The sequence below is a fragment of the Aeromonas tecta genome, from assembly GCF_000820185.1.
GTDB lineage: Bacteria > Pseudomonadota > Gammaproteobacteria > Enterobacterales > Aeromonadaceae > Aeromonas > Aeromonas tecta.
Genome location: NZ_CDCA01000047.1, coordinates 1 through 55,710 on the forward strand (window position 1 = coordinate 1; position 55,710 = coordinate 55,710).

Consider the following 55,710-nt stretch of genomic DNA (forward strand, 5'->3'; position numbering starts at 1 on the left):
TGCCGCTTGCCCTGTCGATGGAGGCGCATTATAGGGAGTTGAAACTTTCTGGCAAGAGGAAATATGCAGAAAAACCTGTTTTTTACGATTTTCAGGTTCGAATGCCTATTTATCCAACAAAAAGCCCCGCATCAGCGGGGCTTTAGCCAGTCAGGAGGCGGGTTTGCTACCTTTTTGACCAGAATTCCTGCGCAAAACTGCGCACCTTGTTCCAATCGGTAAACTCGATGTCCTTGCTGGTGTCCGTGCTGCCACCGGTCATCTTCATGATCAGCTTGATGATGCGGGTCTGCCAGCAGTTATAGTGGGAGTATTGCAGTGCCCCGGCAAACACCCCCAGGGTCTTCGGCTTCCAAGGAGAGAGGCGCAGGAACTTCTTCATATAGGCATTGGTTTGCGGTGTCTGCTTCTCCGGCTTGCGCGCCGTCAGGTTGACACAGAAGAAGGCGGCATTGGCCACTTCCAGCTGTTCATGGTGGGCATGGACGAAGCTGAGCAGGCTGGGATGGAAGTTGCCGTAACGAATGGAGGCGCCGATCAATACCTTGGCATACTTGCTGAGATTACATTTGGGCAGGGTATGCAGATCCTGCATTACCACTTCGCATCCTGATATTTCCTCCAGCATGACATCCACGATTTTACGCGTTTGCCCGTCCCGGGAAGAATAAAGCACCAAAATCTTGTCCATAGAAACCTCAACTACGCCAGAAAGCGGGGGTAAACAGTACCAGAAGTGTGAATATTTCCAATCGGCCAAACAGCATGGCGACGATCAGTATCCACTGCGCCGTTGCCGAGATCTTGCCGAAGTTGGCCGATACCTCTCCCAAGCCCGGCCCCACGTTGGTGAAGGCGGCGGCCACCGCAGAGAAGGCCGTCACCTCGTTCAGCCCCGTCATCAGCAACAGCAGCATAAAGATGAAGAACAGGATGATGTAGGTAGCGAAGTAGCCCCACACCGCCTCGACGATCCGCTCGGGGACGGCACGACGTCCCAGTTTCAGGGTGTAGATGGCGCGCGGGTGCACCAACCGCTTGAGCTCACGCATCCCCTGCAGGAACAGGATCATGAAACGCATCACCTTGATGCCGCCGCCGGTACTGCCGGCACAACAGCCGATGAAGGCGGAGAACATCAGCAACATGGGCAGGAAGGAGGGCCAGTCCGCGTAGCTGGTCGTGCTGTAACCCGTGGTCGTGCCCAGCGACACCGCCTGGAACAGGCCATGGTTGAGCGCCTCCTGCCAGGTAGCGTAGTGGCCGTGGAACAGTAAGGAGACGAAACAGATTAGGATCAGCACGCCCTGAATACCCAGGAACACCTTGAGCTCTGAGTCACGCAGATAGCTGCTCAGGCGCACCGGCTTGTGGGCGAACACCATGAAGTGCAAGGCGAAGTTGACGCTCGCCAGCAACAGGAACACCACAGTGATCAGGTTGATGGCCGGGCTGTTGAAGAAGCCGATGCTGGCATCATGGGTCGAGAAGCCCCCCACCGACAAGGTGGAGAAGGAGTGACAGATGGCATCGAACAGGGTCATGCCCGCCATCCAGTAAGCCAGCGCGCAGAGTGAGGTCAGCAACAGATAGATGAACCAGAGCGCCTTGGCCGTCTCGGCGATGCGCGGGGTCACCTTGTTGTCCTTGACCGGTCCCGGGATCTCGGCGCGATAGAGCTGCATGCCCCCGATACCGAGCAGCGGCAATATGGCGACCGCCAAGACGATGATCCCCATGCCCCCCAGCCACTGCAGCAGCTGGCGGTAGAAGAGGAAAGCCTTGGGCAGGTTGTCCAGCCCGGTCAGCACGGTCGCCCCCGTGGTGGTCAGGCCGGAGAACGACTCGAAGAAGGCCTCCGACACCGACATGCCGGGCACTTCCCCGAGCAGGAACGGCAATGCCCCCACGCTGCCCAGCACGACCCAGAACAGTACCACGATGAGGAATCCTTCCTTGGATCTCAGGTCTTTCTTCTGATGACGGTTCGGGAACCAGAGCATGGCACCGAGCAACAGGGCGATGAAGAAGGAGTTCACAAACTCGGCACCGCCCCCATCACGATACCCAAAAGCGACCATGGCCGGCAGCAGCATGGTTGAACTGAATAGCGCGACCAGCAGGCCAACGATACGAATGATGCTCAGAATTTGCATTCCGGCTCCCTCTTCAGGCTAAAAGAGCGATGGATTCTAGCCATCTAAGGGACGAAGAGATACCCGGCCGTGGGTTCTGTCGGTCAATTCTTGGGCCACCTGGGTCCAGATTGCCGTATCCCAGGCGATCTGCAGGCTGACCTGCTGGCCATAGTCTGCCGCCAGCAAGTGACCCTGATGGGCGACGATCAAGGCTTCCACCGCCCCCATGTCGGTATAGTCACAGCAGATAAGGGAGGGGCTCTGTTGGCGCTTTATCCGGGTCTCGAGTTGCTTGAGCGCCGTCCCCACACCGCCACCATAGGCCTTGACCAGGCCGCCGGTGCCGAGCAGCACGCCGCCGTAGTAGCGCACCACCACGGCCGCAATCTCACCAATCCCGGACCCCATCAGCTGGGCCAGCATGGGCTTGCCCGCCGTGCCCGAGGGCTCACCATCATCGCTGAAGCCATAGACCTGGTTGTCCTGCGGCGCGCCGGCGACAAAGGCCCAGCAATGATGCCGGGCCGTCGGGTGTTGCCGTTTGACCTCGCTGATCCAGGCCTTGGCTTCCTCAACCGTCGGCGTATGGGCCAACAAGGTAATGAAGCGGCTCTTCTTTATCTCTTCACTCAACTCCAGCGAGGCGGCGGGAATGGCGTAGTCTACCGCCATCAGAGTCCCGCTTGCCGCGTCAGGTTTTCTACCCTGTCGCCGTGCAGCACTATGTTGTCTTCGATACGGATGCCGCCAAACGGGCGCAGGGCCTCGACCTTGTTCCAGTTGACGCGCTTGCCCTGCTCACCCTGACGCAGTGGCTCCAGCAGGCTATCGATGAAGTAGAGACCGGGTTCGATGGTGAACACCTGACCCACCTCCATCACCCGGGTGCAACGCAGGTAGGGGAACTGCTCGGGCGCCGGCAGATGGGTGCCACGCTCGTCTTGCATGAAGCCACCCGCATCGTGCACCTGCAGGCCGAGGAAGTGGCCGAGCCCGTGCGGGAAGAACACATTGGTCACGCCGGTGTGGATCATCTCATCTACCGACATATCCACCAGCTCCACGGCCTGCAGCAGTCGCGCCAGTCTGTGGTGCATCTGCAGGTGCAGCTCGCTGTAGCGACGCCCCGGCTTGATCTCGTCGATGATCTCCTGCTGCTGGGCATCCAGCGCCGCGATCAGGTCGGCAAACTCACCCCGGCGCCAGGCCCAGGTACGGGTGATATCGGAGGCATAGCCGTGATAATCCACCCCGGCATCGATCAGGAAGGAGTGGCGCTCCGTATCCGCAATCCGCTGAGTGGAGAGCTGGGTGTAATGGAGAATGGCCGCGTTGCGGTTGATGGCGATGATGTTGCCATAGGGTGCCTCGTTCGCGCCCTGACCGACCGCCTTCATATAGGAAAGGTTGATCTCGAACTCGCTCGCCCCGGCCATGAAGGAGTCTTTGGCGGCGATGTGGCCACGCACGCCGATGCGGTTTGCCTCGCGCAGGCACTCCAGCTCGTAGGGCGTCTTGTAGGCTCGGTGATAGTGCAGATAGTTGAGCACCGCCTCCGGATTGGGCTGACCCAATCCCAGCAGCTCGGCCACCTCGAGATGGCCCCCAAGATAGGCCCACTCCTGCTTGTCGGCAGGCAGATGATCGGCGACCTGCTCCGGCTTGGTCAGGAAGCGAATGTCGAAGAAGTCGACCCAGAAGGCATTGGGCAGGTCCGCCACCTTGTGCCAGAAATCCACCGGCCGATAGAACAGCAACACCGGCTTGCTCACCCCGTCCACCAGCAACCAGCAGTGGGGGTTATCCAGCACCGGCAACCAGGCCTTGAACTGTGGATTGACCTTGAAGGGGTAGTCCTGATCGTCGAGGAAAATACGGTGGGTCTGGCCAGAGTGAATGGCCAGGCCGCCGAGTCCCTGCTGTTGCACTATGTCGCGGGTGCGTTGCTGCAGGGTATCGAGGTGCTGGGCAAAAAGTTGGCTGTAACTGCTCATGGCGTCCTGCTCCGGGCAAAATGTGGTTTCAGCATAACATCAAGCGGATCCGGGCTCGAGCCGTCAAGCTGTTGCTTCGTGAGGTAACGCATAGGTTACAGGCTTTATGTTATGAAACAAAAACCAACCATTAACAAATAGAGAACAATTCAATACACTGCCCCCAGACAGTAGATATCAGTAGTCAGGAACGATTCATGCAAAACCTTTGTCTGTGGCAGCCGGATCAGGACAGGATTCAACACTCCAACCTTTATCAGTTCATGGCCGAGGTGAACCACTTCCACGGCCTGCAACTGCGCAGCTACGCCGATCTCTATCAATGGTCGGTGGAGAAGACCACCCGTTTCTGGCCGCTGGTATGGCAACACTGCGGCGTCAAGGGCGAGCTCGGCGACATTGTGGCGGAGAACCGCCAGGAGATGCAGCGCGCCCGCTGGTTCCCGGACAGTCGTCTCAACTTCGCCGAAAACCTGCTGCGTCGCCAGGACGAGAGCCCGGCCATCGTCTCTCGCATCGAGGGGGGCGCGAGCCAGACCCTGAGCTGGGCCGAGCTCGGCGATCAGGTTGCCCGCCTGAGCCAGTGGCTGCGCGGCCAGGGCATTGGCCGCGGCGATGTGGTGGCGGCTTATCTGCCCAATATTCCTGAAGCCGTGATCGCCATGCTGGCGGCGACCAGCCTGGGGGCAGTCTGGACCTCCACCAGCCCGGACTTTGGCGAGGCCAGCGTGGTGGAGCGTTTCGGCCAGACCAGACCCAAGGTGCTGTTCGCGGTGGATGGCTATCGTTACGGCGGCAAGGCCATCGACATCCAGGCCAAGGTGGCCAGCCTGGTGGGTCAGCTGGACAGCATAGAGCAGACGGTGATGATCCCCCTGCTCGGCAGCCCCTTGCGGCTCGGTCAGGAGTGGGGCCAGATCCTGGCGAGCCAGGAGGGCGCTACCCTGCAGTTCGAAGCCATGGGATTCAACGATCCCCTCTATATCCTCTACTCCTCCGGCACCACCGGCAAACCCAAGTGCATCGTCCACGGCATCGGCGGCACCCTGCTGCAACATCTGAAAGAGCATCAGCTGCACTGCGACATCAAACCGGGGGAGCGAGTGTTCTACTTCACCACCTGCGGCTGGATGATGTGGAACTGGCTGGTGAGCGCGCTCGCCTCCGGCGCCACCCTGGTGCTCTATGACGGATCCCCCTTCTACCCGGACGGCAACGTGTTATGGGATCTGGCCCGCGACGAGCAGGTCACCCTGTTTGGCACCTCGGCCAAGTATCTGGATGCCTTGCACAAGCAGGGCTATGCCCCGATCAAGACCCATGAGTTGCCCGCATTGCGGCTTATCTGCAGCACCGGCTCCGTGCTTTCCCCTGAAGGATTCGACTACGTATATCAAGGAATTAAGCAGGACGTGCTACTGAGCTCCATAGCAGGCGGCACGGACATCTGTTCCTGCTTCGTCATCGGCAACCCCATCAGCCCCGTCTATCGCGGCGAGAGCCAGGGGCGCGGCCTCGGCCTCGCGGTGCAGGTGTTCAACGAGGCGGGCCAGCCGGTGCAGGGCGAGAAGGGCGAACTGGTCTGCACCAAACCCTTCCCCGCCCAGCCCATCTACTTCTGGGGAGACGAGCGCGGCGACAAGTATCATGCCGCCTACTTCGAGCGTTTCGACAATATCTGGTGCCACGGCGACTGGATCGAGCTGACCGACACCGGCGGCATCCTGTTCTACGGCCGCTCGGACGCCACCCTCAACCCGGGGGGCGTGCGCATCGGCACCAGCGAGATCTATCGCTACGTGGAGCAGCTCGACGAGGTGGAAGAGAGCATCGCCATCGGCCAGCAGTGGCAGCAGGACGAGCGAGTGGTGCTGTTCGTCAAGCTGACCGCCGGGCTCAAGCTGGACGAAGCGCTGCGCGAGCGCATCCGCCGGCAGATCAGCCAGCATTGTACCGTCCGCCACGTGCCCGCCCGCATCCTGCAGGTGGATGCTATCCCCCGTACCAAGTCCGGCAAGATAGTGGAGCTGGCGGTGCGGGAAGTGGTCCACAACAGGCCGGTCAACAACACCCACGCCCTCGCCGATCCCGAGGTGTTGAGCCAGTATCGCGACCGGCCCGAGCTGGCCAGCTGAGCTGTCACCCGTCATATCAAAGGCGCCCTTGGGCGCCTTTTTTCTGCCCTCTCCCCAGGCAAATGCAGTGACATCACAAGTGTTAAACAAATGTTTTAAATAGGTGTTGTAATTGTCTTGTTTTGGATCAATATTGAGCCTCGCCCCCTGCTGGGGAGAAAGGAGCAAAGCCCCCCACCGCGTGGGAACAAGGAGACACTCTCATGATCTACCAAGGCGAAACCCTGTCGGTCAGCTACCTCGAACACGGCATTGCCGAGCTGAGGTTTGATGCCCCGGGTTCAGTCAACAAGCTGGATCGCGCCACCCTGCTCTCACTGAGCGAAGCGATCGCCGCACTGCAGCAACAAGCCGATTTGAAGGGTCTGATCCTCACCTCCGGCAAAGACGCCTTTATCGTCGGCGCCGACATCACCGAATTCCTGGAACTGTTCGATCTGCCGCAAGAAGAGCTGCTCGGCTGGCTGAAAAAAGCCAACGACATCTTCAGCGCCATCGAAGATCTGCCGGTGCCGACCCTGTCCGCCATCAAGGGCCACGCCCTGGGCGGCGGCTGCGAGACTATTCTCTCCACCGATTTCCGTCTGGCCGACAGCAGCGCCAAGATTGGCCTGCCCGAGACCAAACTCGGCATCATGCCGGGCTTTGGCGGTACCGTTCGTCTGCCACGGGTGATCGGTGCAGACAATGCGCTGGAGTGGATTACCACCGGCAAGGATGTCCGTGCCGATGACGCCCTCAAGGTTGGCGCCGTCGATGCCGTGGTCGCCCCCGACGCGCTGCAGGCCGCTGCGCTGCAGATGATAAAAGACGCCATCGCAGGCAAGCTGGACTGGCAGAGCCGCCGCGCCGCCAAGAAGGCGCCGCTGCGTCTGTCCAAACTCGAAGCCATGATGAGCTTCAGCACCGCCGCCGGCATGGTTGCCGCGGTGGCTGGCAAGCATTATCCCGCCCCGATGACGGCGGTAAAAACCGTCGAAGCCGCCGCCGGCATGAGCCGCGACGAGGCGTTGGTGGTCGAGGCACAGGGCTTTATCAAGCTGGCCAAGACCGACGTCGCCAAGGCGCTGGTCGGCATCTTCTTGAACGATCAGCACATCAAGACGCTGGCCAAGAAGGCTGCCAAACAAGCCGCCAAGGCCACCAGCCACGCCGCCGTATTGGGTGCCGGCATCATGGGGGGCGGCATCGCCTACCAGTCCGCCAGCAAGGGCATTCCGGCGGTGATGAAGGACATCAACGAGAAGGCCTTGGCACTGGGCATGGGCGAAGCCACCAAGCTACTCAACGGCCAGCTCGAGCGAGGCCGCATCGACGGCATCAAGATGGGTCAGGTCCTCTCATCCATCACCCCCACCCTGAGCTACGACAACGTCAAGCACGTGGATCTGGTGGTCGAAGCCGTGGTCGAGAACCCCAAGGTGAAGGCGGCCGTACTCGGCGAAGTGGAAGCCATCCTGGGTGACGACGCCGTCCTCGCCAGTAACACTTCCACCATTCCCATCTCCCTGCTGGCCAAAGGCCTGAAGCGCCCCGAGAACTTCTGCGGCATGCACTTCTTCAACCCGGTGCACCGCATGCCCCTGGTTGAGATCATCCGTGGCGAGCAGACCAGTGATGACACCATCAACCGGGTGGTGGCCTACGCCGCCGCCATGGGCAAGTCGCCGGTGGTGGTCAACGACTGCCCTGGCTTCTTCGTCAACCGGGTGCTGTTCCCCTACTTCTTCGGCTTCAACCAGCTGGTTGCCGACGGAGCCGACTTCGCCGCCGTCGACAAGGTGATGGAAAAAGAGTTCGGCTGGCCCATGGGTCCGGCCTATCTGCTGGACGTGGTCGGCATCGATACCGGCCATCATGCCGGTGACGTCATGGCGCAAGGCTTCCCGACTCGCATGAGCAAGGAAGGCCGCACCGCCATCGATGTGATGTATGACGCCAGCCGCTTCGGTCAGAAGAATGGCAAGGGTTTCTACGCCTACGAGCAAGACAAGAAGGGCAAACCGAAGAAGGTGGCCGACGGCGCCGCTTACGAGCTGCTCGCCCCCATTGCCAAGCCGAAGCAGAATTACGACAAGGACGCCATCATCGCCCGCATGATGATCCCCATGATCAACGAGGTGGTGCTCTGCCTGGAAGAGGGCATAGTCGCCACCCCGGCCGAGGCGGACATCGCGCTGGTTTATGGCTTGGGCTTCCCTCCCTTCCGTGGTGGCGTGTTCCGCTATCTGGACACCATAGGTCTGGATCGTTACGTGGCCATGGCCGACCAGTATGCCAGTCTGGGCCCGCTCTACCGCGTCAGCGACAAGCTGCGTGAGATGGCCGCCCAGGGCAAAACCTTCTACTGATTGCGGAAAGGAGATCCATTCATGAAAGACGTAGTCATTGTCGACTGTATCCGGACCCCCATGGGCCGATCCAAGGGCGGCGCCTTCCGCAACGTGCGTGCAGAAGACCTGTCCGCGCACCTGATGAGTTCCATCTTGCTGCGCAACCCCAACCTCGATCCGAACGAGATCGAGGACATCTACTGGGGCTGCGTGCAGCAGACCCTGGAGCAGGGCTTCAACATCGCCCGCAACGCCGCCTTGCTGGCCGGTATTCCAAAGCAGGTCGGCGCGGTCACCGTCAACCGCCTGTGCGGATCCAGCATGCAGGCGCTGCACGATGCCTCCCGTGCTATTCAGGTCGGTGATGGCGACATCTTCATCATCGGCGGCGTGGAGCACATGGGCCACGTGCCCATGAGCCACGGGGTCGACTTCCACCCCGGCATGGCCAAATCCGTGGCCAAGGCCTCCGGCATGATGGGGCTGACCGCCGAACTGCTCGGCAAGCTGCACGGCATCAGCCGGGCGCAGCAGGATGAGTTTGCCGCCCGCTCCCACCGCCGCGCCTATGCCGCGACCCTGGAAGGGCGTTTTGCCAAGGAGATCGTCGGGCTGGAAGGCCATGACGCCACCGGCGCCCGCTTCTTCTACGACTACGACGAAGTGATCCGGCCGGAGACCACGGTCGACGTGCTGAGCCAGTTGCGCCCGGTGTTCGATCCGGTCAACGGCACTGTCACCGCCGGCACCTCCTCGGCGCTGTCCGATGGCGCCGCCGCCATGCTGGTGATGAGCGCGGACAGAGCCAAGGCGCTGGGGCTGACCCCGCGCGCCAAGGTGCGGGCCATGGCCATCGCCGGTTGCGACGCCGCCATCATGGGCTACGGCCCGGTGCCCGCAACCCAGAAGGCGCTCAAGCGCGCCGGTCTGACCGTGGGTGACATCGATCTGTTCGAGCTGAACGAGGCCTTTGCCGCCCAGTCCCTGCCCTGTGTGAAAGATCTGGGATTGCAGGATCTGGTGGAGGAGAAGGTGAACCTGAACGGCGGCGCCATCGCCTTGGGTCACCCCCTTGGCTGCTCCGGCGCCCGTATCTCCACCACCCTTATCAACCTGATGGAAGAGAAGGATGCCACCCTAGGGGTCGCGACCATGTGTATCGGTCTGGGTCAGGGCATCGCCACCGTGTTCGAGCGGGTATAACGAAGCCCCTGACCGGCCGCTCATATCGGTCGTTCAGGGCATTGCCCCCGCCCACGTTCGGGCGGGGGCATGCAATAGACAGCACTCCTCCTTAGAGGGGTAAGCAAAAATTGTCACTTTTGGGGTCGGCCTTGCCGGCCCGTCATCGAGTCTGTGGGTGTCACCACACGGGGAACACCCTGCCGTCGGAATCAGCGCATTGGCCGCCCCGTTTGGGTCGGCCTTTTTTCTTCTCGGCCCCTGATCAGAGGCTATATTGCCCATAACCTCACATTAGAGGGGGGGCTTGCTTGCTTTTTACTCCCTCGACAGGTTCAATCTGCACAAAAAAATGGGTGGATGCACATACATATGTCAACGAGCAAACAACTGCTGATCGTCGACGACGACCAAGAGATCCGCGAGCTGCTCAACGAATACCTGACCCGGGCGGGTTTTCAGGTATTGACGGCGGCGGAGGGCAACGAGATGCGCCAGCAACTCGCCCAGCACAGCCCGGACCTGATTATTCTGGACATCATGATGCCCGGCGACGATGGCTTTACCCTGTGCCAGCAGATCCGTCGCGACTCCCAGGTGCCCATCATCATGCTGACCGCCGCCTCCGATGAGGCTGATCGGGTGATCGGTCTCGAGCTCGGCGCGGACGACTACATCGCCAAGCCATTCAGCCCGCGCGAACTGCAGGCCCGCATCAAGGCGCTGCTGCGCCGTGCCGAATTCCGCCAACCGGAGAAAGAGAAGGAGCCGAGCCGTCGGCTGCGCTTCGCCGACTGGACCCTGGATACCCTGAGTCACCAGCTGACCCACGACGACGGCAGCTTGCTGGATCTCTCCGGCAGCGACGCCCTGCTGCTCGGCATGTTCCTGCAACAGCCAGGTGTGGTGCTGGACAGAGACACCATCTCGGACGCCACCCGTGGCCGCGAGAGCCTGCCAATGGAGCGCGGCATCGACGTGCAGATCAGCCGTCTGCGCCAGAAGTTGGGTGACAACGGCAAGAGCCCGCGCATCATCAAGACCATCCGCGGCAGTGGCTACATGCTGATCGCCGAAGTCCACGAACTGCCATGAAAGACCCGCAGCTCTGGCAGACATGGCTTCATGAAAGCGGCGACATGCTGATCGATAAAAGACGCGAGATCCCATGAGGGGCAAATTCTGGCAGGCGCTGGTGCCGCGCTCCCTGTTGTCACGGATGCTGCTCCTGCTGCTGCTCGCCATTCTGCTCTCCCAGACCATACTCACCGGCATCTGGATGCAGCAGATCCAGAAGCGGGAGCTGGAGGGCATGCTCAGCACCACCCGCAACCTGGCATTGTCGGCCGCTTCCACCGTCAACTTCTTCAAGTCGCTGCCGCTGCAATACCGCCACATCGCGCTGGATCAGCTGCGCAACATGGGGGGCAGCCGCTTCTTCGTCTCCCTGAACGAGGAAGAGATCCACATCAGTGCCATCCCCGAGAGCGAGCGCAAGACGCTGGTGCTGAAAGAGGTGCAGGAGGTGCTCGCCCGCAAGCTCTCCGACGCCATGGCGATCAAGGTGGACTTCTCCCGCCCCGAAGAGCTGCACGTGTTCAACAACGACACCCTGCTGGCGGATTTGCCCTCCTCCTGGGCGCGCTACACCCTGTCCCTCGAACCCATCAATCCGCCGGTGCTGGTGACCCAGATCGAGATCGAACCCGGTGAGTGGCTCTATCTGGCGGCTTTGTTGCCCGCCCCTTACATGACGCTGGATGACACCGTCATGCCGAGCAACCAAATACGCTTCATCGCCCTGATGACGGTGTTCCTCTGCTTCTTCACCTTCATGCTGGTGCGCTGGCAGACCCGGCCCCTGCGCCGTCTCGCCAAGGCGGCGGTCAATCTCGGCAAGGACATCGATCAGCCGTCGCTGAAGGAGGAAGGGGCCTCGGAAATCGTCGCCGCCACCCGCGCCTTCAACATCATGCAGCAGCGCATCCGCCGCTTCATCGATGACAGGGAACGGCTGTTCAGCTCCATCTCCCACGATCTCAAGACCCCCATCACCCGGCTACGGTTGCGAGTCGAACTGCTCGACGACGAGACCCAGATAGCCAAGTTCAACAAGGATCTGGACGAGCTGGAGCTGATGGTGAAAGGGGCGCTGCAGACGGTCAAGGAGACCGACATCCACGAGAACATCGAGCAGATCGACGTCAACGCTCTGCTGGAGCAGATGGCGGAGGCCATGAACCTGCACGAGGATCTGCTCACCATCGAGGGACACTGCAAATGGCCCTATCGCGGCAAGCTGCTGGCCCTCAAGCGCTGCATCGGCAACCTGGTGGACAATGGCATCAAGTACGGCCACAGGGTGCGCATCATCGTCATGGACGATGAGGAGATGCTGATCCTGTTCATCATGGACGAAGGGCAAGGCCTGCCGGACGATCAGCTGGAACGCATCTTCGAGCCCTATTACCGGCTGAGCAAGGACCCCTCCGGGACCGGCCTTGGCCTCGGCATCGCCCGCAACATCGCCCACGCCCATGGCGGCGATCTGGTGCTGGAAAATCGCCCCCAGGGTGGCCTGCAGGCGACCCTCTCCCTACCAAGGCAGTAACCTTATGAAGTGGTTGTCTTTTTCTGTCATAGCCCTGCTATCCCTGCCCATCAGTGCCGCCCAGGTGGAGGTGCTGCACTGGTGGACCTCGGGTGGCGAAGCCAGGGCGGTGGAAGTCCTCAAGTCGCAATGGGCCGAGCGCGGCAACCAGTGGAACGACTTCGCGGTGCAGGGCGGCGGCGGCAAGAGCGCCATGACGGTACTGAAAAGCCGGGCGCTGGCGGCTAATCCGCCGGAGGCGGCGCACCTCAAGGGCTATGAGCTGCACGAGTGGGCCAGCCTCGGCTTCCTGCGCGATCTCAGCCCCATGGCCGAGCACCTCGGCTGGTACCCGCAGCTCTCCCCCATGGTGCGCGAGACCCTGAGTCAAAATGGCGCCCTGATGGCGGTGCCGACCGGCATCCACCGCGTCAACTGGCTGTGGCTCAACCGCAAGGTGTTCGAGCGGCTGGGATTGACGCCCCCCACCGACTGGAGCCAGTTCATGGCGGTGGCGGAACAACTCAAGGCGCAAGGGGTGGCGCCGCTCGCCATCGGCAACGAGCCCTGGCAGCTGGCGGTATTGTTCGAAACCGTGGCGCTCGGTGAAGGGGGCAAAGAGTTCTACCGCAAGGCCTTCCTGGAGCAGGATGCGGCCACCCTGACCGGGCCCGACATGGTGCGGGTGCTGACCCGCTTCCGGCAGCTGCGCAGCTATGTGCCGGAGAAATACGCCGGCATGAAGTGGCACCAGGCGACCAACCTGCTGGAGAGCGGCGGGGCCGCCATGCAGATCATGGGAGACTGGGTGAAGGGTGAGCTGAGCGCCGGCAATTACCGGCCAGGGGAAGACATCGAATGCCTGCCAAGCCCGGGCAGCCTGGGCTTGTTCAGCTACAACCTGGACTCCATCGCCATGTTCAAGCAGCGCGATCCCGCCCAGTTGCAGGCCCAGGGCGAGCTGGCCCAACTGCTGATGACGCCGAAATTCCAGGAGGAGTTCAACCGGGTGAAGGGCTCCATCCCCGCCCTGATCAAGCCGGACATGAGCAAGTTCGATCGCTGCGCCATCCGCTCTTACCAAGACTTCCAGCAAGCGGAGCGTGACGGCAGCCTGCTGCCCAGCATGGCGGAGGGGATGGCGGTGCCGACCAACATGCGCCAGGCGATCATGGATGTGCTGAGCGGCTTCTTTAACGACAGCAGGGCCAACCCGGAGCAGACGGCGCTGCAACTGGAGCGGGCCATGCGTTCGACCCGTTCCGGTGCCGAGCAGAAATGACAAAGGCGGAGCATCTCCGCCTTTGGGTACCAAAAGAGCCTGTCTGATTCAGGATTGATCGTTGTCGTCCTCATCCTCGTCGTAGTAGTCGCTGAGCTCGATCCAGAGCCCCAGCCCTATCATCACCATGGCACCGAACCAGGTGCCGGTGTTTCCAATCGGGCTGCCCAGCACTATCATGGCGAAGGACAGGAACCCCATGCCTGCGTAGGCTTGTAATCTGCCGTAGGAGACCTGCATATTCACACCTCCTTGTTGAATATGATTCAATTTTTATATTACTCATCGCGCCGGGAGTGGATAGGGCCAGATCACACTTTGGTTACATATGCTGCTTTTCGCCCTGTAATTTGATTATTTTTTCGCCTTGAGTATCATTGGCAGCTGAATTGGTTGAAGGTTGATTATTGATGAGTGCTTTATTCTGCGACGCGACCCATAAATTGGACGCAATCGGGCTTCGTTGCCCTGAACCCGTGACGATAGCGCGCAAGAAAATACGGCTGAAGGTTGATTATTGATGAGTGCTTTATTCTGCGACGCGACCCATGAATTGGATGCAATCGGGCCTCGTTGCCCGGAGCCCGTGACAATAGCGCGCAAGAAAATACGGCTGAAGGTTGATTATTGATGAGTACTTTATTCTGCGATGCAACTCACGAGTTGGACGCAATCGGGCTTCGTTGCCCTGAACCCGTGATGATGGTGCGCAAGAAAGTGCGGCTGATGGCCGAGGGGGAGACCCTGCTGGTCAGCGCCGACGATCCCTCCACCACCCGCGACATCCCCAGTTTCTGCCGTTTCATGGATCACACCCTGATCGCCAGCGAAACAGCACAGGCCCCCTATCGCTATCTGATCCGCAAGGGTCAATGAGCCCAGCTTCGGAGCAAACATGACAGCCATTACCCGAATTGGCACCACGGCCCGTTGGTCAGATGTGGTCATTCACAACGGCACCCTCTACGTGGTGGAAGTCCCCGCTACCGAGAGCGCCGACATTCACCAGCAGACCCGTGAAGTGCTGACCAGCCTGCAAGGCCTGCTGGAAGCCAATGGCTCCGGTGTTGGCAAGATCCTGATGGCCAACATCTACCTCAAAGACATCGGCGACATCGCGGCCTTCAACGCCCAGTGGGATGCTTGGATCCCGGCGGGCACCGCCCCCGTCCGCGCCTGTGTGCAGGCTCGCCTCGCCCACGAAGGCTACAAGGTCGAAGTGCAGCTGACCGCGGCTGTGTAAGTCGGGAGGGATCTATCCCCGCGATAGGCAGGTAAATCGCCGCCCCCCTCATCCCCAACCCTTCTCCCGCGAGGGGAGAAGGGAGACGAGAGCGCAGCTCCATGTCTCTCAACGGCACAAACAAAAAAGCCCCGCCAGATTGGCGGGGCTTTTTTATTGCCGGGAACCGGACCGCTTAGGCGGTCGGGGTCAGGGTGATGGTCACCCGACGGTTCTGGGCCTTGCCGGCGGCGGTGCTGTTGCTGGCAACCGGCTGATCCGGGCCAACACCACTGGTGGAGATGCGGCTGCCGGTCACACCCTGACCGATCAGTTGGGCGGCGACGGCGTCGGCGCGCTGAGCGGAGAGCTTCATGTTCAGGTCACGGGAACCTGTGCTGTCGGTGTGGCCGACCACGTTCAGACGGGTCTTGTCGAACTCGGCCACCACCATGGCAACGCCAGACAGGGTATTGGCCCCTGCCGCTTTCAGCTGGGCGCTGGAGCTGTCGAAGGTGACGTTGTTCGGCATGTTGAGGATCAGCTCGTCACCGTTACGGGTCACGCTGACGCCGGTGCCTTGCAGCTTCTCGCGCAGCTTGGCTTCCTGCACATCCATGTAGTAACCGATACCGCCACCCAGCGCGGCGCCGGCGGCCACCCCGGTCAGGATGCCCTTCTTGCGATCACCCTTGCTGGAGGAGAGTGCGCCCACGGCAGCCCCCGTCGCGGCACCGGCCAGCGCGCCCCAGGCACCCTTGGAGGTCTGGGATTCACCGGTATAGGGGTTGGTAGTACAGCCGGTCATGGCGATGGTCAAGGCAAGTGCAGGAACGAGTTTCTTGAAATGCATGGAAAAAACCTCTGAAAAAGAACGACGCTAACCAATGGTCGCGCATTCTACCTCAGGGGAGCGCCAGAGTGTGACGCTCGGACATCGCCAAATGAACAAGGGAGCCGAGGCTCCCTTGTTGAACACTATGACGGGATTGCCCCATCAGTCTCGTTTACGGGCAGTGTCTCAATACTTGATGTCGCGAGCCTTGTCGCGCCCTTCCTGCTTGGCATCGCGGTGTTCCTGACGGCAATCGGCGTTCCCGACCAGACCGTTGCGGCAATCTTGCTTGACCTCACGGGAATCCTGACGGGTATCCTGACGCACATCACGGGCCTCACGACGCTGCCGGGCCTGCTCGGTCGCCTGCGAGGGCAGAGCGGTCAACAGGACGGTAGCGGCAAGCAGCATGAATACAGTCTTCTTCATCGGTAACTCCTAACAACAGATAAAACGCATCGGCATGGCGCTTCTTAATTATACACCGGACCTAAAGTGGTATCGGCCGAGGCCCCATGCCGGACTAGCGCTCAATACTTGACGTCGCGAGCCTCGTCACGGTTCTCTTGCTTGTTGTCGCGGTTGTCCTGACGGCAATCGGCATTGCCCACCAGACCCTCACGGCACTCCTGCTTGGCGTCACGGGACTCCTGACGACCGTCCTGACGGATGTCGCGAGCATCCTGACGCTGCTCACCCTGATTGGTGGCGTGCGCCGGCACTGCGGCGAACAGGGTGCAAGCGGTCAGCAGGGCGGCGCTCAGGCGAGAGATGGAAACAGTCATAAGGACTCCAGATTAAGTTAATGCGGCAGCCAGGTTCGGCTGCCGTCATGGAAGATGGGTTCGGCGAGCCCGCGCTCTCGGATCAGTATTTGATATCGCGAGCCGCATCGCGCGCCTCTTGCTTGTTGTGGCGGTGCTCCTGGCGGCAATCGGCGTTGCCCAGGAATTCCTCCTGGCGGCAATCCCGCTTCTGCTCGCGAGATTCCTGACGGACATCCTGGCGCAGATCCCGTGCCTGACGGCGCTCTTGGGCCTGCTCGGTGGCCAGAGCCGGCATGGCCACCGACAGGGTACAGCCGACCAACAAGGCTGACAGCAAGGCGCTGCGAACCGGGTGAGGAGTTGAAATGTTCATGACGAGTCTCCCTGGTTGATCGGGCTGATATCTGTGGTGCGGACTCAGTATTTGACGTCGCGGGCCTTCTCGCGCACGTCCTGTTTCACTTCACGCTTGTCCTGACGGCACTCGTAGTTGTCCTTATTGTTGGCCTGACGACAATCTATCTTGGCCTCGCGGATCTCGGGACGCACCTCCTGGCGCACGTCGCGGGAGTCCTGGCGATCGGTCGCCTCGGCGGGCAGGGTCAACAACAGGGTGCAACCGGTCAGGATCAGGCTGCCGAGGGAGAGGGTGCGAAATGCGTTCAGTGACATGGGGTATCCTCATGATAGTTACCCCGATTTTGAGCAGGTTTGACTGTATGCCGGCTGTACCGGGCGGTGAAAAATAGCGCCAACCCCTGCTGGCACTGGGCGTGGCAGAGGCAGCTCAGCAGATGATCGTTCACCATGCCCACGGCCTGCATGACCGATAGTGCGGCGGCGGCCCCATCGCCACGACAGACGTCGCAATGTCGGGCAGCGCTTGCAATCCCCCAGATGCGGGGTTGCCGCTCAACGGCCAGTAACGCCAGAGTGGAGGACATTCCTCACGGAGCCATCCCCATGTCATCTCTGCCTCACGCTGCCCTGCTCGTCATCGACATCCAGGCCGGCCTCCTTCACGGCCCCGAGGCGCCCCATGCCGGGACCGAGACGCTGCTCAACATCAATCGCCTGAGCCAGGCGGCCCGTGCCGCCGGTGTCCCCGTGCTGGCGGTGCGCCACACGGGCCCGGCCGGTAGCCCCATCGCCGCCGGCAGTCCGCTCTGGCAACTGGCGCCGGAACTGGTTGTCGACGACGCCGATCGGGTGTTCGACAAGCAAAGGCCCAATGCTTTTCATGGCACCGGCCTCGATGGCTGGCTGAAAGAGGACAAAGTGCAGACCCTGATCGTCACCGGCATGAAGACCCAGTACTGCATAGATACCACCTGCCGGGCGGCGGCAGATCTCGGCTACTCCGTGGTGCTGGTGAGCGATGCTCATACCTGCATGGATACCCCGCAGCTTGCCGCAACGCAGATCATCGCCCACCACAACGCCACCCTGGCTGGCCCTTTCGTGCGGCTGATGAGCAGCAACGAGGTGTGTGACGCGCTGGTCCACGCCCTTCAGCCCAGTTGATCCCGGATCTCAAACGAAGAAGGGAGGCTCAGGCCTCCCCTCTTCGTCTGTCCTCCGCGTTACCCCAGTGTCCCTGACTGCTGACATTCCACGTGGCAGGGGCAGCTCACCAGATGATCGTTCACCATGCCCACCGCCTGCATGAAGGCGTAGCAAATCGTGCTGCCGACGAAGGTGAAGCCCAACTTCTTGAGGGCCTTGGCCATGGCGTCAGACTCTGGCGAGGTGGCGGGAATATCGCCGTTGCCCTGACGTTGATTGACGATGGGCGCGCCGCCGACGAAGCCCCACAGATAATCCGCGAAGTCGATGCCCTGGGCCTCTAGCGCCAGATAGGCGCGGGCGTTTTTGATGACCGACTGCACCTTGAGGCGATTGCGGATGATGCCCGTGTCTTGCATCAGCCGCTCCACATCCTGCTCATTAAACCGGACGATGAGCGCGGGATCGAAGTCCGCATAGGAGCGGTAATAGCTGTCGGTGCGTTTGAGAATGGTGATCCAGGAGAGCCCCGCCTGCTGGCCATCGAGGCAGAGCTTGGCAAACAGCTCGCGCGGGTCGCGTACCGGCCGTCCCCACTGTTTATCATGGTATTCAATGTATTCCGGGTCCTTGGTCACCCAGGCGCAGCGCAGTTCCATTCCTCGTCTCCTGTTATTTTTCTCTGCCCGACTCTCTGTCCGACAAGGGGATTTCATCGGCCACATGACGGGGCTTTCATCCCGGGCCGACCAGGCCCGGCGCAGCGCCACCCCATGAATCCGCTGCAATTTCGCCTATTATCCGACCATGCCAGACGGTATACTCCTTCGGTTAACATTCAGCAAATCTTGCTCTGATTTCACTTCGCGCGAAAAACACTATGCAAAAATTCGATGTCAAAACCTTTCAGGGCCTGATCCTGCAGCTGCAGGACTATTGGTCCCGCCAGGGCTGTACCATCATTCAGCCGCTGGATATGGAAGTGGGTGCCGGTACCTCCCACCCCATGACCTGTCTGCGTGCCTTAGGGCCTGAGCCTATCGCCTGCGCCTACGTGCAACCGTCCCGCCGTCCCACCGACGGCCGCTACGGTGAGAACCCGAATCGCCTGCAGCACTATTACCAGTTCCAGGTGATCATCAAGCCGTCCCCCGACAACATCCAGGAACTCTACCTCGGCTCTTTGAAAGAGCTGGGCATGGATCCCCAGATCCACGACATCCGCTTCGTGGAAGACAACTGGGAAAACCCGACCCTGGGTGCCTGGGGTCTGGGCTGGGAAGTGTGGCTCAACGGCATGGAAGTGACTCAGTTCACCTACTTCCAGCAGGTTGGCGGCCTCGAATGCAAGCCGGTCACCGGCGAGATCACCTATGGTCTCGAGCGTCTGGCCATGTACATCCAGGGCGTGGACAGCGTCTATGACCTGGTGTGGTCCGACGGCCCCCTGGGCAAGACCACCTACGGCGATGTGTTCCACCAAAACGAGGTGGAGCAGTCCACCTACAACTTCGAACACGCCGACGTGGACTTCCTGTTCCACTGCTTCGAGCAGTACGAGAAGGAAGCCCAGCACCTGCTGGCACTGGAAACGCCGCTGCCGCTGCCCGCCTACGAGCGCATCCTCAAGGCCGCCCACTCCTTCAACCTGCTGGATGCCCGCAAGGCCATCTCGGTCACCGAGCGTCAGCGCTACATCCTGCGCATTCGCACCCTGACCAAGGCCGTGGCCGAGGCCTACTACGCCTCCCGCGAGGCGCTGGGCTTCCCGATGTGCAAGCGCACTGAGAACAAGCAAGGTTAAGGAACGGACATGGCACAACATACATTTCTGGTAGAGATCGGCACCGCCGAGCTGCCACCCAAGGCCCTGCGCTCCCTGGCCGAAGCCTTTGCCGATAACTTCAAAGCCGAGCTGACCAAGGCCGATCTGGCCTTCGGCGACGTCGAGTGGTTCGCCTCACCGCGCCGTCTGGCGCTGAAGGTGAGCGAGCTGGCCAGCGATCAGCCGAGCAAGAGCGTCGAGAAGCGCGGCCCGGCCGTGTCCCAGGCGTTCGATGCCGACGGCAAGCCGACCAAGGCCGCCGAGGGCTGGGCCCGTGGCAATGGCATCACGGTCGAGCAGGCCGAGCGTCTGGTCACCGACAAGGGCGAGTGGCTGGTTCACAACGCCAAGATCGAAGGCCGCCCGGCCAAAGAACTGCTGGGTGAGCTTGTAGCTTCATCTCTGGCCAAGCTGCCCATCCCCAAGATGATGCGCTGGGGCGACAAGACCATCCAGTTCGTGCGTCCGGTGTTCACTGTGACCCTGCTGCTGGACGGCGAGCTGGTGCCCGCCACCATTCTGGGGATCGACTCCGCCCGCACCATTCGCGGTCACCGCTTTATGGGCGAGCCCGAATTCCAAATCGACAACGCCGGCCAATACCCGCAGATCCTGCTGGAAAAAGGCAAGGTAGTAGCCGACTTTATGGTGCGCAAGGCCAAGATCAAGGCTGACGTCGAAGCGGCCGCCGCCGCCTTCGGTGGTATCGCCGATCTGGACGACGCCCTGCTGGAAGAAGTCACCGCCCTGGTCGAATGGCCGGTGGTGCTGACCGCCAACTTCGAAGAGAAGTTCCTGGCGGTCCCCGCCGAGGCGCTGGTGCACACCATGAAGGGTGACCAGAAGTACTTCCCGGTCTACGACAAGAACGGCAAGCTGCTGCCGAAGTTCATCTTCGTCACCAACATCGAGTCCAAGGACCCGAGCCAGATCATCAGCGGCAACGAGAAGGTGGTGCGCCCCCGTCTGTCTGACGCCGAGTTCTTCTTCAAGACCGATCTGAAGCAGAGCCTGGCCTCGCGCCTGCCGCGCCTCGAAACCGTGCTGTTCCAGCAGCAGCTCGGCACCGTCAAGGCCAAGGTCGAGCGCATCGAGACCGTCGCCGGCTTCATCGCCGAGCGCATCGGCGCCGATGTGGCGAAGGCCAAGCGTGCCGGTCTGCTCTCCAAGTGCGATCTGATGACCAACATGGTCGGCGAGTTCGCCAGCACCCAAGGTGTCATGGGGATGCACTACGCCCGTCACGACGGCGAAGACGAAGTGGTGGCCGTGGCCCTGAACGAGCAGTACATGCCGCGCTTCGCCGGCGATGCCCTGCCGTCCGCTCTGGAAGCCTGCGCCGTGGCGCTGGCCGACAAGCTCGACACCCTGGCCGGCATCTTCGGCATCGGCATGCTGCCCAAGGGTGACAAGGATCCCTTCGCCCTGCGCCGCGCCGCCATCGGTGCCCTGCGCATCATGACCGAGAAGCAGCTGGACCTGGATCTGGTTGAACTGGTGGAAGAGGCGGTACGCGTCTACGGCGACAAGCTGACCAACAAAACCGTCGTCACCGACGTGGTCGACTTCATGCTGGGCCGCTTCCGCGCCGCCTATCAGGACGAAGGTATTGGTGCCGATGTGGTGCTGGCCGTGCTGGCCCGCCGCCCGACCCGTCCGCTGGACTTCGATCGCCGCGTCAAGGCCGTCAGCCACTTCCGCAGCCTGGATGCCGCCCTGGCCCTGGCCGCCGCCAACAAGCGCGTGAGCAACATCCTGGCCAAGGTGGAAGGCGAGCTGCCGACCGTGGTCAAGGCAGAACTGTTGCAGGACGCCGCCGAGAAAGCGCTGGCCACCCAGGTTGCAGCACTGCAAGCCGAGCTGGCCCCGCTGTTTGCCGCCGGTGACTACCAGGCCGCCCTCACCCGTCTGGCCGCCCTGCGCGAACCGGTCGACACCTTCTTCAACGAGGTGATGGTGATGGCAGACGACGAGGCCCTCAAGGCCAACCGTCTGGCGCTACTGAACAACCTGCGCAACCTGTTCCTGCAAGTAGCGGATATCTCCCTGCTGCAGTGATCCTGGTTGGGTTAAGTGATATAAAAAACGGCGCCAAGAGGCGCCGTTCTTTTATTAGGGAGGAAGTGAGGTTAACGCCTCACAAAAATGCCAACAGCATCTTTTAATTGAATGCTTTTCTTAGCAGGATTAATTGCTGCAGGCACCTGACTTGGCAAGCTGCACGTTTCCTTTGGAGATCACGCGCTTGCCTTCAGTGTCGGAAACCGGCTCAAGCTTGGCGCCACCAACAAAGACACCCATCTTTATAATCTGGCGGAAGAAGTAATTCTTACCTGGCTCGGTAAAAACAGAAATCTTGTTATCGGAGAATTCAGATTCGGTAGAGAGTTCGTGAGTTTTACCGCCTGCTACCTGCTTATAGAAGAAAGTCTGGTTGGCAGACTCACCAAGACATTCAGAATCAACAAAAACATCTTTCTTCTGGGCCTTTCCCATATAGCTGTCTCGGTAGACGTAAAGGCCTGCCATATTATCTTTCGGCGCAGGGAAGGCTTTGAGTCTGGCACTTTCCTGAGCACTTTCCATTGGAACACTAGCACAGCCTGCTAGTAACAAGGTGCCCAATACGGTTGACGCCAGCGCCAGTTTTTTAAACATCATGGGGAATTCTCCGTGCAATATTTAGCCTGAAATTTATATTTTAATAAATAATGAGTTGTCTCTGACAACGGCGAATTTGACCATATGAATCCCTGTACCGCCAGCAGACTTTATTGTTTCGCTTCAAAAAATAAAACTGATGTGACACGCATCAAACTGGAATATGGAGAATGACATACCTCTTATGACAACAGGCAACGCTTGGTGCAAAGGACACTTAGGTGGTTGTCTAGGGCTATAGGTTCTATCGCCTGTTGGTTCGATTAGCGCAGCGTAATCGGACTTTCGAGACACCAGCATCCTGGCTCACGCCAACTAAGGATGTCGCTCTGCATCCTCAGTGCCTTGTATCGGCGGTATCAGGCTCCATGGGTATTGAACCGGTGGCAAGGAGTGATGACTTTTCCACCCTCTTATTCAGCTCCAGTCAATATCAAAAACCCATACGTTGATATAATGACCCCGTATGTATCATTAAATTGGAAGATGGTGTCGAGTCAGCACTATTGAGCAATTGAAAAAGGTGATACATCTCAAAAAAATAGATAATACCACCGCTCTGTTGGCGATATTTATTTGACAATAAACGTTAATATCAAAACCACCATAAAATAGATAAACATACTGGCAGTATTGACCATATGTATCACCTTAAAGGACATCTGTATGAAGCGTCACCTTGTCGTTCTTGGCTCCATGCTCATATTGAGCGCCTGCTCTTCCACTCCCGACAGTGAATATATGAAAGAGGGCGCCTCCGAGGCCCAGAGAACGGATGCCCTGTCCGAATGCCAATATCAGGTCAAACTCAACAAGATCGAAGAAGATCAGCAGGAAGAGCTGATCAACCTGTGCATGCAGGGTAAAGGCTTTCGCCTGACCGCCGTGGAGTAACGCTCAACGGCTCTCTTGATCACTCTCTTGCCGCAATAAAGAGCCCCATAGGATGACCATCCTTGGGGCTTTGCTTCATCCGGCTGAGCGCTAGCCGCAACCTGCCACACCAGCACCTCCGCCGTTTCCGTGTACAATCCCTCACTCGTTCCAGCCTCTGTGACCCGACGGCGACCCCATGAACCGCACGCCCCTGTTGTTGATGATCTGCACCACCCTGTTGGCGGCCGCCGGCTGGTTCTTCTCCAAGGAGGCGATCCGTGAGCTGCCCCCCGCCGCCTTTATCGGCAGCCGCTTCCTGCTGGCGGCGCTGATCCTGCTGCCCCTCGCCATCTTGTACGAACCCAGACCCAGCCGTGCTCAGTTGCTGCGCGCCCTCGGCTGCGGCTCCCTGCTCGGCCTCAACCTGCTGCTCTGGGTGACCGCCATCAGTCAGAGCGATGCCCTCGGTAGCGGCGCCTTTATCATGAGCGTCGCCACCCTGATGGCGCCGCTGGCGGCCTGGGCCGGTTTCAAGACCCGGCCGGGCCGCCACTACTGGACCACACTGCCCCTGGCCGTGGCGGGCCTGCTGCTGCTCTCGAGCGGCACCGACTGGGGCGTCTCCCGCTCCCTGCTCTGGTTCTTGGCCGCCGCCATGGCCCTCGGCACCCAGCTCGCGGTCCATCGCCACTTCGCCCAGTCGATCCCGGCGCGCTGGCTCACCTGTATCCAGCTCGCCATGACAGGCCTGATGGGCACCGCTCTCTCCCTGCTGACCGAGAGCTGGCCACCCTTCGTCAGCCCCAGTACCTGGGGCTGGTTTGCCGCCAGCGTGCTGCTCGCCACCACCTTGCGCTATCTGCTGCTGACCCTGGCCCTGAGCAAGATGACCACTACCCATGCGGCCCTGCTGATGCTGCTCGAACCCGTCTGGACCCTGATGCTCAGCACCCTCTGCTATGGCGAAGCCCTCGGCGGTGCCAAGCTGGCCGGCGCCGGACTGGTACTCGGCGCCCTGGTGCTCTATCAGCTGCCCCTGCTGCGCAGCAGTGTGCGCCTGTCGGTAAAGGAACCCAGCCCCGATTAGCGCGGGTAGCAAGCAGCCCCCGACTCGGGGATAGGCAGCCGCCGCCGTCGCTGCTAGGGTAGTGGCATTAATTCATCAACGACCGAGGCACTATGCAACGCAAGACAATTGCCCTGCTGCTGGCCACTCATCTATTGGTGGGGGGCGCGGGCTTTGCCGCCGGCATCTATCTGCTGCCGATCCTGATAGCGCCTGCCGCGCCGAGCAGTGAGCAGGTGGCGGCCAGTCAGGCGCAGGCGACCTATCAAGGCACCTTCAAACGGGACTTGAAGGACAGCGATCGGCTGCACTGGGGGGAAGGCAAGGTGAGCATTGGACCAGACACCATTAGCCTGATGGGCCAGCTGGCGCCTGGGCCCGATTATCAGCTCTACCTGTCGCCGACCTTTGTTGAGACGGAGGCGGACTTCGCCCGCTTGAAAGGTCAGATGGTGCATATCGGGCCGGTGAAGACCTTCGACAACTTTATCGTGCCGCTACCGACCAATGTGAACCCAGCCGACTATAACAGCGTGATCATCTGGTGTGAGACGTTCGGGCAATTCATTACCGCTGCCCAGTATCAAAACCACTGATCATGCTGACTGCTGGTATCTCCGGGGCAGTATAAAATAGCAAAACAGACAAGAATGGCGCCTATTGGCGCCATTTTTACGGCTTGTCGGCCCCTCAACCCGGCGGGAAGTGGCCGCCTATGCTGATCACATTGACCTGTTTCAGGGTGTCGTGGAGAGTAAAAGCCACCCTGTGCTCCTGACTGAGGCGGATGGTATAGATCCCCTTGTTCACCCCGCTGAGCTGCTCGTAGTGCATGTCCCCCACCTTGTCGGCAGCGTGCTTGGGGTGGGCGCCGCGCTCTATTTCCCGCCGCCATTCGTGGTACTTGCTCATGCCCGCAGGGGGTACGGCCACGTGCTTGCCCTTGTTGTAGAGAGGGTCAGACCGGGATCCCGAACTGTCGTTGCAACAGGCGCTGGCCGCCAGTTGTCAGGGTCAGCTCACGGCTGTCGAGTGCGCGCACCAGCGCCCCCTTGTCCAACAGATGGATGAGCAGGCGGGCGCCCAGCTGGCCCCCCAGGTGCATGCGCCGCTCGCTCCAGTCCAGACAGGGACAGGCGAAGTGGCGCCTGCCACTCGGCACGCAGTCGATGCCAAGCTGGCCGAAATGTCGCTCCCCCTCCGGGGTCAGCGCATCGCTGCCAGCATCCAGCCAGCCCTGAGCCAGCAGGGCGTCGTGCAGTCGCACTCCCAGCTCCCCCGCCAGATGGTCATAGCAGGTGCGGGCGAAGCGCAGCCGCGCCGGAGTCTTGCTCTGCAAGGAGCCGGCGCCCTGCGCCGCCAGCCCCATCAGCTGCTCCACCACCAAGGCCACCTCCGGGCTCGCGATGCGGTAGTAGCGGTGCTTGCCCTGCTGGACACAGACCGTCAACCCCTGCCCTTGCAGCCTGACGAGGTGACTGCTGGCGGTGGAGGCCGCTACCTCCGCCACCAGACTCAGCTCGGTCGCCGTCCAGGCCCGCCCATCCATCCATCAGGGCGGACAGCATGCGGGCATGGCTGCCATCGGCGATGGCGGCGGCCACCTGTGCCAGGCCCAGCTCCAGGCTATTTTGCGAATTCATTTCGCCACTTCTCATCGGGGTTGTCCCTCTTATTGCCAGTCGGCGGTCGCCTCCCTGGCCTTGTCCATGTCGTCCGTCACCAGGATCAGCTGATTGGCATGATCGCTGTACAGGGTAATGATATTGACCGAAGCGGCCCCCAGTGCGCTGCAGATGGCCCCCAGCTGACCGGGCACCTCCTGCTTGAGACGGCGCACCAGCACTTCTCGTACCGCCACTACCTCCAGCCCGCCCTCTCTGGCGGCCTGGGCGGCGCGGTCCCCCTCCGCCACCAGAAAATGGGCATGGCCGGCGCCCCCGGCGAGGAACATGCCACCCCCTTCCAGGCTGACGCCCGCTCGGCCCATCAAGACCCCAAACTGCCCCAAGGCACCCGGAGTGTCCGGCAATAACACATGAATATCGTACATCCTTGTCTCTCCTTTGCGATACCAGCCTGCAGCATAGGAGAAGGCAGGAAGAGACGCTTCGATGGTGGCCGAAACGTTGTCCCTGCCTTGATTTTCTTTCACAGGTTGGGCGCCACACCAACAAAAACGGCGCCCACAGGCGCCGTTTTGCTATGTTCCCGACTCGATGCGGGAGCTGAACATCATCTGCTTCAGCCGGTATAGGCCGGCAGCCAGCCCACCATGTTGAGCAGGTGGAAGCTGGCGGTCAGCACCCCAAACAGGATCACCAGGGCGATCATCAGCACCCCGCCCGGGGCGTGGAAGCCCTCGCCCTTGCCACCCTTGGCGGCGCGCACCTTCCAGGCCAGCAGGGGCGGAATGATGCAGGTCCAGAGGGTGGCTACGGCGCCGGCGTAGCCGATGGCGGCCAGGAAGCCGAATGGGAACAGCAGGGAGAGCACCAGCGGCGGCAGGAAGGTCACCGCCCAGGACTTGCTGCGGCCACGATGGCTGTTGTCGAACTTGAACAAGTCCGCCAGGTAGTCGAATACCCCGAGCCCGACCCCGATAAAGGAGGAGAGGATGGCCGCCATGGAGAAGGCGTTGAGGGCGCTCGCCACCGCCTTGGATTCGATGACCGATCCCAGCGCGGTGAGCAGGGCATCCACGTTGCCGTCTTGCGCTATCACCGGACCGAATGCACTGCGCGGCAGGTTGCCGAACACGCTGACCAGCCAGATGAGGTAGAAGGTGAGCGCGATGACGGTGCCGCCGAGGATGGCGCGGCTGGCGCGGCGCTCCTCACCGTAGTAGGCGCGCATGGAGGACACCGAGTGGTGATAGCCGAACGAGGTGAGCGCCACCGGCAGCATCACCAGTGCATAGGGGGCGTAGCTGCTTTCGCTGCCGACCCTGTCGAGCAGCAGATCCAGGCGGATGTTCATGGACATGCCGGAGATACCGAAGGCGAAGCTCAGCCCCATCAGGATCACCAGCAGCACCGAGATGCGGTCTACCGCCCGGGTGGAGTGCCACACCAGACCGGAGAAGGCCAGGGTAAACAGCACGGATCCCCAGTGGCTGCCGAGCCCTGTCATGCCCTCGATGATGAGACCGGCCGAGGTGATGTAGGCGTAGAGCAAGATGCCGCCGACAAAGTAGACGCTTAAGTTGTTGAGGGCGTTGACCTTGTTCCCCAGCAGATCACGGGTCACGGTATCGAAGGAGACGCGCAGCGGGTAACCCTTGTAGGACTCCAGCAGCATCCAGCCGGAGACGGTCATCACTACCATGGTCAGCGCCACCGCGAGCATGGACCAGAGCGTCCATGCGCCCGCGCCCGCACTCGGCAGCCCCAACATACCGGCTCCTACACAGACGCCGGCAATGATGCATGCCCCGCCCACCAACGATGGTTTATGTTCCATTTACTTCCCCAAAGACGATTGTTGATCTGGTCGCGACCGCGGACCGTTGCATTTGCTACGCCGGTTGTCATCGTAAGATCGCGCTCATCCGTACTATCGGTGCCCAGCCGCTTGCTGCTGCATCGACGGCAGAAGCTGTGCTATCGGCGCCCAGCCGCTTGCTGCTGCATCGGCAGCAGAAGCTGTGCTATCGGCGCCCTGGCCGCTTGCTGCTGCATCGGCGGCAGAAGCTGTGCTATCGGCGCCCTGGCTGCTTGCTGCTGCGTCAGCGAGGCAAGACGTGGCTGAGGCTAGCTACCGATCCCAACATGGCAGCAGGGCCGCCATTTTGGGGGTGTGACTTTACCCTGCATGTCCTCGGGTATCAAATCCGCAGGTCCAATGGGGGGATCCAGGGCCGGTTTTGGCGGTTTGTCGGCATTTTCGGACGAGTAAGCCGCAGTTGAAGCCTGCCTGACGACGCAGCCATCGATGGCTGCGGCATGGTGAAGGGATGCCCGCCCGGCGCACTATACTCAAGCCGGTTTTCACGGCAAGGAGCCACCCCATGGACAGGAAGTTCGTCATCAGCGCCCTCTGCTATGCCCTGCTCGGCATGGTGCTCGGCATCTATATGGCCGCCTCCAAGGATCACGGCCAGTTTGTGACTCACGCCCACATCATGCTGGTGGGGTTCGTGGTCTCGTTTAGCTATGCGCTGTGCCACCGGCTGTGGCTCGGCAACCCGAGCGGGCGACTGGCGCAGATCCAGTTCTACCTGCATCAACTGGGGGCGGCGGTGATGACGGCGGGTCTCTACCTGCTCTACGGTCAGTTGCAGCCCCCAGAGCGAGTCGATCCCTTCCTCGCCGCCTCCTCCCTGGCGGTGCTGGCTGCCATGGGGATCATGCTGGCCCAGTTTGTGCGGCGCCCATCATTGCAGCCATAAAAAACGGCGCCCTCGGGCGCCGTTTTTCACCATGACATCTGATAGCTATCCGACCCCTTATTCAGGGCCCTTATTTGGCAGCATAAGCAATTACCACTATTGCCTTTCACGACATAAATCGCTGCCTTTATGCCAGACGTCTTGTTCCATCCTCTGCGAAATGAAGGGAGGCAGCATAGTCCGCCCCTCACCTTCGTCATCATGCTTCGATCAGCTTGCCTTTCTGCTTGCTGACGACAGTCGGCTCCCCTGGCTCCACCTCTTTCAGTCGGGCGGTGAAGTGGCGCAGCACCGCCGGCTCATAGATAAAGTCCAGTCCCTTCACATTTTTGGCGTTCTTCTTCACCTCGCCGAAGGCCTCGATGACGAAGTCCATATGGGTTTGGGTGTAGGTCGCGCGGGGGATGGTGAGGCGCAGCAGCTCCGCCGGGCAGGGATGCTGCTTGCCGGTGGCGGGATCGCGCCCCAGCAGTAGGGAGCCTATCTCCACCGCCCGGATGCCGGCCACCTTGTAGAGCTCGCACGCCAGGGCGTGGGCCGGGAACTGATCCGCCGGAATATGGGGCAGCAGCTTGCCTGCGTCCACGAAGGCGGCGTGACCGCCGGCCTGCTGGCACACCACGCCGATGGCCTCCAGCCCGTTCACCAGGTACTGCACCTGACCGATACGATAGGCCAGCCAGTCCTGACGCATGCCGTCACGCAGGCCGACCGCGAGCCGCTCCATGGCGCCCCCCTCCAGGCCGCCGTAAGTCGGGAAGCCCTCCTGCACCACGCACAGGGTGCGACACTCGGTGTAGACGTCCAGCATGCTGTCGTCCTTGAAGCAGAGCAGGCCGCCCATCTGCACCATGGCGTCCTTCTTGGCGGACATGGCGAGGCCGTCCGCGTACTTGTAGGACTCCATGGTGATCGCCTCTATGCTCCAGTCGGCGTAGCCGGGCTCGCGCTGCTGGATGAAGTAGGCGTTCTCGGCGAAGCGGGCCGAGTCCATGATCACCGGAATGTCGTACTTGCAGGCGATCTCATACACCGCCTTCAGGTTGGCGATGGAGACCGGCTGGCCGCCGGCAGAGTTGCAGGTGATGGTGCTGACGATGTAGGGCACGTTGGCCGGGCCCGCCTCCAGGATGGCCTCCTCCAGCTTCACCAGATCGAAGTTGCCCTTGAAGTCGGCGGTGACCGAGGTATCGAACGCCTCCTTGATATAGACGTTCTTGGCCACGCAGCAGTTGATCTGGGTGTGGCCCTGGGTGGTGTCGAAGAAGTAGTTGGAGAGCGCCACCATCTTCTTGCGATCCAGCCCCTTCTCCTGCTCCCGCTTCTTGATCAGCACAGGAATGTAGATCTGCTCGGCGCCGCGCCCCTGGTGGGTGGGGATGGTGAGCGCATAGCCGAAGATCTCCTGCACCGCCTGCTGCAGCGCGTAGTAGCTGCGGCTACCGCTGTAGGCCTCGTCGCCGCGCAGCATGGCGGCCTGCATGTTCTGGGTGATGGCGCCGGTGCCGCTGTCGGTCAGCAAGTCGATGAACACATCCTCGCTGTCCAGCAGGAAGGGGTTCATGCCCGCCCGCACGATCGCCTCGTCCCGGTAGGCGCGGGTGGTGCGCTTGACCGGCTCGATGACTCGGATACGGAACGGCTCGGGGAGATGCTTGAAGTTTTCCATGATATAGACACTCAACTTTAAATATTCGGGATGAGTCTCAGCCTGCGCCTAAATTAATAGTGAGCGGCAATAACGGCATGAGATCGGGTACACGCCAGCGCCTCGCCAATTAATAAGGCGAGCTGGGTGCAGACTATTTCGATTCAGGAATGTGGGCAGGCTTGGATTATTGTCAGCAATAGCCAAGCGGCCGCGGGGAATTACAGCGGGAAGAAGAAGGCGATCTTGTGATCCAGGGTAAACCACTTGGGGGAAGCGATCAGGGTAGCCATGTTATTGCTCATCTGGTGATTGAATAACGCCGAATTAACAGAAGTCATTATGGGTGGCCTTTATTCGTTCGCAATTGCCGGATGAGCAAATTGGGATGGCGCTAACAGTTTTATCGAGGGAGCGATATATCACCCATCTCGCCGTTAACGCCATTTAGCCAAGTAGAGACTCAATATCTCCCTACAGATCCACTCTCAATGGTTTAGCCAGGGCAGACGCTGCAGCAACCAGTGGCGATCCACGAGGGGTGTCTGGCTGACCCAGATATCCAGCAGTCCATAGGAAAGCAGCGGCAACACCAGCAGCAACAGGCAGAGCAACCCCAGCAACCAAGCCGGGCTGAGCCGCTGCCGCGAGCTGCCAAGGTGCAGCGCATCGGCCCGCTTGGGGCAGGCGGAGACGCAGCTCAGGCAGCTGGTGCACTCCAGACTGCGCACCGCGATCAGCTGATGCACCTGGATGCGGGACGGGCAGGCCCGGCTGCACTTGTCGCAGTCGTGGCCAGCACTTCGCAGGCAGCGCGCGGGGTCGCGGCGGATACGCAAGGGAGTGAGCAGACCGAGCAGGGCCAACAAGCCACCGTAGGGGCAGAGGTAGCGGCAGAAGCCCTGCCGGAAGGCGACGGTGAGCAGCAACACCCAGCCCAGACAGAGTCCGGAGAGCAGGGTCAGGTTGAAGAAGAAGGCCCCCATCTTCATGTCTGCCGCCTGATGGTAGGGGCTGGTGAAGTAACCGGGCAGGGCGGCGCTCGGCACCGCGATCAGTACGATAAACAGCAGGAAAGCCAGCACCAGAAACTTCTGGCCACGCAGGACCAGATCCAGCCAACGTGGTGGCACCCACTCCCCCGGCAGCAGGCGTGCACGCAGGCCGTGCAGCCACTCTCCTACTAGTCCGAGGGGGCAGAACCAGGCGCAGAAGGCCCGCCCCAGCAGCAGGGCCGACAGGCAGAGCACCAGCACCGTGATGGTCGCCGCCGGATGATGGGGATCCACCAGCCCTTGCGTCAGCCAGGCCCGCAGCCCCAGACCGCCGGCAATGGGCAGGAAGCCATCCACCACGTCCGGACGCATCAGCCAGGGGGTCATTCCCTGCCCCAGCTGCCAGATATGGACAGCATATTGCGCCGCTACCAGCCCCCAGCACAGCAGCAATAGCTGCCTGGTGGCCGTTCGCAATCGCTGACTACCTATGCGGGCCAGCGCGGGCAGAGGTCGATAGCGCTGCCATAGCGCCAGAGTCGCAGCCACCAGCCCCAGCGCGAGCCAGAGCATCGAATCCGCCGCCAACAGCCAGGCGGCAACGGCCAGCACGAGAGAGAGAGTCCAGCCCCAACCAGTGCGGCCCTGCCACAACAGCAGGACCAGATAGACCAGACCCGTGGTCATGGTCAGGGCTTCCAACAGGCTCATGCTTCCCTCACAGTGCTCATCCGAATCGAGGGGGCAGAATAACCAACATCTGAGTTGATTATTTTGATCTACATGGGCAGAGGGGGCATTTGCCCGCCCCCCCTTGGGTCACTCCTTGCGACTGTCGAACCCTGTTATTTGCGGCTGTTAAACAGCGGCTTATCCGACTCTGCCTGCTCGGCCCAGAAGTGGATATTGAAGCGGGCATCCTCGGACAGCTCGACCCTGTGCCAGTACTGGGGCGGGCTGGTGGCAAACTGGCCGGCCCGGATCACCAGGCTTATCTCCGGCTGCTCGGCCTGCTCGTCGGCAAAGCCGTGGTAGGTGACGGTGCCTTCCATCACGCAGAGCTGACCGAACACCCCGGCGGCTGTGTTGTGGTGGCTCAAGAGGGCCGCGGGCACGTTGTCAGGGGTGAAGAAGGGGGTGGAGCGACGAACCACCCAGTGGGCGGGAATAAGGTGCAGTGACATAGAAGTTCTCCTTAAGAGTGCCGGGTCGGCCCGGCCTCAATCAATGAATCAACGGGGCAGCTGGCGCAGCAAGGGGAAGGCGGCGCTCATCTGATCGCCCCCCACCACGAAGCCGCATAGCTCGCCATCTTCGCCGCGGGCCTCGGCCACCATGCCGGCGCCGTTCCAGCGGCACTGCCAGGCGAGATCCTCCCCTCGGGTGCGGCCCGCCAGTTGCAACGGGTAGAGCGGCGTCTTCACCTTCACCAGCATGGGGGGCAGGGTCAGCGCCGTCGGCGTGCCGAGCAGGGTGCGCGCCAAGGCATTGGCTCCCAGTACGATTGGTTGCAGGAAGGGCAGCTGCTGCCCGCGCCACTCGATGCCATCCCCCAGCGCAAAGATATGGGGATCGCTGGTTCGCAGGTAGTCATCGACCCGAATGCCGCGCCCCACCTCGAGCCCGGCACTCTCGGCCAGGGTCAGATTTGGCCTAAGGCCAATGGCGGCGATCACCAGATCCTGTTCACTGATGCGGCCGTCGCTGAGGGTGACCCGCAAGCCATCATTTGGACGATCCGGATCCTGCGGGGTGATGCCGGCAATGCCCTGCCCCAGCAGCAAGTTCACCCCCTGCTCGCGCAGCGCCTGCTGCAACGGCTGACTCAGGGCCGCCGGCATCAGGGTGCTGAGCGGGCTGTGGGCCAGATCCACCAGCATCACTTCCTTCCCTGCGCTCGCCATGTCCATCGCCAGCTCGCAGCCAATCAGCCCCGCCCCCAGCACCAGGATGCGCTGGGCAGCGCCGAGTCGTGGCTCGGCGGCGGCGTACTCCTGTTGGCTATTGAGGGTGATCAGGTATTCGCTGCCCGGTATCTCGGGGCGCACCGCGCTGGCACCGGTGGCCAGCACCAGCTGGCCGTAGGGAAAGGTTCCCTGTGCGGTCAGCAGGGTGCGGCGCGCGGGATCGATACCCAGCACCGGGCAGTGGGGCAGCAGCATGATGCGCTGCTGCTCAGCAAAGTCGCTGCCGCTCAGCCGGGTCATGGCGGCGGCGCTGCAACCCCGGCTCACCACGTGGCTCAAATCCGGCTTGTTGTACTCATCACCGCCGTCGGCGGTGATGAGACGGATGGGCCGCGCGCCATCCAGCTTGCGTAGGCTCTTGACCAGCTGCTGGGCGGCGAAACCGCTGCCGATCACCACAATCTCGTCACTGCCGGGGGCCGCTGTCATACACAAGCCTCCACTGCGCAGGGTTCGAACACCTCCTTGCCGATGCCGCAGCCGGGGCAGAGGAAGCTCTCCGGTACCTGGGCCCAGGGGGTGCCCGGTGCCACCAGCTGATCCGGCTCGCCGAGCGCCGGGTCATAGACCCACTGGCAGACGACGCAGAGCATGCTCTGGTCATCGTCCAGCGCGCTGGCGGCAGGAGCGGCTTGCGACGCCCCGGTCACAGTAGCGGGCATCACAGGGGCTGGTGTAACCACGGCCCGAGTTGTGGTGATCGGGCGGGGCGCTTCCAGCGGATGCAGTGCCCACTGGCGGGCGAGTTGGCGGCCATGCTCGCGGCATTCCGCCAGCGCCGAGCCATCGGGACGCCACTTGGCCTTGAGGGAGATGCTGATGTCGAAACCCGCGTCCATCAACCGGGTCTGGATGCGGTCGACGGCGCCGCCGGTCCAGCCGTAGCTGCCGAAGGCCGAGGCCCGCTTGTTACGAAAGCGCAGGCCGGTGATCTCTTCGAGCATGCCCGCCACCTTGGGCATCATGACGTTGTTCATGGTGGAGGAGCCCACCAGTATCCCCTTGGAGCGGAACACCTGGGTCAAAATTTCGTTCTTGTCGTGGCGGGCCACGTTATAGATCTTCACCGCCACGCCCGGATCCACCTCGTGAATACCCTGGGCGATGGCGTCGGCCATCATGCGGGTGTTGTTGGACATGGAGTCGTAGAACAGGGTGATGCGATCCTCCTGATACTGATCCGCCCACTCCAGGTACTTGAGGATGATCTGGGTGGGATCCTCGCGCCAGACGATACCGTGGGAGGTGGCCACCATGCTCACCGGCAGGTTGAAGCCCAGCACCTCCTTGATCTTGGCGGTCACCAGCGGGCTGAAGGGGGTGAGGATGTTGGCGTAGTAGCGCTGGCACTGCTCCATCAGCTCGGTCTGATCCACCTCGTCGTTGAACAGGTGCTCGTCGCAGTAGTGCTGACCGAAGGCGTCGTTGGAGAACAGCACCGCATCCTCGGTCATGTAGGTCATCATGCTGTCGGGCCAGTGCAGCATGGGGGTCTCGATAAACACCAGCTGCTTGCCGTTGCCGATGTCCAGGCTGTCGCCGGTCTTGACCGGCTGGAAGTTCCACTCCGGGTGGTGGTGGTGGCCGGTGATGGAGTCGATGGCGTTGTGGGTGCAGTAGATGGGGGTGCCGGGGATGCGGGCCATCAGCTCGGTCAGGGCGCCGGCGTGATCCTCCTCGGCGTGGTTGATCACCACGAAATCGATGGAAGCGAGATCGATCTCGGCCGCCAAGTTCTGCACGAACTCCCGGCTGAACTTGTGATCGACGGTATCGATCAGCACGTTCTTCCCTTCGCGGATAAGGTAGCTGTTGTAGCTGGTGCCCTTGTGGGTCTTGTACTCGGTGCCGTGGAAGTCACGCACCTCCCAGTCCCGTTGGCCGACCCAGTAAATGTTGTTTTTGACGTGAATGCTCATCAAGTTGTTCCTCAGAATGCAATAGCGAATGTGCGACTGAATTCTCTATTGCAGTTGATGTGCCAACTTGTAACTCATTGATTTTATATGATACACACATTATTGATTGTCATTTAGACAACCTCTCTTTATAGTCAAAATCACAAAGATACTGTCATTTGGACAACCCCTCGTGATTTCGACCGACCGTCTGGCGCGTATCGCCCTCGACCTGCAACTCGGCATCTCCCACCAGGACAGATTCCACCGCCTGATCCAGAGCGTGCGTAGCCTGCTGCACTCGGATGCCTCGGCCCTGCTGCGCTACGAGGGGGGCCAGTTCATCCCGCTTGCCATCGATGGCCTGATGCAGGACGTGCTGGGCCGCCGCTTCGCGCTCAAGGATCACCCGCGCATGGAGGCCATCGCCCGCGCCGGTGACGTGGTGCGCTTCCCCGCCGACAGCCATCTGCCCGACCCCTATGACGGCCTGATCCCGGATCACGACGACTTCAGGGTGCACGCCTGCGTCGGCCTGCCGCTGTTCGCGGATCAGGCGCTCATCGGCGCCCTGACCATAGATGGCATGAACCCGACCCAGTTCGACGACATCAGCGACGAGGAGCTGCGACTGGTGGGGGCCCTGGCCGCCGCCGCCCTCAGCAATGCCCTGCTGCTGGAGCGGCTCGCCCGCCAGAGCAGCGAGCCGCTGGCTCCCGGCGCCCAGGCAGGTCAGAGCCAGCCGGAGATGATCGGTCACTCCCCGGCCATGGCTCAACTGCGCCACGAGATAGCCGTGGTGGCGAGCTCCGAGCTGAACGTGCTGATTTTGGGGGAGACGGGGGTCGGCAAGGAGCTGATCGCCAAGGCGGTGCATCAAGGCTCACCACGCGCCCAACAGCCGCTGGTCTACCTCAACTGCGCCGCCCTGCCGGAATCGGTAGCGGAGAGCGAGCTGTTCGGTCACGTGAAGGGGGCCTTCACCGGCGCCATTCACAACAGAGCGGGCAAGTTCGAGCTGGCCGATCAGGGCACCCTGTTCCTGGACGAGATCGGCGAGCTCTCCCTGTCCCTGCAGGCCAAGCTGCTGCGGGTGCTGCAATACGGCGACTTGCAACGCATCGGTGATGACACCCCGCTCAAGGTGAACGTGCGCATCCTGGCCGCCACCAACCGGGATCTGAAGCAGGCGGTGGTCGATGGGCAGTTTCGAAGCGATCTCTATCATCGCTTGAGCGTATTCCCGATCCACGCCCCGGCGCTGCGGGAGCGGCCGGGCGACATCCCGCTGCTGGCCGGTTATTTTTGCGAACGCTGCCGGGTCAGCCTGGGGCTGGAGCGGCTGCGCATCCAGCCTCAGGCGCTGCAACTGCTCGGCAACTACGACTGGCCTGGCAACGTACGGGAGCTGGAACACGCCATCCACCGCGCCGCCGTGCTGGCGCGGGCCGAGCAGGGCAGCCAGACCCCGACCCTGGGCAGCCACCACTTCAACCTGGCGGCAGGCTCCCTGCCCCCCTCCACCAGCCCCGGTGCGGCACAGGTTGTCCCCTTGCCCGGCGGGCTCGGGCTGCGCGCCGCCACCGATGCCTTCCAGCTTCGATTGATCGAGCAGACCCTGGCGGCCCAGGCGGGCAACTGGGCCGCCACCGCCCGGGCGCTGGAGATGGACGGCGGCAACCTGCACCGGCTCGCCCGCCGACTCGGCCTCAAAGACTGATACAAAGGCTTAAACCCCCATAAACAAAAACCCCCTCGCGCTGGAGGGGGTTTTTCGTGCAACCTATTATCGCCGTGGGCAACGGCGCGGCCGTCAGCGCAAGGATTTGACCGAGCGACGGACGATCAGCTCAGGCTGGACCGTCATGGACTCGACTTCCAGCTCCTTGTTGCGGATCCGGCTCACCAACTGTTGTACCGCCAGCAGACCGAGCTCGGCCTTGGGGTGACGGATGGTGGTGAGCGGCGGGCTGGAGAAGCGCGCCATCTCGATGTCGTCATAGCCGATCATGGAGATGTCGTCCGGCACCTTGACCCCGGCTTCCCAGGCGGCGCAGATGGCGCCGATCGCCATGGGATCGTCGAAGGCAAACACCGCGGTCGGGCGCGGGGTCAGCGCCAGGATGCGCTGCATGGCATCGAAGCCGCTCTGGCTCTCGTAGTCCCCTTCGAAGATCTGCTCCTCTTTCAGGGTCAGGCCTTGCTCGCCCAGGGCGTCACGCACCCCGTCCAGCCGCTGCTGGGTGGTCGGCTTGTCGATCTGGCCGGTGATGCAGACGATGTTGGTGTGGCCCTGCTCCAGCAGGTGACGCACCGCCATACGCGCGCCGATGCGGGCGTTGTCGTTGATCACGTTGGCGAAATCACACTCGGTACCCCAATCCAGCACCACCTGTGGCACGTTCTTGTGGATCCGCAGCATGTCGCGCAGCGGGGTATCGATGTCGGTCCCCAACACCAGCAGACCGTCGACCCGCTTCTCCATCAGCATGCGCAGATAGTGCTGCTGACGGGGCGGCTGGTTCTCGGTGTTGCACAGGATCAGGCTGTAGCCCTGCTCGAAGCAGTAAGCTTCCACCCCCTGCACCACTTCCGCGAAGAAGGGGTTGGCACTGGTCGTGACCAGCATGCCGATGGTTTTGGTCGAATTTATCTTGAGGCTGCGCGCTACCGAATTGGGCGCGTAGTTGAGTTCTGCCACCGCCTCAAGCACTTTTTGAGTCGCATCTTCGCTGACCCGACGGGTGTGATTGAGTACATGTGAGACGGTGGAGATGGATACGCCTGCACGGGAAGCGACATCCTTGATAGTGGCCATCTCTGTCTCCTGAAGATCAAAAGCGGAACAGTAGCAGATTTCCCGAATAAAGGCTTGGTTTTAACGAGAGCTGCCAGCGAATTGTCAATGTTGGCTAATCTAGGTGGTCATCTCTATTTGCGCAAACGAAATTTGGTCAAAATGAGAGCAGACGCAGAGCGAAATATCGTCAGTTTTTTACTCTGACATTTGTCACCATGACAATTTGTTGTCGGTATGTTAAGCCACCATTGCGATATTAAATTCTAAAACTTGATAGATGACAGGGTGTTTGTTTCAAAAAAGCCCTACCCCACCCTCTCTGGTTAGTATCTTTAACATCTTGTTATTGCCCAGTGAGGAATGATAGAACCGTATCTATTGCCGGGCCGACGGGATACAGGTTCGGAATGATGCGCATAAAATGAAACAATTCACTGATTAAGGGACGAATCAATGCATAACTTGAGCAAAATGGCAGTCAGGGCAGCGGTTTCTTTGGCTCTGTTTGGAGCAGCCTCCATGGCCAATGCTGCCGATACCATCAAGATCGGTATCGCCGGCCCGGTGACCGGCCCGGTCGCCCAGTACGGTGACATGCAGTTCACCGGCGGCAAGATGGCGGTCGAACAGATCAACAAGGCGGGCGGCATCAAGGGCAAGCAGATCGAAGCCGTCATCTATGACGACGCCTGCGATCCCAAGCAAGCCGTGGCGGTCGCCAACAAGGTGATCAACGACGGCGTCAAGTTCGTTGTCGGCCACCTCTGCTCCGACAACACCCTGCCCGCCTCCGACATCTATGAAGATGAAGGCGTGCTGATGATTACCCCCGCCTCCACCAACCCCAAGATCACCGAGCGCGGCTACCAGCTGACCATGCGCACCATCGGTCTGGACAGCGACCAGGGCCCGACCGCCGCCAAGTACATCATCGAGCAGGTCAAACCCCAGCGCGTCGCCGTCATCCACGACAAGAAGCAGTACGGTGAAGGCATCGCCACCAGCGTCAAGGCCGAGCTGGAGAAGGCTGGCGTCAAGGTAGTGGCGTTTGAAGGCATCACCGCCGGTGACAAGGATTTCTCCGCCCTGATCGCCAAGCTGCAGAAAGAGAACGTGGACTTCGTATACTACGGTGGCTACCACCCGGAACTGGGTCTGATCCTGCGTCAGGCTGGCGAGAAGGGTCTGAAAGCCAAGTTCATGGGTCCGGAAGGCGTGGGTAACAAAGACATCTCCGCCATCGGCGGCCCGGCTTCCGAAGGCCTGCTGGTCACCCTGCCCAACAAATATGACCTGGTGCCCGCCAACGCCCCTATCGTAGCGGCGTTCAAGGCCAAGGGTCAGGACTCTTCCGGCCCGTTCGTCTGGACCACCTATGCCGCGGTGCAAACCTTGGCGGCCGGTATCGCCAAGGCGGGTGAAGATGATCCGGCTGCCGTCGCCGCCGCCATCAAATCCATGCCGATCGACACCGTCATGGGCCCGCTGAGCTGGGCACCGAACGGTGACCTGAAAGGCTTCGAGTTCGGTGTGTTCCAGTGGCACGCCGACGGTACCTCCACTCAACTCAAATAATCTGCCGGTTGGGGCGACGTGAGTCGCCCCTCCTTTCTTTGCGGGCAAGTACAGGGAACGCAGTATGTCCGAACACCTTCTTTATTTAGTTCAGCAGTTGCTGAACGGGTTAACCATAGGCAGCACCTATGCGTTGATCGCCATCGGCTACACCATGGTTTACGGCATCATCGGCATGATCAACTTCGCCCACGGCGAGGTCTACATGATCGGCTCCTATGTCGCCTTCATGGTGATGGCAGGGCTCGCCATGATGGGCATCGACAGCACCGTATTGTTGCTGGGCGGGGCCTTCCTGGTCAGTATCATAATCACAGGTAGCTATGGCTGGACCATAGAGCGGGTCGCCTATCGTCCGCTGCGGGGCGGCAATCGCCTCATCCCCCTCATCTCTGCCATCGGCATGTCGATCTTCTTGCAAAACATGATGCGGATGGCCCAGGGCTCGCGCGATATCGCCATGCCCACCCTGATCTCCGGCGGCTGGAACTTTGGCGCCGAAGACGGTTTCCAGGCCAGCCTCTCCTACATGCAGCTCATCATCTTCGTGGTGACCTTCATCACCATGCTGGCACTGACCCAGTTCATCGCTCGCTCCCGCATGGGCCGTGCTTGTCGCGCCTGCTCGGAAGACATCAAGATGGCCAACCTGCTGGGGATAGACACCCACGTGGTCATCTCCATCACCTTCGTGCTGGGGGCCACTCTGGCCGCCGTGGCCGGGGTCTTGCTCGGCATGTATTACGGCGTCATCAACCCCTATCTCGGCTTCATGGCTGGCCTTAAAGCTTTTACGGCAGCTGTGCTTGGCGGCATCGGCAGCATCCCGGGCGCGGTGATCGGCGGCCTGCTGCTCGGCGTGGTAGAGGCGCTCACCGCCGGCTATCTCAGCACCGAGTACAAGGACGTGATGGCCTTCGCCCTGCTGATCGCGGTGCTCTTGTTTATGCCCACCGGCATCCTGGGTCGCCCGGAGGTCGAGAAGGTATGACACATTTCAATCTGCGTGCCCGCGTCGTTTTCCAGCACCAGCCGGAGGTGAAAGCATGAAACGTCAATTTATCCATGCCTGCATCGCCAGCCTGATGCTGATGGTGCTCTCTTTCTGGCTGCTCGGCTTCAAGCTCGAGAGCGACGGCAACCGCCTGCTGGTGGTGAGTCGGCTCGATGTGTCGCTGGCCTGGTTGCTGGGGGGCGCCACCATCGTCTTCTGGTTCCAGATGCTGCGCGGCCAGATAGCCAGGCTGTTCCAGGCCTCCATCAGCGGCTTCTCCGTCGGTTTCACCAAGCTGGTGCTGCCAAGCCCAGAGGAGGCACCCAAGCTCTATAACCTCACCGCCGTGCTGGTGCTGTTGTTCGCGGTGAGCTGGCCCTTCATGGCCTCTCGCGGCGCCATCGACTTGGCCACCTTAGCGCTGATCTACATCATGCTGGGGCTGGGGCTGAACGTGGTAGTGGGCCTGGCCGGTCTGCTGGATCTCGGCTACGTCGGCTTCTACGCGGTCGGTGCCTATAGCTACGCCCTGCTCAACACCTACTTCGGCCTGAGCTTCTGGGAGTGTCTGCCCATCGCCGGCCTGACGGCAGCCACCTTCGGCTTCCTGCTCGGCTTCCCGGTGCTACGGCTGCGGGGGGATTATCTGGCCATCGTCACCCTGGGCTTTGGCGAGATCATCCGCATCCTGCTCAACAATATGACCAGCCTGACCGGCGGCCCGAACGGCATCTCCGGCATCCCCAAACCGACCCTCGGTGGCCTTGAGTTCAACCGCACCGTCAAGGATGGGGGCTTTGGCACCTTCCACGACTTCTTCGGCATCACCTACAACGCCAACCACAAGGTGATCTTCCTCTACCTGATGGCGCTGGTGCTGGTGATTGCCACCCTGTTCGTCATCAACCGCCTGCTGCGCATGCCGCTGGGTCGCGCCTGGGAAGCGTTGCGGGAAGACGAGATCGCCTGCAAGTCGCTCGGTCTCAACCCCACCATCATCAAGCTGACCGCCTTCACCATAGGCGCCTGCTTCGCGGGCTTTGCCGGCAGCTTCTTCGCCTCGCGCCAGGGCTTCATCAGTCCGGAGTCCTTCGTCTTCATCGAATCGGCCATCGTCCTCGCGATTGTGGTACTGGGCGGCATGGGCTCCCAGATCGGGGTGGTGCTGGCCGCCATCGTGATGACGGTGCTGCCGGAGCTGGCCCGTGAGTTCAACGAGTACCGCATGCTGATGTTCGGCCTGCTGATGGTGTTCATGATGATCTGGCGACCACAGGGACTGCTGCCGATGAGCCGCCCTCACCTGGAGCTACAAAAATGAGCGACATGAACAACACAAGCGGCAAGTTGCTGGAAGTCTCTGATTTGTCGATGCGTTTCGGCGGCTTGCTGGCGGTCAACGGGGTCAAGCTGGACGTGGACAAGGGCGAGGTGATCTCCATCATTGGCCCGAACGGCGCAGGCAAGACCACCATCTTCAACTGCCTGACCGGTTTCTATCGTCCGAGCGGTGGCGTCATCCGTTACCGGGGCGAGGAGATCCAGGGCTTGCCCGGCCATCTCATCGCCCGCAAGGGGATCGTGCGGACATTCCAGCACGTTCGTCTATTCAAAGAGATGACAGCAGTGGAAAATTTGCTGGTAGCCCAGCATCGCCACCTCAATACCAGCTTCGTCGCCGGCCTGTTCAAGACCCCCTCCTTCCGCCGCGCCGAGAAAGAGGGGCTGGAGCAATCCGCCTTCTGGCTGGAGAAGGTCGGTCTCAAGGATCTCGCCAACCGCGCCGCCGGCAACCTGGCCTATGGTCAGCAACGTCGACTCGAGATCGCCCGCTGCATGGCGACCAAGCCCGCGCTGCTGATGCTGGATGAACCGGCCGCCGGTCTCAACCCCCACGAAACCGATGAGCTGAACGTGCTCATCTCCAACCTGCGGGACGAGTTTGGGGTATCGGTGTTGCTTATCGAGCACGACATGAAGCTGGTGATGGAGATCTCCAACCGCATCTTCGTGGTCAACCAGGGCACACCGCTGGCCCACGGCAAACCGATCGATATCCGTAATAATCCGGCCGTGATCAAGGCCTATCTGGGCGAATCTTAGGAAGAAGCAAGATGTTAGAACTTCGCAACGTATCGACCCATTACGGCAAGATCCAGGCACTGCACGACGTCAGCGTCGAAGTAAAAGAGGGTGAGATAGTCACCCTGATCGGCGCCAACGGCGCCGGCAAGACTACCTTGCTGATGACCCTGTGCGGCGAACCCAAGCCCAGCAGCGGCAGCATCTGGTTCGAGGGGGAGCAGATTAACTCCCTCACCACAGCTCGCATCATGCGCAAGGACATCGCCGTGGTGCCGGAGGGGCGGCGCATCTTCGCCCGCCTGACGGTGCAGGAGAACCTGCTGATGGGCGCCTTCTTCGTCGACAAGGCCGAGCAACCGGCACTGCTGGATCAGGTGTTCACCATGTTCCCGCGGCTGCACGAGCGGCTGGAGCAGCGGGCCGGCACCATGTCCGGCGGCGAGCAGCAGATGCTGGCCATCGGCCGCGCCCTGATGAGCAAGCCACGCCTGCTGCTGCTGGACGAACCCTCGCTCGGGCTGGCCCCCATCATCATCCAGCAGATCTTCGACATCATTCTGAAACTGCGGGAACAGGGCATGACCATCTTCCTGGTGGAGCAGAATGCCAACCAGGCGCTCAAGCTGGCGGACCGGGGTTATGTGCTGGAAAACGGTCGGGTGGTGCTGCAAGACACGGGCGCCGCCTTGCTGGCCAACCCGGCGGTGCGCCAAGCCTATCTCGGCGGTTAACCATGGGCAGGTCAAGGGAGACGCCGGACAGCCATCGTTTCTGGCACGACCCTGCCCTGCCGTTTATCGAGGCGCGGGCGGTGCAAGATGGCCGCCACGTCTGTTATGACAAGCACAGCCACGCCCACTTCTCCATCGGCGCCATCACCGGCGGCCACAGTCATTACCTCAACCAGCGCAGCAACCAGGAGATCGGCAGCGGTCACCTGGTACTGATGAACCCGGAGGAGGTGCATGCCTGCAACCCCATCGCGGACGAGCCCTGGTCCTATCTGATGCTCTATATCGATCCCCTCTGGCTGCAACATCAGCAGCAAGAGGCCGGTCTCGGCACCGAGTTTCGCCCCTTCGACATGACAGCCAGCCGGGATCCTTATTTGTATCAGGCGTTGCAGCGGCTGTACCAGCAGCTGGTCCATGAATCCGAGCCCCTGGCCAGGGAGGTGGTCTGCCATCAGTTCAGCCGCCAACTGCTGGCCAGGCTGACCCCGGCGCGCTGGGATGACAGGCCTCCGCTGCACCTGCAACGGGCCGCCGAGCTGATGCAGGACGAGAGCGCCAGCCCCCTCAGCCTGCAGCAGCTGAGTGCCGTGGCCGGACTCACCCCTTCTCATTTCGTGCGCACCTTCTGCCACCACTACGGCATGACCCCCCACGCCTACCTGCTGGACAGGCGCATCCGCCACGCCCGCCTCCTGCTCAAGCAGGGGCTGCCCCTCACCGAGGTGGCGCTGGCGAGCGGCTTCGCCGATCAGGCGCACTTCCAGCGCCAGTTCAAGCGGCGGGTCGCCGCCACCCCTGGCCAATACCGATCGCAACTCGCGCCCAGGGCTCAGCGCACCAGGTAAGCGGCACTCATCACCAGCAGCAGGGCCATGGCCCGGTTGAACCAGCGCAATCGATGGGGGGAGAGCAGCGCCTGTTGCAGGCGGCTACCCAGATAGGCCCAGCAGGCGATGGAGCCAAGACAGATCACCAGATAGATCCCGGTGAACAGCATGATTTGACCGAGCCCACCCGCAGCTCCGTAGGCCCCCACTCCCATGCTGGCCGCCAGCCAGGCCTTGGGGTTGAGCCACTGCATCAGGGCGCCGTACAGGAAGGCGGGCGGCGCCTCGCCCTGCCCTTCCACTCGGCCCCCGTCCACCAGCAGTTGCCAGGCCATGTAACAGAGGAAGAGGACGCCCCCCCAGCGAATCGCATCCCCCGCCATGGGCCACTGCGCCAAGACGCCGCCGAGCCCGAGCCCCATCAGCAGGAGCAACAGGATGAAGCCGAGGGTCGCCCCCACCACATGGCGCAGGCTGGCATGAAAGCCGTAGCGGGCGCCCGCCCCGAGGGCCACCAGATTGACCGGGCCGGGAGAGATAGACATGGCCAGGGCAAATCCGGCCATGGATAACAGCAGACTCATTTCCATCAGTGTCACTCGTGCGAAGAATTGACCCCCAGCCTAACCAGCCGCCCCGGCCCGATATTGAAGGAAATTGCGATCCCCCGGAGGAGACGGCTTAGCGCCAGCCACCGCTTGCGGTAAACTGGCTCTCAATCATCTATTTGCAGGACATCTCAATGGACCAGTTTGCCCATATCAGCGCCCAGGATGCCCACCAGAAGCTGGAGGCCGGTGAGGCCCGCCTCGTGGACATTCGCGATCCCCAGTCATTCGAGACGGCCCACGTGGTCGGCGCCTTCCATCTCACCAATGGCACCCTGGTGCGTTTCATGGACGAGGTCGATTTCGACACCCCGGTGATCGTGATGTGTTATCACGGCAACAGCAGCCAGGGCGCGGCCCAGTATCTGCTGCAACAGGGCTATGACGCCGTCTACAGCCTGGATGGCGGCTTCGAAGCCTGGCGCAGGGAGTTCCCCATTCAGGCGGGCGACGCATGACGGGAGCAGGCAACTCACCCTCATCCGGCATGATCCAGCTGCTGGTACTCGACAATGCCCGCATGGCCCAGGCACTGGTGGATTACCTCGCCACCCTCGGCATGTCGTGCGAGCTGACCCAGTCCGAGCTCGGTGTCTCGGTCTGGCTGGCGGACGAGCAACGCTTCGCCCAGGCCCAGCTGGAGGTGAAGCGCTTCCTGGCCGAACCGAATCACCCTCGCTACATGGAGGCCTCCTGGCAGTCCGGCCGGGCCGATGCCCGCATCGACTACAGCAAGGGGATGACGGACCCCATCACCGATTTTCTGCATCAGGCGGGGCCGCTGACCCTGGTGGTCATCATCGCCTGCTTGGCCATCTATGCCCTCAATGCCATCGGTCTTCCCATCTTCGACGAGCTGGCGTTCCACCCGACCCTGGCCCAGTTCACCGACTGGCAGGCCTGGCGCTACGTCACCCCGGCCTTTATCCACTTCTCGGTGCTGCACCTGGTGTTCAACCTGCTGTGGTGGTGGTATCTGGGGGGACAGATCGAGCAGCGCCTCGGCAGCGGCAAGCTGTTTATCCTGCTGATCGTCGGGGCGGCCCTGCCCAACGTGGCGGAATTCTTCGCGAGCGGCCCGCTGTTTGGCGGCCTCTCCGGAGTGGTCTATGCGCTGCTTGGTTACTGCTGGCTGCGCGCCAAGCTGCAGCCGGAGTGCGGCCTCAGCCTACCACCGGCGTTGATGGGCTTCATGCTGTTCTGGCTGGTACTCGGCTTCTTCGACCTGCTCGGTACCAGCACGGCGAACATCGCCCATCTGGTCGGTTTGCTGGTGGGTCTGCTGCAAGGCTGGCTGGACAGACATCACAGACCCGCATGATGCGCTGCCATCCCGAGTTCTGATTGCCGACAACGAAAACGCCGCCCAGAGGGCGGCGTTTTTTATGGCTCACGAAGATAGCTTACTGCTTGAGCAGGGTCCCGTCGGTCACCTTGACTTGGGCTCCGCCGCTCATAAAGAAGCTGCCGAACTGGCCCTGCATTTCGACCGTAACCGCACCGGTCGGATCGAAGTTCTCGTCCGGTGCCAGCAGCGAGCTGTGGCCACCAGCCACGAAACGCGCCGCCTTGTGGTTGGCCGCACCGCTGGCCGTCAATGGCTGCAGCGCCATCACCCGAAACAGCGGCTCGGTTCCCCCCAGAGGGGCAGTGGCGATGCTGTTCGGGATCACCTGATCCGACAGGCTCAGGGCGCCGTCACCGACGATTTCGGTAGCAAACAGTGGGAAGTCCGCCTTGATACCGCGAGCCAGGTTGATCGGATCAGCCGAGTCCAGCACCGATTGGGCTGCGAACACGTAACTCTGCAGCGTACCGGCCGCGCTCGCCTGAGCGGTGGCGTCCAGGCTTGGCAGGAACTCGTTGACGAAGCAACTCGCCACCGCCGTCTTGCAGTTCGGTGCATAGGCGGTGAAGGCCGTCTTCAGCTCGGCGCTGCCACCGGTCAGCACGCCCATCTTGATGGTCGGGCCGAAGGTCGGCGAGTTCAGCAGCAGCGGGGCTATGCCGCCACCCGGCATGGCCAGGCCACCAGTGTCGAACTTGAACAAGGCATCCGCCTGGGGATTGCCGACGGACTGGTTCGCGACCGCTAGCAGATTGGCTCCCGAGATGGCGCCCAGCGAGTGACCGAGGAAGTGTACCTTGACGCCAGCGGCGCCCAGGGCACCCTTGGCATTGGCCAAGCCGACAGCCAGACGCAGGCCCAGCAGATCCGCCACGCTCTGTTTCAGGTTGTCACGCGCCACCGTCAGGTAGCTCAGGTTCAGGTAAGGGGTCGGATTCTCGGAGGTAGTCACGGTCGCCATGCTGCCGCTCAGGGCGAAGCCACGCTCCCCGTGCAGCGGGTGATCGATCACCACGATCGCCACCTTCTTGCCTGCCTGGGCACCGGCCGCAATCTGACCCAGGGCCAGGGCGTAGGCGTTCTCTTTCACCGAGGTGACGCCGTGTTGATAGATAATCACGTCGGTGATGGTATTGAGGTCATCCTTGGCAAAGATGCGCATCGGCACGGATTGCACCTCTTCCAGCTTGGGCAGCGGGTTGAAGCGGCCGATATTCATCTCGGCATCCAGCGGCTTGCCGCCCGAGGTGAGGGTCACCCCGATCAGCTTGCTCGCTTCCGCCAGCAGCTCGGCCTGACGGCTCGGATCGGCGATCAGCGCCCCCAGCAGAGCCGGATCCACACCGGCGCCCACCAGACCGCCGATCACCTCGCTGTCACCAGCTTTCAGGGCATTGGCGATGGCGTACAGGCTGGGGATGGCGCCGTGCCAGGATTGGGTCTTGGCCTTGTCCCAGGAACCGGCAGTGGCCGGCGAGGAGAGGAAGTAAGGCAGCTTGACTGCACCGGTATAAACCTTGGTGATCTGCGCCAGGCCGTTGAGCGGGGTGCCAGTGCCAAAGGCGGCGGCAATGGCATCCTTTTGTTCTTGCGGCAGGAACTGCTCGGCCTCCAGCTGGGTCAGGAAGGCGGCGTTAGCCGTCACCCCCAGGGTATAGGTACCGGGCAGGCTGGTATGGCCAAGAGCATCCTGTTTCCACAGTGCAGCGGCATCCAGGGTCGGGCTCTTCAAAATGGACGCGGCCGCCCCTTTCACAGCCACCAGCACATCGGCGCCGGACTGGGTACCGAACCAGTCGGAGAAGATCACGTGATCGCTGGTGATGCCGGTGGCGGCCTTGAACAGGCCTTCCTGCAGGGTGATCAGGCCATTGATGCTCTGTTCCTGGGCATTGCTGCCGGGATTGCTCTTGTAGTTGCTGTAGTCGGTGCCCATCTTGACGAGGTTGCCGTCGCTGTCTTTGAGCGTATCGGTCGCCACGACCATGTAATAGGAAGAAGGGTTGAGCGGCTTGAGCGGTACCAGGTTCAGCTTGCCGGTCGACTCGGCAACCACGAAGTCCACGCCATAGCTCAGCACCTTCTTCACGCCACTCGGGCGCAGGGCCGTGCTGTCAAATTCCAGCTCCAGCAGATAGAGGGGAGCCACTGAGGCGCCAAATTCGGCGGCGGTCGGTGCCTTGACGGTGATGCCGGAGGCGGTCACCGGCACTATCTGGATGGCCTGGGTCGTGGACCAGCCATCCAGGGTGGAGAGGGCGGAAACGGGATTGGAGAGATCAGCCGTCTCGGTGGAGAACTTCAGGGTGCCGTCGGAGGCACGGGCGGCCAGGGCGCTGGGTCGCACGGCATTGGAGCCGCTCAGCAGGTAATCGAGATAGCTTGAGGTATCGCCTTTATTGTCGTCACTGCCACCACAACCGCTCAGCAGAGCACTGAGGACCGCTGCATAAATTAGCTTTTTTTTCATATCCTTATCTCTTTTTATGTTGTTATCCATGATGAGCCTGACGGGGTAGCGTCCGAACCCGACCGAACCATATTAACAGCAACGCAACAATTTATAAGCATCTGGTCGGTCATCTGATCTGATTTTTTTGTGTACAACATCAAGGAATTGGAATGGGACCCCGGCGCCAGAGGGTAACAGCATCCTGAGCATTACCAGACCCGACCAGAACCAGTTAACGGCAAGAGCGCAAAAAGCCACCCCGATCTCGGCAAAGAGGGGGATTTGTCGGTAGAATGGCGCCATTGCTTAAGGAGAACCCCATGATCGACCCGAAGAAATTGGAAGAGATTGCCAAACAGGTACACAACGCCCTGCCGCCCGGCATTCGTAGCATGGGTGAAGAGGTGGAGAAGAAGACCCGTCAGGTGCTGCAGTCCCAGCTGAACAAGCTGGATCTGGTCAGCCGTGAGGAGTTTGACGTACAGACCAAGGTGCTGCTGCGCACCCGGGAGAAGCTGACCGCCCTCGAGGCCAAGCTGGCCCAGCTGGAGCAGCAACTCGGCGCCAAGGGCGAGTAATCACGCCGAACGTCGGGCTCGAACCACCTGCCTCGACGGCACATAAAACAAACCCCAGCCTGGCTGGGGTTTGTTGTTTCTGGTTAGCCGAAGAGGCTCGACTATCGCCTAGATAAACTCGTAGGCATCGCCGAAGATGCGCTCCGGCTCGGCGCCCAGTACCTTGAACTCCTCTCGCGCCGCGCCCGCCATCTCGAAGCGACCCGCCACGTAGATGTCGTAGTCATGCAGGCTGACGAAGTCGTCCATGATGGCCTTGTGCACCAGACCTGTCTTGCCGGTCCAGTCTGCCTCGGGCTCCTGCACCACAGGTACGAAGGTCAGCGGGGCATAATCCAGCTCCCACTGCAGCATCTGCGCCTGCTCGTACAGCCAGTGCTCCTGACGTACCCCCCAGTAGAGGAACACCGGGCGCTTGCTGTCGGTCGCAATCAGATATTCCAGGATGGAGCGGGCGTAGGAGAAACCGGTGCCGCCTGCCATCAGGATCAGCGGGCGGGGCGAGCTGTCACGCAGGAAGGCCTTGCCCGCCGCCAGTTCAATCTCGATCTCGCCCTGTTCGCGCATGCGGGCCAGTACCTGACCGGCATAGGCATTCTCAGGGGTGGCACCGATCTGCAGCTCCAGCACACCGGAGCGGGTCGGCGAGTTGGCGATGGAGAAGGGACGCTTGTCCGAGTCGCTCATCACCACCAGCAGATACTGGCCGGGTTTGAAGCTGACCTCTTGCTGTGGCGCCAGGGCCACATGCCAGATGGTGTCGACATATTCGCGCAGTTCCTCTACGCGGCACTTGATACGTTGCATTCTTGTCCTTGTGACGGGCTCGCTCGGCCCGCTTCGCTCATTGATTCACTGTGATCTGGCGACCAGCGCGTGGTCAGGTCAGTCGAGCATACCCAATTCAGGCCGGCAATACCGCTCTTTATGCATCGAACGGTCCCCTGGCCTGCTCGGCGGCTAGTCCAGGATCTTCAGCTCATCCCAGATGGCATCGATCTTCTCGGTCACCGCCGCATCCTGGACTATGGGCTGGCCCCACTCGCGATTGCTCTCCCCCGGCCACTTGTTGGTAGCATCCAGCCCCATCTTGGAGCCGAGCCCCGACACCGGCGAGGCGAAGTCGAGATAGTCGATCGGCGTGTGCTCGATCAGGGTGGTGTCCCGTGCCGGATCCATTCGGGTGGTGATGGCCCAGATCACATCCTTCCAGTCACGGGCGTTGATGTCGTCGTCGCAGACGATCACGAACTTGGTATACATGAACTGGCGCAGGAAGGACCAGACCCCCAGCATCACCCGCTTGGCATGGCCAGGGTAGCGCTTCTTGATGGTCACCACCGCCATCCGGTAGGAGCAGCCCTCCGGCGGCAGGTAGAAGTCCACAATCTCGGGGAACTGTTTTTGCAGCAGCGGCACGAACACCTCGTTCAGCGCCACCCCGAGCACCGCCGGTTCATCGGGCGGACGGCCGGTGTAGGTACTGTGGTAGATGGCATCGCGGCGCATGGTCATATGGGTGATGGTGAACACCGGGAACTCATCCACCTCGTTGTAGTAACCGGTGTGATCGCCATAGGGACCTTCCGGCGCCATCTCGCCCGGCTCCAGATAACCTTCCAGCACGATCTCGGCGCTGGCCGGCACCTCGAGCTCGCAGCTCAGGGCCTTCACCACCTCGGTGCGGCTGCCGCGCAGCAGACCGGCGAAGGCGTACTCGGAGAGGGTATCCGGCACCGGCGTCACCGCGCCGAGTATGGTCGCGGGATCGGCGCCGAGCGCCACCACCACCGGGAAACGCTCGCCGGGATGGGCCTCCTGCCACTCACGAAAATCGATGGCGCCACCACGGTGATCCAGCCAGCGCATGATCAGCTTGTTCTTGCCGATCTTTTGCTGACGATAGATGCCGAGGTTCTGCCGCTTCTTGTAAGGGCCGCGGGTGATGGTCAGCCCCCAGGTCACCAGCGGGGCCACGTCGCCGGGCCAGCAGTGCTGGATCGGGATTTGGTCCAGATCGACCGCCTCCCCTTCCAGCACTATCTGCTGGCAAGGGGCGGAGGAGAGGCGCTTGGTCGGCATGTTGAGCACCTGCTTGAAGATCGGCAGCTTCTCCATCAGCTCCTTGAGACCGCGTGGCGGTTCAGGCTCTTTCAGATAGGAGAGCCAGGTCCCCACCTGGCGCAGGGCGCCGACATTGGGCTGACCCATGCCCATGGCGACCCGATCCGGGGTGCCAAACAGATTGGTCAGCACCGGCATGCTGTAACCCTTGGGATTTTCGAACAGCAGGGCCGGGCCACCCGCACGCAGGGTGCGATCGCTGATTTCGGTCATCTCCAGATAGGGGTCTATCTCACGACTGATGCGTTTGAGCTGTCCGTTTTGTTCCAGCTGCGCGATGAAATCACGCAAGTCCTTGTATTTCATGCAGGTACCCTGTGTGCAGGCGATGGCGCATTATAACCCCGGTCGCCCATCCGGTGTACCCGTATCGGGCAGCATGAGGGGCAGGCTGTGACGCTGCTCCTGCCGGGTCAGCCGATTCGCCAGCTGGGCCAGCAGCCTGGGTTCATCCATCTCCAGCAGCAGACCGGCCACCAGCCCGCTGTATTGCTGCTTGCCGAGCTCGGTCAGCAGATATTGCTGGGCCGTGTCGGGCAGCGGCGAGAGCTGGCTTAATTGGCGCAGGGCGGGGATCATCAAACGGCCATTGCGGCTGGCGGCTATCAGCAGATCGCTCGCCTCCTGGCCTCGGTAGAAGCGGGAAACACTGTTCAGGGCCGCCAGACTGTCGTGATCCACTGGCTGGCGCCATAGCCGCTGATAGAGTGCAGGATCGCCGGTCCGGTCGATGAGGTGCAGCAGCAGCTGGTTGTCTGGCAAAAAGATGTTTAGCGATGCGAGTTGTCTGGCCTCACGCCTGAGTACCTGGGTCGGCTGACTATCGAGCACCACCAGCAGCGCCTGTTGCTGCTGCGCCAGATCCTGGTTGCGGCTGTAGTAAAGTTGCTTGAACTCGAAGCTGCCCTGCTCCAGCAGCTGGCGATAGTTGTCCTGCCAGGCGAGCTGCTGCCAGCGGCTCAATACCAGCCGCGCCTCGGCGGCAAAATCATAGGCGGGCAGCTGGACCAGGAAGCCGTCCACCTTCCCCTCCACCAGCCACGATGGTGCCCTGCTGGCCTTGTCCCGCACCCAGGCCAGCAATGCTGGTGTCGGCGTGCCCGCCAGCTTGAGGCCGCCGAGCAGTTGATACAACAGGTACTCGCGCTGTCCCACCGCCAGCGTCTCGAGCAGTGAATCCATGGCGGCAAACTGCCCCAGCTGCAAACGGCTGTTCAGATAATCGAGATGCCCCTGCAGACCCTCGTCCGCCACCAGCGGCGCCTGCAGTTGCGGGGGGGAATCGGCCTGCACGGGCACGGCGGCGAGCAGCCACCCAATCCATAGCAAGAAAATCAGCTTCATGACGTCCCTATCCTTGTGACATCCGGCCTTGTGGCGTCCTGGCCCCATACTACTAAGGGCACCGGCAAATAGATAAACAAAAACCGCGACCTGGGCCGCGGTTTTGTCATTCTTCGATGTCGTTATTTCTGCTGACGCTTCATGGAATCGAAGAACTCGTCGTTGGTCTTGGTGGCTGCCAGCTTGTCGATCAGGAACTCGATGCTGTCGATCTCGCCCATGGGGTGAATGATCTTGCGCAGTATCCACATCTTCTGCAGCTCGTCCGGCGCGGTGAGCAACTCTTCCTTGCGGGTGCCGGAGCGGGTGATGTCGATAGCCGGATAGATACGCTTCTCGGCAATCTTGCGCGAGAGGTGCAGTTCCATGTTACCGGTACCCTTGAACTCTTCGTAGATCACCTCGTCCATCTTGGAGCCGGTGTCGACCAGCGCGGTCGCGATGATGGTCAGGCTGCCGCCTTCCTCAACGTTACGGGCGGCGCCGAAGAAGCGCTTGGGACGGTGCAGGGCGTTGGCATCCACACCACCGGTCAGTACCTTGCCGGATGAGGGGATGACGGTGTTGTAGGCACGGGCCAGACGGGTGATGGAGTCCAGCAGGATGACCACATCCTTCTTGTGCTCGACCAGACGCTTGGCCTTCTCGATCACCATATCGGCGACCTGGACGTGACGGGAAGCCGGCTCGTCGAAGGTGGAAGCGATCACTTCACCCTTGACCATACGTTGCATCTCGGTCACTTCTTCCGGACGCTCGTCGATCAGCAGCACGATCAGCTCACAATCCGGGTGGTTGTAGGCGATGCTCTGGGCGATGTTCTGCAGCAGCATGGTCTTACCGGCCTTGGGCGGTGCGACGATCAGGCCACGCTGACCCTTGCCGATGGGGGACGCCAGATCCAGCACGCGGGCGGTGATATCTTCGGTCGAGCCGTTGCCCCGTTCCATGCGCAGACGCTCGTTGGCGTGCAGCGGGGTCAGGTTTTCGAACAGGATCTTGTTGCGGACGTTTTCCGGGCGGTCGTAGTTGACTTCGTTGACCTTGAGCAGTGCGAAGTAGCGCTCGCCCTCTTTCGGCGGCCGGATCTTGCCGGAGACGGTGTCACCGGTACGCAAGTTGAAGCGGCGGATCTGGCTCGGGGAGACGTAGATGTCATCCGGGCCGGCCAGGTAGGAGCCGTCAGCACTGCGCAGGAAACCGAAGCCATCGGTCAGGATTTCCAGCACACCGTCGCCAAAGATATCCTCGCCACCCTTGGCATGCGCCTTGAGGATCGCGAAAATGATGTCTTTCTTGTGCGCCCGAGCCAGATTTTCTAACCCCATGGATTCGCCAAGCTTGACCAGCTCGGACACAGGAGTGTTCTTTAATTCAGTCAGATTCATAGTGGTGAGAGTCTGTAAGCAAGGATTGAAATGAGGAGACAGTCTGCTGGATTGATGCTAATCGGATTTGACTTGCCAGGCTGATGTTGAGCAAAGAGTCGGGCAAAATGGTTAGCAAACGAACGATAAACTAGCACCAATCGGGATGAGCGTCTAGGTGATAAAACACAAGGAGCGCATTATTGCAATGCGCTCCTTCTTTATTATTACAGGTTACCGTCCAGGAACTCTTTTAGCTGAGTCTTGGACAGGGCACCGACCTTGGTCGCTGCCACTTCGCCATTCTTGAACAGCAAGAGGGTCGGGATACCACGAATGCCATACTTGGGCGGAGTGTCGGCGTTATGATCGATGTTCAATTTCGCCACGGTCACGCGACCGGCATATTCTTGGGCGACTTCGCTGAGGATCGGGGCAATCATCTTGCACGGACCGCACCATTCAGCCCAGAAATCGACCAGGACGGGGCTGTCGGCTTTGATTACATCGGCCTCGAAGCTGGCATCGCTCAGCTGAACAATCTTGTCACTCATCTCCAACTCCAGTCAGTAATTAAGGCTTTATTGACGGATCAACAAAGGCAATAGTTGCCCTATTTGAAATGATCCTGTTTATTATTGCAAGCCTAACCTGATAACCTACCGCCATGAGCAAAACACACCTTACGACCGAAAAATTCGCCCAAATGGGCCTCGAACCCGAAGTTCTGGCTGGTCTGGAATCAAAGGGATTTCACTATTGCACGCCCATCCAGGCACTGTCTCTGCCACTGCTGGTAGAAGGCCATGACCTCGCCGGTCAGGCCCAGACGGGAACCGGCAAGACCCTTGCCTTCCTGGCTGCGACCTTCAACTATCTGCTGACGCACCCGCTGACCCAACCGCGCCTGATCAACCAGCCGCGCGCCATTATCTTGGCACCGACCCGGGAGCTGGCCGTCCAGATTTACAACGACGCTGAAGGCATGGCTGCCTCCACCGGTCTGAAGCTGGGTCTCGCCTATGGCGGCGAAGGCTACGACAAACAGCTGGCCGTGCTGGAACAGGGTGTCGACATCCTGATCGGCACCACAGGTCGCATCATCGATTACTTCAAGTCCAAGGTCATCGATCTCGGCAGCATCCAGGTCGTGGTATTGGACGAAGCGGATCGCATGTTCGATCTCGGCTTCATCAAGGACATCCGCTTCCTGTTCCGTCGCATGCCGCCGGCTACCGAGCGTCTGAGCATGCTGTTCTCCGCCACCCTCTCCCTGCGAGTGCAGGAGCTGGCATACGAGCACATGAACCACCCGGAACACGTGCAAGTCGAGCCGGAACAGATGACAGGCGTGCGCATCAAGGAGGAGCTGTTCTATCCCTCCAACGAAGACAAGATGCTGCTGCTGCTCTCCCTGATGGAAGAAGAGTGGCCGGAAAAAGCCATCGTCTTTGCCAACACCAAGCATGTCTGTGAAGACGTGCATGCGTGGCTGGAGAACGACGGTCACCGCGTCGGCCTGCTGACTGGCGACGTGCCGCAGAAGAAGCGGATGAAGATCCTG

General features: G+C 61.2%; 56 protein-coding genes and 1 pseudogene (1 of these 57 only partly in view). 27 read left to right on the forward strand and 30 right to left on the reverse strand.

The features are described 5' to 3' along the window. Positions 1-166: 166 nt before the first annotated feature. From hemG to pepQ, 4 genes are read right to left on the reverse strand one after another with little or no spacing between them, the layout of a single operon-like run. Complete coding sequence (gene hemG, locus BN1137_RS20875) at positions 167-691, reverse strand: menaquinone-dependent protoporphyrinogen IX dehydrogenase (RefSeq protein WP_050720436.1); 525 nt, start codon at positions 689-691, stop codon at positions 167-169. Between the two features lie 7 nt (positions 692-698). Next, on the reverse strand, positions 699-2,156 hold the full coding sequence (locus tag BN1137_RS20880; protein ID WP_050720437.1) for a TrkH family potassium uptake protein: 1,458 nt from the start codon (positions 2,154-2,156) through the stop codon (positions 699-701). A gap of 36 nt (positions 2,157-2,192) precedes the next feature. Next, positions 2,193-2,810 carry a YigZ family protein gene (locus tag BN1137_RS20885; RefSeq protein ID WP_050720438.1) on the reverse strand — a complete coding sequence of 206 codons (618 nt, stop codon included), beginning with the start codon at positions 2,808-2,810 and terminating at the stop codon, positions 2,193-2,195. Further along, the gene (pepQ, locus tag BN1137_RS20890; RefSeq protein WP_050720439.1) at positions 2,810-4,132 is read right to left on the reverse strand and encodes a Xaa-Pro dipeptidase; all 1,323 of its coding nucleotides are present in this window, start codon (positions 4,130-4,132) and stop codon (positions 2,810-2,812) included. Before pepQ ends, BN1137_RS20885 begins: the two co-directional genes overlap by 1 nt. A gap of 197 nt (positions 4,133-4,329) precedes the next feature. Between pepQ and BN1137_RS20895 the strand changes: the two genes are divergently transcribed. The 6 genes from BN1137_RS20895 to BN1137_RS20920 all read left to right on the forward strand — a co-directional run bounded on the left by BN1137_RS20895 (position 4,330) and on the right by BN1137_RS20920 (position 13,654). Further along, positions 4,330-6,267 carry an acetoacetate--CoA ligase gene (locus BN1137_RS20895; protein WP_050720440.1) on the forward strand — a complete coding sequence of 646 codons (1,938 nt, stop codon included), beginning with the start codon at positions 4,330-4,332 and terminating at the stop codon, positions 6,265-6,267. Positions 6,268-6,470: 203 nt separating this feature from the next. Next, positions 6,471-8,618 (forward strand): fatty acid oxidation complex subunit alpha FadB, encoded by a 2,148-nt coding sequence (gene fadB / locus BN1137_RS20900; RefSeq protein WP_050720441.1) that lies wholly within the window; start codon positions 6,471-6,473, stop codon positions 8,616-8,618. Positions 8,619-8,639: 21 nt separating this feature from the next. Beyond that, positions 8,640-9,803 carry an acetyl-CoA C-acyltransferase FadA gene (gene fadA / locus BN1137_RS20905; RefSeq protein ID WP_050720442.1) on the forward strand — a complete coding sequence of 388 codons (1,164 nt, stop codon included), beginning with the start codon at positions 8,640-8,642 and terminating at the stop codon, positions 9,801-9,803. A gap of 351 nt (positions 9,804-10,154) precedes the next feature. Beyond that, a complete protein-coding gene (locus tag BN1137_RS20910) occupies positions 10,155-10,877 on the forward strand; it encodes a response regulator (protein WP_050720443.1) in 723 nt (240 codons plus the stop codon). 73 nt (positions 10,878-10,950) lie between these two features. Continuing rightward, a complete protein-coding gene (locus BN1137_RS20915; protein WP_050720444.1) occupies positions 10,951-12,393 on the forward strand; it encodes an ATP-binding protein in 1,443 nt (480 codons plus the stop codon). Positions 12,394-12,397: 4 nt separating this feature from the next. Beyond that, positions 12,398-13,654, forward strand: a complete 1,257-nt coding sequence (locus BN1137_RS20920; protein WP_050720445.1) for an ABC transporter substrate-binding protein — start codon at positions 12,398-12,400, stop codon at positions 13,652-13,654. Between the two features lie 48 nt (positions 13,655-13,702). On the opposite strand, the gene BN1137_RS20925 is transcribed toward BN1137_RS20920, so the two are convergent. Then, positions 13,703-13,894: a hypothetical protein gene (locus BN1137_RS20925; protein WP_050720446.1), complete on the reverse strand. Its 192-nt coding sequence runs from the start codon at positions 13,892-13,894 to the stop codon at positions 13,703-13,705. A gap of 170 nt (positions 13,895-14,064) precedes the next feature. Here BN1137_RS20925 and BN1137_RS22160 point away from each other — a divergent pair. The 3 genes and pseudogenes from BN1137_RS22160 to BN1137_RS20935 form a co-directional block, all read left to right on the forward strand. Beyond that, a pseudogene (locus BN1137_RS22160) lies at positions 14,065-14,160 on the forward strand (sulfurtransferase TusA); the annotation flags it as partial. A gap of 124 nt (positions 14,161-14,284) precedes the next feature. Beyond that, entirely contained in the window at positions 14,285-14,530 is a 246-nt protein-coding gene (gene tusA / locus BN1137_RS20930; protein ID WP_050720447.1) for a sulfurtransferase TusA, read from the forward strand. Between the two features lie 19 nt (positions 14,531-14,549). Next, positions 14,550-14,897 (forward strand): RidA family protein, encoded by a 348-nt coding sequence (locus BN1137_RS20935; protein ID WP_050720448.1) that lies wholly within the window; start codon positions 14,550-14,552, stop codon positions 14,895-14,897. Positions 14,898-15,072: 175 nt separating this feature from the next. Here BN1137_RS20935 and BN1137_RS20940 read toward each other — a convergent pair whose 3' ends face one another. The 5 genes from BN1137_RS20940 to BN1137_RS20960 all read right to left on the reverse strand — a co-directional run bounded on the left by BN1137_RS20940 (position 15,073) and on the right by BN1137_RS20960 (position 17,150). Then, entirely contained in the window at positions 15,073-15,729 is a 657-nt protein-coding gene (locus tag BN1137_RS20940; protein WP_050720449.1) for an OmpA family lipoprotein, read from the reverse strand. A 168-nt stretch (positions 15,730-15,897) separates the two neighbouring features. Continuing rightward, positions 15,898-16,140, reverse strand: a complete 243-nt coding sequence (locus BN1137_RS20945) for a hypothetical protein (protein ID WP_050720450.1) — start codon at positions 16,138-16,140, stop codon at positions 15,898-15,900. A gap of 101 nt (positions 16,141-16,241) precedes the next feature. Further along, positions 16,242-16,496, reverse strand: coding sequence for a hypothetical protein (locus tag BN1137_RS20950; RefSeq protein WP_050720451.1), 255 nt, complete (start codon positions 16,494-16,496; stop codon positions 16,242-16,244). A gap of 82 nt (positions 16,497-16,578) precedes the next feature. Then, on the reverse strand, positions 16,579-16,851 hold the full coding sequence (locus BN1137_RS20955; protein ID WP_050720452.1) for a hypothetical protein: 273 nt from the start codon (positions 16,849-16,851) through the stop codon (positions 16,579-16,581). Between the two features lie 44 nt (positions 16,852-16,895). After that, the gene (locus BN1137_RS20960; protein WP_050720453.1) at positions 16,896-17,150 is read right to left on the reverse strand and encodes a hypothetical protein; all 255 of its coding nucleotides are present in this window, start codon (positions 17,148-17,150) and stop codon (positions 16,896-16,898) included. A gap of 291 nt (positions 17,151-17,441) precedes the next feature. Between BN1137_RS20960 and BN1137_RS20965 the strand changes: the two genes are divergently transcribed. Further along, positions 17,442-18,002 (forward strand): cysteine hydrolase family protein, encoded by a 561-nt coding sequence (locus BN1137_RS20965; RefSeq protein ID WP_050720454.1) that lies wholly within the window; start codon positions 17,442-17,444, stop codon positions 18,000-18,002. Between the two features lie 59 nt (positions 18,003-18,061). On the opposite strand, the gene BN1137_RS20970 is transcribed toward BN1137_RS20965, so the two are convergent. Further along, positions 18,062-18,643, reverse strand: a complete 582-nt coding sequence (locus tag BN1137_RS20970) for a DNA-3-methyladenine glycosylase I (RefSeq protein ID WP_050720455.1) — start codon at positions 18,641-18,643, stop codon at positions 18,062-18,064. A 221-nt stretch (positions 18,644-18,864) separates the two neighbouring features. Here BN1137_RS20970 and glyQ point away from each other — a divergent pair, with 221 nt between their 5' ends. Next, on the forward strand, positions 18,865-19,788 hold the full coding sequence (gene glyQ, locus BN1137_RS20975) for a glycine--tRNA ligase subunit alpha (RefSeq protein ID WP_050720456.1): 924 nt from the start codon (positions 18,865-18,867) through the stop codon (positions 19,786-19,788). A gap of 9 nt (positions 19,789-19,797) precedes the next feature. Further along, positions 19,798-21,867 (forward strand): glycine--tRNA ligase subunit beta, encoded by a 2,070-nt coding sequence (gene glyS / locus BN1137_RS20980; protein WP_050720457.1) that lies wholly within the window; start codon positions 19,798-19,800, stop codon positions 21,865-21,867. A gap of 129 nt (positions 21,868-21,996) precedes the next feature. Here glyS and BN1137_RS20985 read toward each other — a convergent pair whose 3' ends face one another. Further along, complete coding sequence (locus BN1137_RS20985; RefSeq protein WP_050720458.1) at positions 21,997-22,470, reverse strand: DUF2846 domain-containing protein; 474 nt, start codon at positions 22,468-22,470, stop codon at positions 21,997-21,999. A gap of 666 nt (positions 22,471-23,136) precedes the next feature. Here BN1137_RS20985 and BN1137_RS22650 point away from each other — a divergent pair. The 3 genes from BN1137_RS22650 (at position 23,137) to BN1137_RS20995 (ending at position 25,008) form a co-directional block, all read left to right on the forward strand. Then, positions 23,137-23,364 (forward strand): lipoprotein, encoded by a 228-nt coding sequence (locus BN1137_RS22650; protein WP_157433886.1) that lies wholly within the window; start codon positions 23,137-23,139, stop codon positions 23,362-23,364. 178 nt (positions 23,365-23,542) lie between these two features. Continuing rightward, positions 23,543-24,433, forward strand: coding sequence for a DMT family transporter (locus BN1137_RS20990; RefSeq protein WP_050720459.1), 891 nt, complete (start codon positions 23,543-23,545; stop codon positions 24,431-24,433). Between the two features lie 92 nt (positions 24,434-24,525). Further along, complete coding sequence (locus BN1137_RS20995) at positions 24,526-25,008, forward strand: DM13 domain-containing protein (RefSeq protein WP_050720460.1); 483 nt, start codon at positions 24,526-24,528, stop codon at positions 25,006-25,008. Positions 25,009-25,102: 94 nt separating this feature from the next. On the opposite strand, the gene BN1137_RS21000 is transcribed toward BN1137_RS20995, so the two are convergent. The 4 genes from BN1137_RS21000 to BN1137_RS21015 form a co-directional block, all read right to left on the reverse strand. Then, positions 25,103-25,345 (reverse strand): hypothetical protein, encoded by a 243-nt coding sequence (locus BN1137_RS21000; protein ID WP_232306994.1) that lies wholly within the window; start codon positions 25,343-25,345, stop codon positions 25,103-25,105. Positions 25,346-25,370: 25 nt separating this feature from the next. Further along, positions 25,371-25,961 (reverse strand): ArsR/SmtB family transcription factor, encoded by a 591-nt coding sequence (locus tag BN1137_RS21005; RefSeq protein ID WP_198150694.1) that lies wholly within the window; start codon positions 25,959-25,961, stop codon positions 25,371-25,373. Positions 25,962-26,084: 123 nt separating this feature from the next. Beyond that, a complete protein-coding gene (locus BN1137_RS21010; protein ID WP_050720462.1) occupies positions 26,085-26,465 on the reverse strand; it encodes a hypothetical protein in 381 nt (126 codons plus the stop codon). Between the two features lie 191 nt (positions 26,466-26,656). After that, positions 26,657-27,874, reverse strand: a complete 1,218-nt coding sequence (locus BN1137_RS21015) for an aromatic amino acid transporter (protein WP_050720463.1) — start codon at positions 27,872-27,874, stop codon at positions 26,657-26,659. 547 nt (positions 27,875-28,421) lie between these two features. On the opposite strand from BN1137_RS21015, the gene BN1137_RS21020 reads away from it, so the two are divergent. After that, positions 28,422-28,802, forward strand: a complete 381-nt coding sequence (locus BN1137_RS21020; RefSeq protein ID WP_050720464.1) for a hypothetical protein — start codon at positions 28,422-28,424, stop codon at positions 28,800-28,802. 199 nt (positions 28,803-29,001) lie between these two features. On the opposite strand, the gene tnaA is transcribed toward BN1137_RS21020, so the two are convergent. The 6 genes from tnaA to norV all read right to left on the reverse strand — a co-directional run bounded on the left by tnaA (position 29,002) and on the right by norV (position 35,331). Continuing rightward, positions 29,002-30,471: a tryptophanase gene (gene tnaA / locus BN1137_RS21025; RefSeq protein ID WP_050720465.1), complete on the reverse strand. Its 1,470-nt coding sequence runs from the start codon at positions 30,469-30,471 to the stop codon at positions 29,002-29,004. Between the two features lie 200 nt (positions 30,472-30,671). Continuing rightward, positions 30,672-30,791: a tryptophanase leader peptide gene (gene tnaC / locus BN1137_RS22165; RefSeq protein ID WP_083443502.1), complete on the reverse strand. Its 120-nt coding sequence runs from the start codon at positions 30,789-30,791 to the stop codon at positions 30,672-30,674. A 147-nt stretch (positions 30,792-30,938) separates the two neighbouring features. Continuing rightward, complete coding sequence (locus BN1137_RS21030) at positions 30,939-32,156, reverse strand: 4Fe-4S binding protein (RefSeq protein ID WP_050720466.1); 1,218 nt, start codon at positions 32,154-32,156, stop codon at positions 30,939-30,941. Between the two features lie 134 nt (positions 32,157-32,290). Continuing rightward, positions 32,291-32,629 (reverse strand): TehB family protein, encoded by a 339-nt coding sequence (locus BN1137_RS21035; protein WP_050720467.1) that lies wholly within the window; start codon positions 32,627-32,629, stop codon positions 32,291-32,293. Positions 32,630-32,677: 48 nt separating this feature from the next. Then, entirely contained in the window at positions 32,678-33,841 is a 1,164-nt protein-coding gene (norW, locus tag BN1137_RS21040) for an NADH:flavorubredoxin reductase NorW (RefSeq protein WP_050720468.1), read from the reverse strand. Beyond that, entirely contained in the window at positions 33,838-35,331 is a 1,494-nt protein-coding gene (gene norV, locus BN1137_RS21045; protein ID WP_050720469.1) for an anaerobic nitric oxide reductase flavorubredoxin, read from the reverse strand. Before norV ends, norW begins: the two co-directional genes overlap by 4 nt. Before the next feature lie 172 nt (positions 35,332-35,503). Between norV and norR the strand changes: the two genes are divergently transcribed. Beyond that, positions 35,504-37,030 (forward strand): nitric oxide reductase transcriptional regulator NorR, encoded by a 1,527-nt coding sequence (norR, locus tag BN1137_RS21050; protein ID WP_050720470.1) that lies wholly within the window; start codon positions 35,504-35,506, stop codon positions 37,028-37,030. Between the two features lie 93 nt (positions 37,031-37,123). On the opposite strand, the gene BN1137_RS21055 is transcribed toward norR, so the two are convergent. Next, entirely contained in the window at positions 37,124-38,128 is a 1,005-nt protein-coding gene (locus BN1137_RS21055) for a substrate-binding domain-containing protein (protein ID WP_050720471.1), read from the reverse strand. A gap of 435 nt (positions 38,129-38,563) precedes the next feature. Between BN1137_RS21055 and BN1137_RS21060 the strand changes: the two genes are divergently transcribed. The 6 genes from BN1137_RS21060 (at position 38,564) to BN1137_RS21085 (ending at position 44,343) form a co-directional block, all read left to right on the forward strand. Beyond that, on the forward strand, positions 38,564-39,685 hold the full coding sequence (locus BN1137_RS21060) for a branched-chain amino acid ABC transporter substrate-binding protein (RefSeq protein ID WP_050720472.1): 1,122 nt from the start codon (positions 38,564-38,566) through the stop codon (positions 39,683-39,685). Between the two features lie 64 nt (positions 39,686-39,749). Continuing rightward, positions 39,750-40,676, forward strand: a complete 927-nt coding sequence (gene livH / locus BN1137_RS21065; RefSeq protein ID WP_050720473.1) for a high-affinity branched-chain amino acid ABC transporter permease LivH — start codon at positions 39,750-39,752, stop codon at positions 40,674-40,676. A gap of 55 nt (positions 40,677-40,731) precedes the next feature. Further along, entirely contained in the window at positions 40,732-42,000 is a 1,269-nt protein-coding gene (locus BN1137_RS21070) for a high-affinity branched-chain amino acid ABC transporter permease LivM (protein WP_050720474.1), read from the forward strand. Next, on the forward strand, positions 41,997-42,782 hold the full coding sequence (gene livG, locus BN1137_RS21075) for a high-affinity branched-chain amino acid ABC transporter ATP-binding protein LivG (RefSeq protein WP_269745141.1): 786 nt from the start codon (positions 41,997-41,999) through the stop codon (positions 42,780-42,782). Before BN1137_RS21070 ends, livG begins: the two co-directional genes overlap by 4 nt. A gap of 11 nt (positions 42,783-42,793) precedes the next feature. Further along, complete coding sequence (locus tag BN1137_RS21080) at positions 42,794-43,495, forward strand: ABC transporter ATP-binding protein (RefSeq protein WP_050720475.1); 702 nt, start codon at positions 42,794-42,796, stop codon at positions 43,493-43,495. A 2-nt stretch (positions 43,496-43,497) separates the two neighbouring features. Continuing rightward, positions 43,498-44,343 (forward strand): AraC family transcriptional regulator, encoded by an 846-nt coding sequence (locus BN1137_RS21085; protein WP_050720476.1) that lies wholly within the window; start codon positions 43,498-43,500, stop codon positions 44,341-44,343. Here the strand turns inward: BN1137_RS21085 and BN1137_RS21090 are convergent. Further along, entirely contained in the window at positions 44,328-44,915 is a 588-nt protein-coding gene (locus BN1137_RS21090) for a LysE family translocator (RefSeq protein ID WP_232306995.1), read from the reverse strand. The genes BN1137_RS21085 and BN1137_RS21090 overlap by 16 nt on opposite strands. Positions 44,916-45,067: 152 nt before the next feature. On the opposite strand from BN1137_RS21090, the gene glpE reads away from it, so the two are divergent. Both glpE and glpG read left to right on the forward strand, forming a co-directional pair. After that, positions 45,068-45,391: a thiosulfate sulfurtransferase GlpE gene (gene glpE, locus BN1137_RS21095; protein ID WP_050720478.1), complete on the forward strand. Its 324-nt coding sequence runs from the start codon at positions 45,068-45,070 to the stop codon at positions 45,389-45,391. A 29-nt stretch (positions 45,392-45,420) separates the two neighbouring features. Continuing rightward, positions 45,421-46,254: a rhomboid family intramembrane serine protease GlpG gene (gene glpG, locus BN1137_RS21100; protein WP_050720479.1), complete on the forward strand. Its 834-nt coding sequence runs from the start codon at positions 45,421-45,423 to the stop codon at positions 46,252-46,254. An 82-nt stretch (positions 46,255-46,336) separates the two neighbouring features. On the opposite strand, the gene BN1137_RS21105 is transcribed toward glpG, so the two are convergent. Continuing rightward, positions 46,337-48,751: a VolA/Pla-1 family phospholipase gene (locus BN1137_RS21105; protein WP_050720480.1), complete on the reverse strand. Its 2,415-nt coding sequence runs from the start codon at positions 48,749-48,751 to the stop codon at positions 46,337-46,339. A 302-nt stretch (positions 48,752-49,053) separates the two neighbouring features. Here BN1137_RS21105 and ubiK point away from each other — a divergent pair, with 302 nt between their 5' ends. Continuing rightward, the gene (gene ubiK / locus BN1137_RS21110) at positions 49,054-49,311 is read left to right on the forward strand and encodes a ubiquinone biosynthesis accessory factor UbiK (RefSeq protein WP_050720481.1); all 258 of its coding nucleotides are present in this window, start codon (positions 49,054-49,056) and stop codon (positions 49,309-49,311) included. 108 nt (positions 49,312-49,419) lie between these two features. Here the strand turns inward: ubiK and fre are convergent, their stop codons facing one another. The 5 genes from fre to trxA form a co-directional block, all read right to left on the reverse strand. Continuing rightward, the gene (gene fre, locus BN1137_RS21115) at positions 49,420-50,118 is read right to left on the reverse strand and encodes an NAD(P)H-flavin reductase (RefSeq protein ID WP_050720482.1); all 699 of its coding nucleotides are present in this window, start codon (positions 50,116-50,118) and stop codon (positions 49,420-49,422) included. 153 nt (positions 50,119-50,271) lie between these two features. Further along, entirely contained in the window at positions 50,272-51,741 is a 1,470-nt protein-coding gene (gene ubiD, locus BN1137_RS21120) for a 4-hydroxy-3-polyprenylbenzoate decarboxylase (RefSeq protein WP_050720483.1), read from the reverse strand. 30 nt (positions 51,742-51,771) lie between these two features. Continuing rightward, positions 51,772-52,779 carry a hypothetical protein gene (locus BN1137_RS21125; protein WP_050720484.1) on the reverse strand — a complete coding sequence of 336 codons (1,008 nt, stop codon included), beginning with the start codon at positions 52,777-52,779 and terminating at the stop codon, positions 51,772-51,774. A gap of 122 nt (positions 52,780-52,901) precedes the next feature. Continuing rightward, positions 52,902-54,167: a transcription termination factor Rho gene (rho, locus tag BN1137_RS21130; RefSeq protein WP_050720485.1), complete on the reverse strand. Its 1,266-nt coding sequence runs from the start codon at positions 54,165-54,167 to the stop codon at positions 52,902-52,904. A 206-nt stretch (positions 54,168-54,373) separates the two neighbouring features. Further along, on the reverse strand, positions 54,374-54,700 hold the full coding sequence (trxA, locus tag BN1137_RS21135) for a thioredoxin TrxA (protein ID WP_050720486.1): 327 nt from the start codon (positions 54,698-54,700) through the stop codon (positions 54,374-54,376). A gap of 113 nt (positions 54,701-54,813) precedes the next feature. Here trxA and rhlB point away from each other — a divergent pair, with 113 nt between their 5' ends. Beyond that, positions 54,814-55,710, forward strand: the 5' portion of a protein-coding gene (gene rhlB / locus BN1137_RS21140; protein WP_050720487.1) for an ATP-dependent RNA helicase RhlB. 393 nt of this gene lie beyond the right edge of the window; the window shows 897 of its 1,290 coding nt (coding positions 1-897); the start codon lies at positions 54,814-54,816; its stop codon lies off the right edge, out of view.

Excerpts from the sequence above, each read along its gene's own strand:
- hemG (WP_050720436.1), bottom strand. The coding sequence starts at position 691 with ATGGACAAGATTTTGGTGCTTTATTCTTCCCGGGACGGGCAAACGCGT.
- BN1137_RS20880 (WP_050720437.1), bottom strand. The coding sequence starts at position 2,156 with ATGCAAATTCTGAGCATCATTCGTATCGTTGGCCTGCTGGTCGCGCTA.
- BN1137_RS20885 (WP_050720438.1), bottom strand. The coding sequence starts at position 2,810 with ATGGCGGTAGACTACGCCATTCCCGCCGCCTCGCTGGAGTTGAGTGAA.
- pepQ (WP_050720439.1), bottom strand. The coding sequence starts at position 4,132 with ATGAGCAGTTACAGCCAACTTTTTGCCCAGCACCTCGATACCCTGCAG.
- BN1137_RS20895 (WP_050720440.1), top strand. The coding sequence starts at position 4,330 with ATGCAAAACCTTTGTCTGTGGCAGCCGGATCAGGACAGGATTCAACAC.
- fadB (WP_050720441.1), top strand. The coding sequence starts at position 6,471 with ATGATCTACCAAGGCGAAACCCTGTCGGTCAGCTACCTCGAACACGGC.
- fadA (WP_050720442.1), top strand. The coding sequence starts at position 8,640 with ATGAAAGACGTAGTCATTGTCGACTGTATCCGGACCCCCATGGGCCGA.
- BN1137_RS20910 (WP_050720443.1), top strand. The coding sequence starts at position 10,155 with ATGTCAACGAGCAAACAACTGCTGATCGTCGACGACGACCAAGAGATC.
- BN1137_RS20915 (WP_050720444.1), top strand. The coding sequence starts at position 10,951 with ATGAGGGGCAAATTCTGGCAGGCGCTGGTGCCGCGCTCCCTGTTGTCA.
- BN1137_RS20920 (WP_050720445.1), top strand. The coding sequence starts at position 12,398 with ATGAAGTGGTTGTCTTTTTCTGTCATAGCCCTGCTATCCCTGCCCATC.
- BN1137_RS20925 (WP_050720446.1), bottom strand. The coding sequence starts at position 13,894 with ATGCAGGTCTCCTACGGCAGATTACAAGCCTACGCAGGCATGGGGTTC.
- tusA (WP_050720447.1), top strand. The coding sequence starts at position 14,285 with ATGAGTACTTTATTCTGCGATGCAACTCACGAGTTGGACGCAATCGGG.
- BN1137_RS20935 (WP_050720448.1), top strand. The coding sequence starts at position 14,550 with ATGACAGCCATTACCCGAATTGGCACCACGGCCCGTTGGTCAGATGTG.
- BN1137_RS20940 (WP_050720449.1), bottom strand. The coding sequence starts at position 15,729 with ATGCATTTCAAGAAACTCGTTCCTGCACTTGCCTTGACCATCGCCATG.
- BN1137_RS20945 (WP_050720450.1), bottom strand. The coding sequence starts at position 16,140 with ATGAAGAAGACTGTATTCATGCTGCTTGCCGCTACCGTCCTGTTGACC.
- BN1137_RS20950 (WP_050720451.1), bottom strand. The coding sequence starts at position 16,496 with ATGACTGTTTCCATCTCTCGCCTGAGCGCCGCCCTGCTGACCGCTTGC.
- BN1137_RS20955 (WP_050720452.1), bottom strand. The coding sequence starts at position 16,851 with ATGAACATTTCAACTCCTCACCCGGTTCGCAGCGCCTTGCTGTCAGCC.
- BN1137_RS20960 (WP_050720453.1), bottom strand. The coding sequence starts at position 17,150 with ATGTCACTGAACGCATTTCGCACCCTCTCCCTCGGCAGCCTGATCCTG.
- BN1137_RS20965 (WP_050720454.1), top strand. The coding sequence starts at position 17,442 with ATGTCATCTCTGCCTCACGCTGCCCTGCTCGTCATCGACATCCAGGCC.
- BN1137_RS20970 (WP_050720455.1), bottom strand. The coding sequence starts at position 18,643 with ATGGAACTGCGCTGCGCCTGGGTGACCAAGGACCCGGAATACATTGAA.
- glyQ (WP_050720456.1), top strand. The coding sequence starts at position 18,865 with ATGCAAAAATTCGATGTCAAAACCTTTCAGGGCCTGATCCTGCAGCTG.
- glyS (WP_050720457.1), top strand. The coding sequence starts at position 19,798 with ATGGCACAACATACATTTCTGGTAGAGATCGGCACCGCCGAGCTGCCA.
- BN1137_RS20985 (WP_050720458.1), bottom strand. The coding sequence starts at position 22,470 with ATGATGTTTAAAAAACTGGCGCTGGCGTCAACCGTATTGGGCACCTTG.
- BN1137_RS22650 (WP_157433886.1), top strand. The coding sequence starts at position 23,137 with ATGAAGCGTCACCTTGTCGTTCTTGGCTCCATGCTCATATTGAGCGCC.
- BN1137_RS20990 (WP_050720459.1), top strand. The coding sequence starts at position 23,543 with ATGAACCGCACGCCCCTGTTGTTGATGATCTGCACCACCCTGTTGGCG.
- BN1137_RS20995 (WP_050720460.1), top strand. The coding sequence starts at position 24,526 with ATGCAACGCAAGACAATTGCCCTGCTGCTGGCCACTCATCTATTGGTG.
- BN1137_RS21005 (WP_198150694.1), bottom strand. The coding sequence starts at position 25,961 with ATGGATGGGCGGGCCTGGACGGCGACCGAGCTGAGTCTGGTGGCGGAG.
- BN1137_RS21010 (WP_050720462.1), bottom strand. The coding sequence starts at position 26,465 with ATGTACGATATTCATGTGTTATTGCCGGACACTCCGGGTGCCTTGGGG.
- BN1137_RS21015 (WP_050720463.1), bottom strand. The coding sequence starts at position 27,874 with ATGGAACATAAACCATCGTTGGTGGGCGGGGCATGCATCATTGCCGGC.
- BN1137_RS21020 (WP_050720464.1), top strand. The coding sequence starts at position 28,422 with ATGGACAGGAAGTTCGTCATCAGCGCCCTCTGCTATGCCCTGCTCGGC.
- tnaA (WP_050720465.1), bottom strand. The coding sequence starts at position 30,471 with ATGGAAAACTTCAAGCATCTCCCCGAGCCGTTCCGTATCCGAGTCATC.
- tnaC (WP_083443502.1), bottom strand. The coding sequence starts at position 30,791 with ATGACTTCTGTTAATTCGGCGTTATTCAATCACCAGATGAGCAATAAC.
- BN1137_RS21030 (WP_050720466.1), bottom strand. The coding sequence starts at position 32,156 with ATGAGCCTGTTGGAAGCCCTGACCATGACCACGGGTCTGGTCTATCTG.
- BN1137_RS21035 (WP_050720467.1), bottom strand. The coding sequence starts at position 32,629 with ATGTCACTGCACCTTATTCCCGCCCACTGGGTGGTTCGTCGCTCCACC.
- norW (WP_050720468.1), bottom strand. The coding sequence starts at position 33,841 with ATGACAGCGGCCCCCGGCAGTGACGAGATTGTGGTGATCGGCAGCGGT.
- norV (WP_050720469.1), bottom strand. The coding sequence starts at position 35,331 with ATGAGCATTCACGTCAAAAACAACATTTACTGGGTCGGCCAACGGGAC.
- BN1137_RS21055 (WP_050720471.1), bottom strand. The coding sequence starts at position 38,128 with ATGGCCACTATCAAGGATGTCGCTTCCCGTGCAGGCGTATCCATCTCC.
- BN1137_RS21060 (WP_050720472.1), top strand. The coding sequence starts at position 38,564 with ATGCATAACTTGAGCAAAATGGCAGTCAGGGCAGCGGTTTCTTTGGCT.
- livH (WP_050720473.1), top strand. The coding sequence starts at position 39,750 with ATGTCCGAACACCTTCTTTATTTAGTTCAGCAGTTGCTGAACGGGTTA.
- BN1137_RS21070 (WP_050720474.1), top strand. The coding sequence starts at position 40,732 with ATGAAACGTCAATTTATCCATGCCTGCATCGCCAGCCTGATGCTGATG.
- livG (WP_269745141.1), top strand. The coding sequence starts at position 41,997 with ATGAGCGACATGAACAACACAAGCGGCAAGTTGCTGGAAGTCTCTGAT.
- BN1137_RS21080 (WP_050720475.1), top strand. The coding sequence starts at position 42,794 with ATGTTAGAACTTCGCAACGTATCGACCCATTACGGCAAGATCCAGGCA.
- BN1137_RS21085 (WP_050720476.1), top strand. The coding sequence starts at position 43,498 with ATGGGCAGGTCAAGGGAGACGCCGGACAGCCATCGTTTCTGGCACGAC.
- BN1137_RS21090 (WP_232306995.1), bottom strand. The coding sequence starts at position 44,915 with ATGGAAATGAGTCTGCTGTTATCCATGGCCGGATTTGCCCTGGCCATG.
- glpE (WP_050720478.1), top strand. The coding sequence starts at position 45,068 with ATGGACCAGTTTGCCCATATCAGCGCCCAGGATGCCCACCAGAAGCTG.
- glpG (WP_050720479.1), top strand. The coding sequence starts at position 45,421 with ATGATCCAGCTGCTGGTACTCGACAATGCCCGCATGGCCCAGGCACTG.
- BN1137_RS21105 (WP_050720480.1), bottom strand. The coding sequence starts at position 48,751 with ATGAAAAAAAAGCTAATTTATGCAGCGGTCCTCAGTGCTCTGCTGAGC.
- ubiK (WP_050720481.1), top strand. The coding sequence starts at position 49,054 with ATGATCGACCCGAAGAAATTGGAAGAGATTGCCAAACAGGTACACAAC.
- fre (WP_050720482.1), bottom strand. The coding sequence starts at position 50,118 with ATGCAACGTATCAAGTGCCGCGTAGAGGAACTGCGCGAATATGTCGAC.
- ubiD (WP_050720483.1), bottom strand. The coding sequence starts at position 51,741 with ATGAAATACAAGGACTTGCGTGATTTCATCGCGCAGCTGGAACAAAAC.
- BN1137_RS21125 (WP_050720484.1), bottom strand. The coding sequence starts at position 52,779 with ATGAAGCTGATTTTCTTGCTATGGATTGGGTGGCTGCTCGCCGCCGTG.
- rho (WP_050720485.1), bottom strand. The coding sequence starts at position 54,167 with ATGAATCTGACTGAATTAAAGAACACTCCTGTGTCCGAGCTGGTCAAG.
- trxA (WP_050720486.1), bottom strand. The coding sequence starts at position 54,700 with ATGAGTGACAAGATTGTTCAGCTGAGCGATGCCAGCTTCGAGGCCGAT.